Origin of the sequence: Neisseria sicca, assembly GCF_014054945.1 — a bacterium.
Taxonomy (GTDB): domain Bacteria; phylum Pseudomonadota; class Gammaproteobacteria; order Burkholderiales; family Neisseriaceae; genus Neisseria; species Neisseria sicca.
In genome coordinates this window covers 2,758,457-2,814,502 of sequence record NZ_CP059566.1, presented here as the reverse complement: position 1 = coordinate 2,814,502, position 56,046 = coordinate 2,758,457, and the positions used below count along the sequence as shown (strand labels likewise).

General features: G+C 52.0%; 58 protein-coding genes, 1 tRNA gene and 2 pseudogenes (2 of these 61 only partly in view). 31 read left to right on the top strand and 30 right to left on the bottom strand.

All coding sequences use genetic code 11. The features are described from left to right. Positions 1–334, bottom strand: the 5' portion of a protein-coding gene (locus H3L95_RS13380; protein ID WP_003757978.1) for a bifunctional 4-hydroxy-2-oxoglutarate aldolase/2-dehydro-3-deoxy-phosphogluconate aldolase. 305 nt of this gene lie to the left of the window's left edge; only the first 334 of its 639 coding nucleotides appear in the window; the start codon lies at positions 332–334; the stop codon falls past the left edge of the window. Between the two features lie 222 nt (positions 335–556). Further along, complete coding sequence (gene edd, locus H3L95_RS13375) at positions 557–2,392, bottom strand: phosphogluconate dehydratase (RefSeq protein WP_003757974.1); 1,836 nt, start codon at positions 2,390–2,392, stop codon at positions 557–559. A 463-nt stretch (positions 2,393–2,855) separates the two neighbouring features. Here edd and zwf point away from each other — a divergent pair, with 463 nt between their 5' ends. The 4 genes from zwf to hexR all read left to right on the top strand — a co-directional run bounded on the left by zwf (position 2,856) and on the right by hexR (position 7,092). Beyond that, on the top strand, positions 2,856–4,301 hold the full coding sequence (gene zwf / locus H3L95_RS13370; RefSeq protein WP_003757970.1) for a glucose-6-phosphate dehydrogenase: 1,446 nt from the start codon (positions 2,856–2,858) through the stop codon (positions 4,299–4,301). A gap of 215 nt (positions 4,302–4,516) precedes the next feature. Beyond that, the gene (gene pgl, locus H3L95_RS13365) at positions 4,517–5,212 is read left to right on the top strand and encodes a 6-phosphogluconolactonase (RefSeq protein WP_003757969.1); all 696 of its coding nucleotides are present in this window, start codon (positions 4,517–4,519) and stop codon (positions 5,210–5,212) included. Continuing rightward, positions 5,193–6,194, top strand: a complete 1,002-nt coding sequence (locus H3L95_RS13360) for a glucokinase (protein WP_003757967.1) — start codon at positions 5,193–5,195, stop codon at positions 6,192–6,194. The genes pgl and H3L95_RS13360 overlap by 20 nt, the downstream gene beginning before the upstream one ends. A gap of 49 nt (positions 6,195–6,243) precedes the next feature. Beyond that, entirely contained in the window at positions 6,244–7,092 is an 849-nt protein-coding gene (gene hexR, locus H3L95_RS13355; protein ID WP_003776986.1) for a DNA-binding transcriptional regulator HexR, read from the top strand. 24 nt (positions 7,093–7,116) lie between these two features. Here hexR and H3L95_RS14295 read toward each other — a convergent pair whose 3' ends face one another. After that, on the bottom strand, positions 7,117–7,320 hold the full coding sequence (locus tag H3L95_RS14295; protein WP_164907884.1) for a hypothetical protein: 204 nt from the start codon (positions 7,318–7,320) through the stop codon (positions 7,117–7,119). Positions 7,321–7,416: 96 nt separating this feature from the next. On the opposite strand from H3L95_RS14295, the gene pgi reads away from it, so the two are divergent. After that, positions 7,417–9,060, top strand: coding sequence for a glucose-6-phosphate isomerase (pgi, locus tag H3L95_RS13345; protein ID WP_040668438.1), 1,644 nt, complete (start codon positions 7,417–7,419; stop codon positions 9,058–9,060). A gap of 86 nt (positions 9,061–9,146) precedes the next feature. On the opposite strand, the gene H3L95_RS13340 is transcribed toward pgi, so the two are convergent. The 5 genes from H3L95_RS13340 to H3L95_RS13320 form a co-directional block, all read right to left on the bottom strand. After that, complete coding sequence (locus tag H3L95_RS13340) at positions 9,147–9,539, bottom strand: hypothetical protein (protein WP_003757953.1); 393 nt, start codon at positions 9,537–9,539, stop codon at positions 9,147–9,149. A 65-nt stretch (positions 9,540–9,604) separates the two neighbouring features. Then, positions 9,605–9,808: a DUF2788 domain-containing protein gene (locus H3L95_RS13335; RefSeq protein ID WP_003757951.1), complete on the bottom strand. Its 204-nt coding sequence runs from the start codon at positions 9,806–9,808 to the stop codon at positions 9,605–9,607. A 117-nt stretch (positions 9,809–9,925) separates the two neighbouring features. After that, the gene (gene metZ / locus H3L95_RS13330) at positions 9,926–11,095 is read right to left on the bottom strand and encodes an O-succinylhomoserine sulfhydrylase (protein ID WP_003757948.1); all 1,170 of its coding nucleotides are present in this window, start codon (positions 11,093–11,095) and stop codon (positions 9,926–9,928) included. Positions 11,096–11,335: 240 nt separating this feature from the next. Then, positions 11,336–11,926: a DUF3465 domain-containing protein gene (locus H3L95_RS13325; protein WP_003757947.1), complete on the bottom strand. Its 591-nt coding sequence runs from the start codon at positions 11,924–11,926 to the stop codon at positions 11,336–11,338. 105 nt (positions 11,927–12,031) lie between these two features. Next, positions 12,032–12,844, bottom strand: a complete 813-nt coding sequence (locus H3L95_RS13320) for a hypothetical protein (protein ID WP_003757944.1) — start codon at positions 12,842–12,844, stop codon at positions 12,032–12,034. A 102-nt stretch (positions 12,845–12,946) separates the two neighbouring features. On the opposite strand from H3L95_RS13320, the gene H3L95_RS13315 reads away from it, so the two are divergent. The 3 genes from H3L95_RS13315 (at position 12,947) to H3L95_RS13305 (ending at position 15,536) form a co-directional block, all read left to right on the top strand. Next, positions 12,947–13,198, top strand: coding sequence for an NGO1151 family protein (locus H3L95_RS13315; protein ID WP_003768589.1), 252 nt, complete (start codon positions 12,947–12,949; stop codon positions 13,196–13,198). Positions 13,199–13,271: 73 nt separating this feature from the next. Further along, entirely contained in the window at positions 13,272–14,114 is an 843-nt protein-coding gene (locus tag H3L95_RS13310; RefSeq protein WP_003757939.1) for a basic amino acid ABC transporter substrate-binding protein, read from the top strand. Positions 14,115–14,303: 189 nt separating this feature from the next. Continuing rightward, positions 14,304–15,536: a multidrug effflux MFS transporter gene (locus H3L95_RS13305; protein WP_003757937.1), complete on the top strand. Its 1,233-nt coding sequence runs from the start codon at positions 14,304–14,306 to the stop codon at positions 15,534–15,536. Between the two features lie 73 nt (positions 15,537–15,609). On the opposite strand, the gene H3L95_RS13300 is transcribed toward H3L95_RS13305, so the two are convergent. Then, positions 15,610–17,442, bottom strand: a complete 1,833-nt coding sequence (locus H3L95_RS13300; protein WP_003757935.1) for a PglL family O-oligosaccharyltransferase — start codon at positions 17,440–17,442, stop codon at positions 15,610–15,612. Beyond that, positions 17,442–17,804 (bottom strand): DUF2069 domain-containing protein, encoded by a 363-nt coding sequence (locus H3L95_RS13295; protein WP_003768527.1) that lies wholly within the window; start codon positions 17,802–17,804, stop codon positions 17,442–17,444. The genes H3L95_RS13300 and H3L95_RS13295 overlap by 1 nt, the downstream gene beginning before the upstream one ends. A gap of 249 nt (positions 17,805–18,053) precedes the next feature. On the opposite strand from H3L95_RS13295, the gene H3L95_RS13290 reads away from it, so the two are divergent. From H3L95_RS13290 to H3L95_RS13265, 6 genes and pseudogenes are all read left to right on the top strand, one after another. Next, positions 18,054–18,752 (top strand): murein hydrolase activator EnvC family protein, encoded by a 699-nt coding sequence (locus tag H3L95_RS13290; protein ID WP_003757929.1) that lies wholly within the window; start codon positions 18,054–18,056, stop codon positions 18,750–18,752. Between the two features lie 215 nt (positions 18,753–18,967). Then, positions 18,968–19,081: pseudogene (locus H3L95_RS13285) on the top strand (IS5/IS1182 family transposase); the annotation flags it as partial. A gap of 236 nt (positions 19,082–19,317) precedes the next feature. Then, positions 19,318–20,562 carry a type VI immunity family protein gene (locus H3L95_RS13280; protein WP_241429720.1) on the top strand — a complete coding sequence of 415 codons (1,245 nt, stop codon included), beginning with the start codon at positions 19,318–19,320 and terminating at the stop codon, positions 20,560–20,562. Between the two features lie 85 nt (positions 20,563–20,647). Continuing rightward, positions 20,648–21,052: a hypothetical protein gene (locus H3L95_RS13275; protein ID WP_003757921.1), complete on the top strand. Its 405-nt coding sequence runs from the start codon at positions 20,648–20,650 to the stop codon at positions 21,050–21,052. A gap of 72 nt (positions 21,053–21,124) precedes the next feature. Further along, entirely contained in the window at positions 21,125–22,048 is a 924-nt protein-coding gene (locus H3L95_RS13270) for an Imm52 family immunity protein (protein WP_003757918.1), read from the top strand. Positions 22,049–22,496: 448 nt separating this feature from the next. Further along, the gene (locus tag H3L95_RS13265) at positions 22,497–22,904 is read left to right on the top strand and encodes a hypothetical protein (protein WP_003757916.1); all 408 of its coding nucleotides are present in this window, start codon (positions 22,497–22,499) and stop codon (positions 22,902–22,904) included. Positions 22,905–23,114: 210 nt separating this feature from the next. Here H3L95_RS13265 and H3L95_RS13260 read toward each other — a convergent pair. Further along, positions 23,115–23,190 (bottom strand) — tRNA-Glu (locus tag H3L95_RS13260). A 155-nt stretch (positions 23,191–23,345) separates the two neighbouring features. Between H3L95_RS13260 and H3L95_RS13255 the strand changes: the two genes are divergently transcribed. The 6 genes from H3L95_RS13255 (at position 23,346) to H3L95_RS13230 (ending at position 28,154) form a co-directional block, all read left to right on the top strand. Beyond that, a complete protein-coding gene (locus H3L95_RS13255; protein WP_003757913.1) occupies positions 23,346–24,245 on the top strand; it encodes a recombination-associated protein RdgC in 900 nt (299 codons plus the stop codon). A 63-nt stretch (positions 24,246–24,308) separates the two neighbouring features. Next, positions 24,309–24,725 (top strand): MORN repeat-containing protein, encoded by a 417-nt coding sequence (locus H3L95_RS13250; protein WP_003757911.1) that lies wholly within the window; start codon positions 24,309–24,311, stop codon positions 24,723–24,725. A gap of 71 nt (positions 24,726–24,796) precedes the next feature. Further along, positions 24,797–25,363: a dCTP deaminase gene (gene dcd / locus H3L95_RS13245; protein WP_003741335.1), complete on the top strand. Its 567-nt coding sequence runs from the start codon at positions 24,797–24,799 to the stop codon at positions 25,361–25,363. 238 nt (positions 25,364–25,601) lie between these two features. Continuing rightward, positions 25,602–26,897, top strand: a complete 1,296-nt coding sequence (gene serS / locus H3L95_RS13240) for a serine--tRNA ligase (protein WP_003757908.1) — start codon at positions 25,602–25,604, stop codon at positions 26,895–26,897. Positions 26,898–27,003: 106 nt separating this feature from the next. Then, positions 27,004–27,354, top strand: coding sequence for a helix-turn-helix domain-containing protein (locus H3L95_RS13235; RefSeq protein ID WP_003756443.1), 351 nt, complete (start codon positions 27,004–27,006; stop codon positions 27,352–27,354). Then, positions 27,258–28,154, top strand: coding sequence for an IS3 family transposase (locus tag H3L95_RS13230; protein ID WP_182096176.1), 897 nt, complete (start codon positions 27,258–27,260; stop codon positions 28,152–28,154). The genes H3L95_RS13235 and H3L95_RS13230 overlap by 97 nt, the downstream gene beginning before the upstream one ends. Positions 28,155–28,295: 141 nt before the next feature. On the opposite strand, the gene H3L95_RS13225 is transcribed toward H3L95_RS13230, so the two are convergent. From H3L95_RS13225 to H3L95_RS13210, 4 genes are all read right to left on the bottom strand, one after another. Beyond that, positions 28,296–28,535: a putative hemolysin gene (locus H3L95_RS13225; protein ID WP_003760825.1), complete on the bottom strand. Its 240-nt coding sequence runs from the start codon at positions 28,533–28,535 to the stop codon at positions 28,296–28,298. 230 nt (positions 28,536–28,765) lie between these two features. Then, on the bottom strand, positions 28,766–29,905 hold the full coding sequence (locus tag H3L95_RS13220) for a THUMP domain-containing class I SAM-dependent RNA methyltransferase (RefSeq protein ID WP_040668958.1): 1,140 nt from the start codon (positions 29,903–29,905) through the stop codon (positions 28,766–28,768). Between the two features lie 253 nt (positions 29,906–30,158). Beyond that, positions 30,159–31,154 (bottom strand): ornithine carbamoyltransferase, encoded by a 996-nt coding sequence (locus tag H3L95_RS13215; RefSeq protein ID WP_040668956.1) that lies wholly within the window; start codon positions 31,152–31,154, stop codon positions 30,159–30,161. A gap of 221 nt (positions 31,155–31,375) precedes the next feature. After that, positions 31,376–32,185 carry a methylated-DNA--[protein]-cysteine S-methyltransferase gene (locus tag H3L95_RS13210; protein ID WP_003760812.1) on the bottom strand — a complete coding sequence of 270 codons (810 nt, stop codon included), beginning with the start codon at positions 32,183–32,185 and terminating at the stop codon, positions 31,376–31,378. Between the two features lie 254 nt (positions 32,186–32,439). Here H3L95_RS13210 and H3L95_RS13205 point away from each other — a divergent pair, with 254 nt between their 5' ends. Beyond that, positions 32,440–32,997 carry a YbhB/YbcL family Raf kinase inhibitor-like protein gene (locus H3L95_RS13205; RefSeq protein WP_009173847.1) on the top strand — a complete coding sequence of 186 codons (558 nt, stop codon included), beginning with the start codon at positions 32,440–32,442 and terminating at the stop codon, positions 32,995–32,997. Here the strand turns inward: H3L95_RS13205 and H3L95_RS13200 are convergent. The 6 genes from H3L95_RS13200 to H3L95_RS13175 all read right to left on the bottom strand — a co-directional run bounded on the left by H3L95_RS13200 (position 32,975) and on the right by H3L95_RS13175 (position 38,336). Next, positions 32,975–33,790, bottom strand: a complete 816-nt coding sequence (locus H3L95_RS13200; protein ID WP_003760810.1) for a helix-turn-helix transcriptional regulator — start codon at positions 33,788–33,790, stop codon at positions 32,975–32,977. The genes H3L95_RS13205 and H3L95_RS13200 overlap by 23 nt on opposite strands. Before the next feature lie 640 nt (positions 33,791–34,430). Further along, a complete protein-coding gene (gene dapE, locus H3L95_RS13195; RefSeq protein WP_040668964.1) occupies positions 34,431–35,576 on the bottom strand; it encodes a succinyl-diaminopimelate desuccinylase in 1,146 nt (381 codons plus the stop codon). A gap of 112 nt (positions 35,577–35,688) precedes the next feature. After that, entirely contained in the window at positions 35,689–36,309 is a 621-nt protein-coding gene (locus H3L95_RS13190; RefSeq protein WP_003760804.1) for an HI_0552 family protein, read from the bottom strand. A gap of 119 nt (positions 36,310–36,428) precedes the next feature. Continuing rightward, complete coding sequence (locus tag H3L95_RS13185; RefSeq protein ID WP_003760803.1) at positions 36,429–36,938, bottom strand: hemerythrin domain-containing protein; 510 nt, start codon at positions 36,936–36,938, stop codon at positions 36,429–36,431. A 94-nt stretch (positions 36,939–37,032) separates the two neighbouring features. Then, a complete protein-coding gene (azu, locus tag H3L95_RS13180) occupies positions 37,033–37,620 on the bottom strand; it encodes an azurin (protein ID WP_003760801.1) in 588 nt (195 codons plus the stop codon). A 293-nt stretch (positions 37,621–37,913) separates the two neighbouring features. After that, positions 37,914–38,336 (bottom strand): DciA family protein, encoded by a 423-nt coding sequence (locus H3L95_RS13175; protein ID WP_003760796.1) that lies wholly within the window; start codon positions 38,334–38,336, stop codon positions 37,914–37,916. A 157-nt stretch (positions 38,337–38,493) separates the two neighbouring features. Here H3L95_RS13175 and secA point away from each other — a divergent pair, with 157 nt between their 5' ends. The 3 genes from secA to H3L95_RS13160 all read left to right on the top strand — a co-directional run bounded on the left by secA (position 38,494) and on the right by H3L95_RS13160 (position 42,998). Next, positions 38,494–41,247 carry a preprotein translocase subunit SecA gene (gene secA, locus H3L95_RS13170; protein WP_003760794.1) on the top strand — a complete coding sequence of 918 codons (2,754 nt, stop codon included), beginning with the start codon at positions 38,494–38,496 and terminating at the stop codon, positions 41,245–41,247. Between the two features lie 173 nt (positions 41,248–41,420). Next, positions 41,421–42,185: a CDP-diacylglycerol--serine O-phosphatidyltransferase gene (pssA, locus tag H3L95_RS13165; protein ID WP_003760793.1), complete on the top strand. Its 765-nt coding sequence runs from the start codon at positions 41,421–41,423 to the stop codon at positions 42,183–42,185. A gap of 3 nt (positions 42,186–42,188) precedes the next feature. After that, positions 42,189–42,998 carry a sulfite exporter TauE/SafE family protein gene (locus H3L95_RS13160; RefSeq protein ID WP_003760792.1) on the top strand — a complete coding sequence of 270 codons (810 nt, stop codon included), beginning with the start codon at positions 42,189–42,191 and terminating at the stop codon, positions 42,996–42,998. Between the two features lie 103 nt (positions 42,999–43,101). Here the strand turns inward: H3L95_RS13160 and H3L95_RS13155 are convergent. Then, positions 43,102–43,210, bottom strand: a pseudogene (locus tag H3L95_RS13155) (IS5/IS1182 family transposase); the annotation flags it as partial. A gap of 116 nt (positions 43,211–43,326) precedes the next feature. After that, positions 43,327–44,802, bottom strand: coding sequence for an aldehyde dehydrogenase family protein (locus H3L95_RS13150; RefSeq protein ID WP_009312407.1), 1,476 nt, complete (start codon positions 44,800–44,802; stop codon positions 43,327–43,329). A gap of 443 nt (positions 44,803–45,245) precedes the next feature. Between H3L95_RS13150 and adhP the strand changes: the two genes are divergently transcribed. Then, complete coding sequence (gene adhP / locus H3L95_RS13145; RefSeq protein ID WP_080980554.1) at positions 45,246–46,289, top strand: alcohol dehydrogenase AdhP; 1,044 nt, start codon at positions 45,246–45,248, stop codon at positions 46,287–46,289. A gap of 174 nt (positions 46,290–46,463) precedes the next feature. Here adhP and H3L95_RS13140 read toward each other — a convergent pair whose 3' ends face one another. Together H3L95_RS13140 and H3L95_RS13135 are read right to left on the bottom strand one after the other, a co-directional pair. Further along, positions 46,464–46,922, bottom strand: a complete 459-nt coding sequence (locus H3L95_RS13140; RefSeq protein WP_040668950.1) for a methyltransferase family protein — start codon at positions 46,920–46,922, stop codon at positions 46,464–46,466. 75 nt (positions 46,923–46,997) lie between these two features. Further along, on the bottom strand, positions 46,998–47,741 hold the full coding sequence (locus tag H3L95_RS13135; protein WP_003760782.1) for a pseudouridine synthase: 744 nt from the start codon (positions 47,739–47,741) through the stop codon (positions 46,998–47,000). A 191-nt stretch (positions 47,742–47,932) separates the two neighbouring features. On the opposite strand from H3L95_RS13135, the gene H3L95_RS13130 reads away from it, so the two are divergent. Then, positions 47,933–48,967: a T6SS immunity protein Tli4 family protein gene (locus tag H3L95_RS13130; RefSeq protein ID WP_040668948.1), complete on the top strand. Its 1,035-nt coding sequence runs from the start codon at positions 47,933–47,935 to the stop codon at positions 48,965–48,967. Between the two features lie 253 nt (positions 48,968–49,220). Here the strand turns inward: H3L95_RS13130 and H3L95_RS13125 are convergent, their stop codons facing one another. After that, on the bottom strand, positions 49,221–50,417 hold the full coding sequence (locus tag H3L95_RS13125; protein ID WP_040668946.1) for an acetate kinase: 1,197 nt from the start codon (positions 50,415–50,417) through the stop codon (positions 49,221–49,223). Between the two features lie 5 nt (positions 50,418–50,422). Here H3L95_RS13125 and H3L95_RS13120 point away from each other — a divergent pair, with 5 nt between their 5' ends. The 4 genes from H3L95_RS13120 (at position 50,423) to H3L95_RS13105 (ending at position 52,761) form a co-directional block, all read left to right on the top strand. Then, positions 50,423–50,578 carry a hypothetical protein gene (locus H3L95_RS13120; RefSeq protein WP_164907889.1) on the top strand — a complete coding sequence of 52 codons (156 nt, stop codon included), beginning with the start codon at positions 50,423–50,425 and terminating at the stop codon, positions 50,576–50,578. Between the two features lie 361 nt (positions 50,579–50,939). Continuing rightward, positions 50,940–51,245, top strand: coding sequence for an HLGFF motif protein (locus H3L95_RS13115; protein ID WP_040668943.1), 306 nt, complete (start codon positions 50,940–50,942; stop codon positions 51,243–51,245). Next, positions 51,245–51,442 carry a cbb3-type cytochrome oxidase assembly protein CcoS gene (ccoS, locus tag H3L95_RS13110; RefSeq protein ID WP_003744897.1) on the top strand — a complete coding sequence of 66 codons (198 nt, stop codon included), beginning with the start codon at positions 51,245–51,247 and terminating at the stop codon, positions 51,440–51,442. The genes H3L95_RS13115 and ccoS overlap by 1 nt, the downstream gene beginning before the upstream one ends. Next, a complete protein-coding gene (locus tag H3L95_RS13105) occupies positions 51,439–52,761 on the top strand; it encodes an MFS transporter (protein ID WP_003760767.1) in 1,323 nt (440 codons plus the stop codon). The genes ccoS and H3L95_RS13105 overlap by 4 nt, the downstream gene beginning before the upstream one ends. 85 nt (positions 52,762–52,846) lie before the next feature. Here H3L95_RS13105 and H3L95_RS13100 read toward each other — a convergent pair whose 3' ends face one another. Next, entirely contained in the window at positions 52,847–53,233 is a 387-nt protein-coding gene (locus H3L95_RS13100) for a helix-turn-helix domain-containing protein (RefSeq protein ID WP_003760765.1), read from the bottom strand. A 251-nt stretch (positions 53,234–53,484) separates the two neighbouring features. Between H3L95_RS13100 and H3L95_RS13095 the strand changes: the two genes are divergently transcribed. Next, on the top strand, positions 53,485–53,706 hold the full coding sequence (locus tag H3L95_RS13095) for a hypothetical protein (RefSeq protein ID WP_003760763.1): 222 nt from the start codon (positions 53,485–53,487) through the stop codon (positions 53,704–53,706). Between the two features lie 207 nt (positions 53,707–53,913). Here H3L95_RS13095 and H3L95_RS13090 read toward each other — a convergent pair whose 3' ends face one another. The 3 genes from H3L95_RS13090 to H3L95_RS13080 all read right to left on the bottom strand — a co-directional run. Continuing rightward, positions 53,914–54,360, bottom strand: a complete 447-nt coding sequence (locus H3L95_RS13090; protein WP_003760761.1) for a GatB/YqeY domain-containing protein — start codon at positions 54,358–54,360, stop codon at positions 53,914–53,916. Between the two features lie 168 nt (positions 54,361–54,528). Beyond that, positions 54,529–54,741: a 30S ribosomal protein S21 gene (rpsU, locus tag H3L95_RS13085; protein WP_002214819.1), complete on the bottom strand. Its 213-nt coding sequence runs from the start codon at positions 54,739–54,741 to the stop codon at positions 54,529–54,531. A gap of 387 nt (positions 54,742–55,128) precedes the next feature. Beyond that, a protein-coding gene (locus tag H3L95_RS13080) for a RelA/SpoT family protein (protein WP_003764533.1) crosses the window boundary here: on the bottom strand, positions 55,129–56,046 show its final stretch. The gene runs 1,239 nt beyond the window's last position; 918 of the gene's 2,157 nt are visible here — the last part of the coding sequence; its start codon lies beyond the right edge, outside the window; its stop codon occupies positions 55,129–55,131.

Sequence of the window (56,046 nt, the reverse complement as noted above, 5' to 3'; positions counted from 1 at the left end):
CCGGAATCAGGGGGATGCCGCTGTTGTGGCTGGCTTTGGCGAGGGATTCGTGCAAACCCGGGCTGATGGCGAAAACCGCGCCTGCGTCTTCGACGGCTTTGAGCTGTTCAGGGTTGGTAACCGTACCCGCGCCGACGATGGCGTTGGGCACTTCTTTGGCAATCAGGCGGATGGCGTCGAGGCCGACGGGAGTGCGCAGGGTAATTTCTAGGGTGGGGATGCCGCCTTCGACAAGGGCGTGGGACAAATCGACGGCGGTACTCAAGTCGTCAATCGCCATCACAGGCACAACTGCGCCGGCAGTCAGGATTTCGCGTGGGGTCAGTTTGGACATTTCGATTCTCCAGGTGGGATGGGGTTGTCGTTTTTGTTGAGGTCAAATGGGACGGGGTTTAAGTTTTCAGACGACCTTTGAGACTGTATTCGGATACCTGTATCCGACAAATGCCCCTGATAACGTCGGATTCGAGAATCCGACAGTTGCTACGTCTGTTTTAAACGGCTTCAATAATTTTTCAGACGACCTTCCGTTTGAAAAGGTCGTCTGAAACGTGCATCAGGCAAATTCGCCGCCGAAGCTCATGGCGCCGGTTTCTGCGCTGCTGGTCATGCTGCGGAAGTTGGCGAAGAGTTCGCGGCCGCAGCCTTGTTGGTTCGCGCTCAAATCAATGTGTTCGACTTCGCGGGCGTTCCATTCAGCCTCGTTAATCAGGACGTTGAGTTCGCCGGTAACGGAGTCGAAGCGGATTAGGTCGCCGGTACGGATTTTGGCGATGTTACCACCCATCAGGGCTTCGGGCGTCATGTGGATGGACGCGGGTACTTTGCCGGACGCGCCGGACATACGGCCGTCGGTCAGCAGCGCCACTTTGAAGCCTCGGTCTTGCAGAATGCCCAAAGGCGGAGTCAGTTTGTGCAACTCGGGCATACCGTTGGCGCGCGGGCCTTGGTAGCGGACGACGCACACAAAATCGCGTTCCAACTCACCGCGTTCAAATGCCGCCAACACTTCGCGTTGGTCGTTGAACACGATGGCGGGCGCTTCGATGATGCGGCAGCCTTCGCGCACGGCGGACACTTTAATCACGCCGCGTCCGATATTGCCTTTCATCAGGCGCAGGCCGCCGTCCGGGGAGAACGGGTTGTCGGCTTTGCGCAGGATGTCGTCGTTGCCGCTGGTTTCGGGGGCTTCGCGCCATTCGAGTTTGCCGTCGATGAGAAAAGGCTCTTTGGTGTAGTGGCGCATACCGTGTCCGACGACGGTATCGACATCGTCGTGCAACAAACCTGCGTCCAGTAATTCGCGGATGACGAAAGGCAGGCCGCCTGCTGCGGTGAAGTGGTTCACGTCGGCTTTACCGTTGGGGTACACGCGGATAAGCAGCGGGATGATGGAGGAAATTTCATCAAAGTCGTCCCAGTTCAAAATCACACCTGCGGCGCGCGCCATGGCGACGAGGTGCATGGTGTGGTTGGTCGAGCCACCGGTCGCCATCAGACCAATCAGGGCATTGATGAAGGATTTTTCGGTCAACATTTCGCCCAAGGGTTTGATGGTGCCGTTTTTGATGCCGCGCGCGAGGTGTCCGGCAGCGTAGCGGGTCAAGGCTTCGCGCAGGTCGGTATAAGGATGGACGAAGGCGGCGGCGGGCAGGTGTACGCCCATCATTTCCATCATCATTTGGTTGGAGTTTGCCGTGCCGTAGAAAGTGCAGGTGCCGGGGCTGTGGTAGGAACCCATTTCGCTTTCGAGCAATGCGTCGCGGCCGACTTTGCCTTCGGCGAAAAGCTGGCGGGTACGGGCTTTTTCTTTATTACCGATACCGCTGGACATCGGGCCTGCGGGGACGAAGATGCCGGGAATATGACCGAACGAAAGCGCGCCTATCATCAAACCCGGTACGATTTTATCGCACACACCCATAAACAGGCTGCCGTCGAACATTTGGTGCGACAGGCCGATGGCGGTACTCATGGCAATCACATCGCGGGAGAACAGCGACAATTCCATACCGGCGTAGCCTTGCGTGATGCCGTCGCACATGGCAGGCGTACCGCCGGCAACTTGGGCGGTCGCGCCGTTTTTCTGCGCTTCGTCTTTAATTTGATCCGGGAAGTCTTTAAACGGCTGGTGTGCGGAAACCATGTCGTTGTAGGCGGTGATGATGCCTAAGTTGGGAACGGTGTCCTGAAGCATTTCGATTTTGATGCTTTTGGGCATGGAGGCGTAGCCGTGCGCCAAGTTGCTGCAACCGAGCTGGTTGCGCTCCAGTCGTCCCATTTGTTTGGCGCTGCGGATTTTCGCCAGATATTTTTCGCGGGTCGGACGGCTGCGTTCGATGATGCGCTCGGTGATTTCGGCGAGCTTGGGGTGGATAGGAGTGGGATTCATGTTCGGTCTCCTGTCGGAAGGGGTGGTATGGGATTTTTGTTTGCGCGTTTCTGATTTTTTGTATTGGGTGTGGGGCGTTCAGCGTTTCAGACGACCTTTCAAACCATGCAAGGGGTCGTCTGAAAGCCTCACTCTATCTATGCAGGCTATTATAATACAAAACCTGTAATTTAGTTACAAAATAATCTGCTAAATGTAAGAAATTTGATTTAAATCGTGATATGCGTCATTTGTGAAAATCTACCAGGCCAAACTCATCAAACTTTTAAACTAAGTCAAATAATTTGTAAAAATGAGAATAGACAAAATGTGTAGCCATGTGTAGTATTACTACTCATTAGCCCGCCTGTTTTGAAATTTTGATGCAGGCGATTGGTTTCCATTGCTTTTCTGCCGAAACCGCCCGTCTTTCACGGCATCCGGCGGCACCGGCACAAGGCCTTCCTCAACGAGAGATAAAACGATGAGTACACAAACAAATTTTGATTTGGTGTTGTTCGGCGCGACCGGCGATTTGGCAATGCGTAAGCTGCTGCCTTGTCTGTATCAGGCGCACGTTGCAGGGTTGCTCAATCCTCAGGGTCGTATTTTAGGTGTCAGCCGCAGCGATTTGGATACGGCGGGCTTTTTGGCAAAAGTGGAAACCAACTCCAAAATCCATGTCAAACAAAACTTTTCAGACGACGCTTGGGCATCGTTCGTCAAACGCATCGAATATCTGAAAGTCGACGTTACCCAAGAAGCCGATTTTGCCGCTTTGGGCGAAAAAGTCAAAGCCCGCAAAGAGACCGACAACGTCATCATCTATCTTTCCACCGCGCCGAAATTCTTCGCGCAAGCCTGCGAAAACCTTGCCAAAGTCGGACTGAACGCCGACAACGCGCGCGTCGTTTTGGAAAAACCGCTGGGTACCGACCTCGCCTCTTCCCAACAAATCAATACCGATGTCGCCCGCTACTTCAAAGAAAGCCAAATCTACCGCATCGACCACTACTTAGGCAAAGAAAGCCTGCAAAACCTGCTGGCGCTGCGTTTTGCCAACGTGATGTTCGAGCCGTTGTGGAACAACAAATACATCGAAAGTGTACAACTGACCATCGCCGAGCAGCTCGGCGTGGAAGAGCGCGGCGAGTTCTACGACATTACCGGCGCGCTGCGCGACATGGTGCAAAACCACCTGATGCAAATGCTGTGCATGACCGCGATGGAAGCACCCGCCAGCTTGGATGCCGACGCGGTACGCGATGAAAAAGTCAAAGTCATCAAATCATTGAAACCTCTGACCATCGAATCCGTCAACGAAAACGTCGTGCGCGGACAATACACCGCCGCCAAAGGCATGAACGGCTATCTGCAAGAAATCAACGTTCCGCAAGACAGCTTCACCGAAACCTACGTCGCCATCAAAGCCGAAATCGAAAACGACCGTTGGAAAGGCGTTCCTTTCTACCTGCGTACTGGCAAACGCATGGCGGGCAAAGTGGCGGAAATCGTATTGAACTTCCGTCCGCTGCAAAACCATATTTTTGAAAACAGCCAAGCCGCGCCAAACCGTTTGGTTATCGAATTGCAGCCGACCGAATCCGTACGCCTCTATACGCAGATGAAAGCGCCGGGCGCAGGCAACAAAGTCGAAATCGTGCCGCTGGCAGCCGACTTGGAAAAAGTCCTCGAAGGCCGCCGCGCCGAAGCTTACGAACGCCTGCTGCTGGATGTCATTAACGGCAAGCTCGCCCTCTTCAACCGCCGCGACGAACTCGAAGCCGCTTGGGAATATGTGATGCCGATTCTGGAAAACTGGGCAAGCAACACCACCCCGCCGCACGGCTACGACGCGCATTCATGGGGCCCGGAAGCCGCCCGCGAACTGTTGGCGCGCGACGGACACAAGTGGCACGAAGACCAGTAAAGCCTTTTCAGACGACCTTTGCTTGAAGCGTTCACGGTTCAAAAAGGTCGTCTGAAAACCATAAGGCGGCAGATTAGGCGTTTCCGCCGACATTCGCGCTGCCATCGACAATACAGGCTCTCACTTACTTTCCCGCTCACAAACACTGCCTTTCAGACGACCTCCTGCCCCCTTCTTAACAAAAGGTCGTCTGAAAACAGAGAAAGGACACTTTTATGTTCGTTTGGCATGAATACGAAAACGCAGCAGCCGCTTCAGAGGCTTTAGCAGACGCAGTCGCCGCCGCGCTGCAAAACGCGCTGGATAACAAAGGCAGCGCAGTGTTGGCAGTTTCCGGCGGCCGCTCGCCGATTCCCTTCTTCCAAGCCCTGTCGCAAAAAGATTTGGACTGGCAAAAAGTCGGTATCACTTTGGTTGACGAGCGGATCGTGCCGACGACCCACGCCGACAGCAATACCGCCTTGGCGCACGAATACCTGCTGCAAAACAAAGCCGCCGCAGCGACCTGGATTCCCGTTGTCGAAGCGGGTAAAACTGAAACTGAATTACAACCCGACAGCGTCGTTGCCTACGCGCTGAAACATTACAAACAACCTGACGTACTGATTTTGGGCATGGGCGGCGACGGACATACCGCCTCCCTTTTTCCGCAAGCGCCGCAACTGAAGGCAGCCATCAACGAATCAGACGACCCGACCCTCATCCACACCACGCCCGTTACCGCGCCGCACGAGCGCGTCAGCATGACCTTGGGCGCCATCGCCAAAACGGAAAACGTCTTTTTGGCGATTCAGGGCGCGGAGAAAAAAGCCGTGTTCGACAAAGCCGCCGCGCGCGCCGATTTGGAATATCCGACCAGCCTGGTATTGAACCATCAAGGAGTGAACTGCCATGTCTTCTACTCAAACTGATATTCAACAACCCGTCGGCAAAAACTATCCGCGCCTGGTCGCCGACATCGGCGGCACCAACGCCCGCTTCGCGCTCGAAACCGCCCCGCAGCAGATTGAAAAAGCCCAAGTCTTGCCGTGCAAAGACTACGACACCATCGTCGATGCCACCAAAGCCTATTTGGAACAGGCAGACGGAGCCGAAGTCCGGCACGCCGCCTTCGCCATCGCCAACCCGATTTTGGGCGACTGGGTGCAAATGACCAACCACCATTGGGCGTTTTCCATCGAAACCACCCGTCAGGCATTGGAGCTGGACACCCTCATCCTCTTGAACGACTTTACTGCGCAGGCATTGGCGGTAACGCAGACTTCAAGCAAAGACCTGATGCAGGTAGGCGGGCATAAACCCATCGAATTCGCCCCCAAAGCCGTCATCGGGCCGGGAACCGGTTTGGGCGTGAGCGGACTGGTGCACAGCCCCGCAGGCTGGGTCGCGCTTGCCGGCGAAGGCGGCCATTCCAGTTTCCCGCCGTTTGACGACATGGAAGTTTTGATTTGGCAGTATGCGAAAAACAAATACGGTCATGTCTCCGCCGAACGCTTCCTCAGCGGCGCAGGTTTGAGCCTGATTTACGAAGCACTCGCCAAACGCGACAAACTGAAAAACTACCGCCTCAAACCGTCCGAAATCACCGAAAAAGCCTTAAGCGGCACATCCCCGCTCTGCCGTCAGACTTTGGACATCTTCTGCGCCATGCTCGGCACGGTCGCCTCCAACCTCGCCCTGACGCTGGGCGCGCGCGGCGGCGTGTATTTGTGCGGCGGCATCATCCCCCGCGTTTTGGAATATTTTAAAACCTCACCTTTCCGCAGCCGCTTTGAAAACAAAGGCCGTTTCGAAGCCTATCTCGCCGCGATTCCCGTCTATGTCGTCTTAAGCGAATTCCCGGGCATCACCGGCGCAGCGGCGGCACTCGACAACCACTTGAAAAACGTTTAATCACACAAGCCGCCCCGACAAGGGGCGGCACACACCGAAGGGCATATTTATGTTAAGCAAAATCAGCGAATCACTGTCAAACCTGTCGGGCGCGGAACGCAAAGTCGCCGAATGCGCCTTGGCGGAACCCAAATGGTTTGTCCATGCCGCCGTCGCCGAAATCGCCGAGCGCGCATCCGTCAGCCAGCCGACCGTCATCCGTTTTTGCCGCAGCCTGGGCTACAAAGGACTGCCCGAGTTCAAACTCGCCCTGTCCGCCAGCATAGGCCACGAAGGTATGCCCTACGTCCATGAAGAGCTCAACGCCGACGACGACATGAGCATCGTTGTCGAAAAAGTATTGGGCAACGCCGCCGCCTCCATTTTGGGCGAACGCCGCTTCCTGAAAGAGTCTGAACTGGAAAACGCCATTGCCACCCTGATGCACGCGCGCCGTGTCGAGTTCTACGGCGTCGGCAACTCCGGCATCGTCGCCCAAGACGCGCAACACAAATTCTTCCGCTTCGGCATTTCCACCGTCGCCTACGTCGATACCCACACCCAACTGATGGCAGCCTCCGTCCTGTCCGACCAAGACGTCGTCGTCGCCATTTCCAACACCGGCTCGTCCATCGAGCTTTTAGACGCCGTCAGCATCGCCAAAGAAAACGGCGCATCCGTCATCGCCCTGACCCGCAACGACTCCCCGCTGGCACAGCTTGCCGACTGCGTATTGAGCATCGCCACACAGGAAAACGCCGAACTCTACACCCCCATGGTGTCCCGCCTGCTGCAACTCGCCGTCATCGACATCCTCGCCATCGGACTCGCCCTGCGCCTGGGCGATGCCGCCAGCCTGCAACTGCAAAAAAGCAAAAAAAGCATACACAACAAACACATCGATTACGACAAAGACTAAACAATATAGTGGATTAAATTTAAATCAGGACAAGGCGACGAAGCCGCAGACAGTACAGATAGTACGACAAGGCGAGGCAACGCCGTACTGGTTTAAAGTTAAGCCACTATACATTTTCAGACGACCCGACATATCCCAAGGTCGTCTGAAAATACCGGCCAAAAAATCAGTGCCGCCGTTTTCCCTCAATGTTGACACCCAATCCAAATAACGGCAGACACCCCGCATTCACACCCAACCCTAAAAACGGAAACCCACCCGTTCCCGTTTCAGACGACCTCGCGGCCGTTTTCCCACAAAACCGTCCAACCTCAGGAGCATCCGATGAAACACCTTCACGACTTACCGGCTTGGTCAAAATTATGGATACATTTTGACGAAACCAAAGAACAACACATGCGCGAAATGTTCGATCAAGACCCGCAGCGTGCCGAACGCTACTGGCTGCAAGTCGGCGGACTGACGCTGGATTACTCCAAAAACCGCATCAACGACGAAACCATGGCACTGTTGTTCGAGCTTGCCCGTGAAGCCGGCGTACCCGAACGCATGCAGCAGATGTTCCGCGGCGAAAAAATCAACACCACCGAAAACCGCGCCGTCCTCCACGTCGCCCTGCGCAACCGCACCAACTCCCCCATCGTCGTTGACGGCGAAGACGTCATGCCCAAAGTCAACCACGTCCTCCAACGCATGGGCGAATTCGCACACGAAGTCCGCAGCGGCAGCTGGCTGGGCTATACCAACCAAGTCATCACCGACATCGTCAACATCGGCATCGGCGGCTCCGACCTCGGCCCGCTGATGATGTGTACCGCGCTCAAACCCTTCGGACACCCCCGCCTCAACATGCACTTCGTCTCCAACGTGGACGGCTCCCAACTGCGCGACGTATTGTCCAAAGTCCACCCCGAGACTACCCTCTTCATCATCGCCTCTAAAACCTTCACCACCCAAGAAACCCTCACCAACGCCCTGACCGCGCGCAAATGGTTCCTTGACCATGCAGGCGACGAAGCCGCCGTCGCCAAACACTTCGTCGCCGTCTCCACCAACCAAAAAGCCGTTGCCGAGTTCGGCATCGACACCGCCAACATGTTCGAATTTTGGGACTGGGTCGGCGGACGATACAGCCTATGGTCAGCCATCGGCCTGCCCATCATGCTCTATTTGGGCGAAGAAAACTTCATCGAAATGCTCAACGGCGCGCACCTGATGGACCAACACTTCATCAACACCCCGCTTGAGCGCAACATGCCCGTCATCCTCGCCCTCATCGGCATCTGGTACATCAACTACTACGGCGGTGGCAGCCACGTCATCGCCCCCTACGACCAACACCTCCACCGCCTGCCCAAATTCATCCAGCAGCTCGACATGGAGAGCAACGGCAAACAAGTTACCCTCGACGGCAAAGCAGTCGGCTACGAAACCTCCCCGATTATTTGGGGCGAAACCGGCATCAACGGTCAGCACGCCTTCTTCCAACTGCTGCACCAAGGCACCCACATCACCCCGATCGACCTCATCGCCTCGCTTGAGAAACGCAGCAACCTGCGCGGTCACCACGAAATCCTGCTCGCCAACGTCTTCGCCCAAGCCGAAGCCTTCATGCGCGGCAAAACCCCCGACGAAGTCCGCGCCGAACTCAAAGCCCAAGGCATGGAAGCAGAGCGCATTGAAGAGCTGGTTCCGCACAAAACCTTCTCAGGCAACCGCCCGACCAACCTCATCCTCATGGACAAAATCAACCCCCGCAACATGGGCAGCCTGATCGCCATGTACGAACACAAAACCTTCGTCCAAGGCATCATTTGGGGCATCAACAGCTTCGACCAATGGGGCGTCGAACTCGGCAAACAGCTCGCCAAAACCATCCTCGCCGAGCTGACCGGCGAAACCGGCGTACAAAAACACGACAGCTCCACTACCCGCCTGATCAATCTTTATTTGAACACCAACAAATAAAGACAGCCCCATCAAAACAAAAGGTCGTCTGAAAACCCAGATTTAAGGTTTTCAGACGACCTTTTTCACTCCCTGTATAGCGTTTATCAACCGTTAGACAGCGAAACAACAAACAAAATAACCTGCACCAAAGGCAGAGCGGCCGCAACCGTTTTGACAAACAAACGATCAGGCTTTTCCATCCTCGGAAGCTGATATTGTTTCAGCCACCACAACCCCACCAGATAAGTAGAAACTGGTACGGACGCATAACCCGTCAAAAGACTGATGCCAATGGTAGCCTCACTGTTCCCGAAAAAATGGCGGACAATCGGTTCGGCAATCAGAGCAACCGCCACACCCACGCACAATGCCCCGATCATTTGAACTGCAAACAGGCTCATACCGGCGATAATGCTTTGTTTTGTGTTTAATCCGAATCCTCGATTGACGGCAACGATATCAACTGCACACCATAACAGACCAAATAGCGAAAACATGCCTACCTCCGATCTTTAAATCCGTTTTCAGACGACCTTTCCCTTATTCTTCTTAGTTTGCCGCCTCAAGGCAGGGTGATGAATTTAATCAGCACTTCTTTGAAAATAAAGCCGAACACGCCCAAGCCCAATACCAGGAACAAAATCGCGATGCCGAATTTGCCCGCCTTGGATTCCTTGCCCAAGTTCCAGACGATAAAGCCCAAGAAAATAACCAGTCCGGTCAGGCAGATTTTCATCGCCCAATCGGAAAATTCTGCTTCACTCATAATTGATTTCCTTATTTGATGTTGTGTGTATTTTAATGTTTTCAGACGACCTTTGAAACGCCAAGAGGTCGTCTGAAATGTAATGGTTCAGCAAATGCCGTCCGTTAAGTGTTTGCCTTAACGCGCCAACGCCTGTTTCAAATCGTCAATCAAATCATCGACGTATTCCAAACCGACGGACAGGCGCACCAGTCCGGGGCGGATATTGGCGGCGAGTTTTTCTTCGGGCTGCATCCTGCCGTGCGTGGTTGTCCACGGGTGGGTAATGGTCGAGCGCACGTCGCCGAGGTTGGCGGTACGGGAGAAGAGTTCGACGCCGTCCACGATTTTCCACGCGGCGTCAGTGTCGGCGACTTCAAAGCCGATGACGATGCCGCCGCCGTTTTGCTGTTTGCGGATAAGCTCCGCCTGCGGATGGTCGGGCAATCCGGTGTAGTAAACGGCTTGAACCTGCGGCTGCGCTTGCAGCCATTGGGCGATTTTCAGGGCGTTGTCGAACTGTTTTTCCATACGCAGCGACAGGGTTTCCACGCCGCTCAACAACTGCCATGCGTTAAACGGCGACATTGCCAGCCCGCAAGAGTTGCAGTAAACGGCGACCTGCGTCATCAATTCTTCCGAACCCGCCAACACGCCGCCCATCACGCGCCCGTGTCCGTCGATGGCTTTGGTTGCGGAGGAAACGGAAATATCGGCGCCGTGTTTCAAAGGCTGCGAGCCGACGGGCGACAGCAGACTGTTGTCCACCACCAAAAGCGCGCCGATGCTGTGCGCCAATTCTGCCAAGGCTTCCAAGTCGGCCACTTCGCCCAAGGGGTTGGACGGGGTTTCCAAAAACAGCAGTTTGGTGTTGGCTTTGACGGCGGCTTTCCATTCGTCCACATCGGTCGGCGACACATGGCTCACTTCGATGCCGAATTTGGTGACGATGTTGTTGATAAAGCCGACAGTCGTGCCGAACAGGCTGCGGCTGGAAATCACATGATCGCCCGCCTGCAGGAAGGTGAAAAACGCCGCCTGAATCGCGGACATACCGGTCGAAGTGGCGACCGCGCGTTCTGCGCCTTCCAAAGCGGCGATGCGTTTTTCAAAAGCGGCGATGGTCGGGTTGGCAGTACGGGTATAAGTGAACCCTTTGATTTTTTTAGAAAACAAATCGGCGGCGTGTTGGGCGTTGTCCCACATGAAGCTGCTGGTGAGGAACAATGCCTGATTGTGTTCGCGGTATTCGGTTTGCTCTTTGCCGCCGCGTATGGCGAGCGTCTGCGGGTGGAGTTTTTTACTCATTTGTTTTCCAATCTTGTTCAGCAGGTTTGTTTGATGTCTTATAGTGGATTAACTTTAAACCAGTACGGCGTTACCTCGCCTTGTCCTGATTTAAAGTTAATCCACTATAAATAAGAGAAGCCATAGGTTAACTTGTTAACATTTTGCGCTTATTTGCGCCGTCTTTCAAGTTTGGCGGCGAATGGCAAAAGGTCGTCTGAAAACGTTTTTCAGACGACCTTTTGCAATCGTTCCAAGCTTTTATTGATAAACCCGCCCGTCGTGTTCCAGCCAGCCGTCGGCATGGCGGCCTGCGGGGTCGTGGTGCGTCCAATGGAGGACGCCGCCCTGTTCCGACCATTCGTATTCGCCGTAGAAGCCGACTTTATCGCCTTTTTTCAAGCCTTTGATTTTGTCGGCGAGGTCGATGTTGTGCGCCACTAAAAGCGTTTGCCCGCTCGACAGCTTCAAGATAAAACGCTGATGGCGTGTGCCTTGGTTGTCGTCGGGCAGCGTTTTGAGAACGGCACCTTCGCCTTTCACTTGAATATCACTTTGTTGGTTTTCAAAGGCTTGCTGTAATATTTGTTCCGCGCTGCCCTGCCCTGCTTGGTGTTCGGACTTCGGCTGCTTGGGTTGCGACTTTTTGGATTCAGACTGCTCGGATTGGCGTTTTCCCGCTTGGATTTGGGGCTGCGTTTGGGTTGGTACGGCATCCGCTGCCCGACCTTGCCGCCCCTGCTGCATTTTTTGATAACCGACTACCACGGCGGCAACAATCAGTATCCAAATCCATTTGTTTTTGTTCATAAAATCCACGCCCAAAAAAATGCCCGACGGTTCATCGGGCATAAATTATTTGAAAGGAGTTAAATCACGATAACGTGAGCCGCCATTATATACAAAACCGGCGGAAAAATCAGCATTTTCAGTCCGATACCTGAAGCGGCGGCGTGATCACGCTTTTTTGTTTCCCTGACTGTATTTCATTTCGTATTTGATGTCGTTCAGGATTTTTTTCACGTTGTAATCCAAAAGCTGTTCCACCAAATCGGGCGCCTGTTCGCTGAGGGTTTGTTGGAGCTGGTAGGTAAACAACGCCATTTGTTTCTGCACGGCGGTGCGTATCATGCCGTTGACGGCATCGGCAACGTGCGGGCGCAGGCGTTTGATTAAACGCTCGCTCAGGTCTTGCTCGGAAATGCAGAACACTTCCCTGCGGTTGATGACCTGCGGGTTTAATACGTTGATATGGACGGTAATTGGCGGCGTTTCTTCTTTGGGGTCGTCTGAAACCTGCTCTTGCGCCTGCGGATTTTCGTTTTCAGACGACGTTGCCTCTGCTTTTGCCGGCGCGTCAAATTCGACTGTTTTACGTTTCGGGTTCAGCCAAACCGTGCGCGTGGACTCGATTTGCCTGTCGGACGCGCTCATTTGCAGCGAAGACTGCGCGTTCAGCCAGTTTTCCTGCAAAATCACCATCGCATCGGTCTCCGCCGTTTCAGCGGCTTCTTCCTCCAGCATGGCGTTGTGTTCCTCCTGCCATTTGCGCAGATATTCCGTCAACACGGCATCGCGGTTGGCATCGTCGAGCTTGACCGACTTGGCTTTGGGCTTCTGCTCGAAGGCAGGTTCTTGAGATTCGCGCACCAAAGGCGCGTGTGTGTAAGGTGCGTTCAATTGGCGGGTTTGCCGCAGCTTTTCCAAGCGGCTTTCCCAATCCAGGCTTTCATCCGTTTGTTGTGGCGTATCGGGACGATTCGTATCCATTTTTAGCTTTCGTTCTTCCGTTGTGTCATTTCATTTCACGCGCATAGCGAATGCCGTGATTTGCTATAATGCGGTATTTTAACAGATTCCCAGGAACACATCATGAGCAGCATCGAACAACGCCTCGAATATTTGGAAGAAGCCAACGACGTTTTGCGTATGCAGAACCACGTCCTCGCCACCGCCCTCAAAGGCCTGATCCGTTCGCTGCCGTCCGACATGGCAAACGAAGCCGTCGAGTCCATCCAGCTTGCCTTTGAAGACGCGCTCGCCGAATTGAACTACGAAGACAGCCCGCATACCGACCTCTTCCATGACGTAACCTACGCTTTTTTCCGCGAAAAAGACCACTGACGCGTAGCGACTTCCCCAAACCGTGTTAAACTATCCGTTTATTTATTAATATCCGTAAAGAAGGAACCTCCCCATGAACATGAAAAAATGGATTGCAGCCGCCCTCGCCTGCTCCGCGCTGGCACTCTCCGCCTGCGGCGGCCAAAGCAAAGACGCTTCCTCGTCAGCCCCTAAAGCCGACAAAGTGTACCGCGTCGCCGCCAACGCCGAATTCGCCCCTTTCGAATCATTGGATTCCGCCGGCAACGTTGAAGGTTTCGACGTCGATTTGATGAACGCGATGGCTAAAGCCGGCGGATTCAAAGTCGAATTCAAACACCAGCCTTGGGACAGCCTCTTCCCTGCGCTCAAAAACGGCGATACGGATATCGTCATCTCCGGCGTCACCATTACCGACGAGCGCAAACAATCCATGGATTTCACCGACCCTTATTTTGAAATCACCCAAGTCGTCCTCGTTCCCAAAGGTAAAAAAGTCGCCTCTTCAGACGACCTCAAAAACATGGCGAAAGTCGGCGTCGTTACCGGACAAACCGGCGACTTCTCCGTTTCCAAACTCTTGGGCAACGACAATCCTAAAATCGCCCGCTTCGAGAGCGTTCCTTTGGTCATCAAAGAGCTGGAAAACGGCGGCGTGGATGCCGTAGTCAGCGACAGCGCGGTCATCGCCAACTATGTGAAAAACAACCCGACCAAAAGCATGGACTTCATCACCCTGCCTGATTTCACGATTGAAAACTACGGCATCGCCGTACGCAAAGGCGACGAAGCGACCGTCAAAATGCTGAACGAAGCGCTGAAAAAAGTACGCGACAGCGGCGAATACGACAAAATCCACGCCAAATACTTCGCCAAAGAAGGCGATAAAGCGGCAGCCGCCAGCCAAGCAGCCAGCCAACCTGAAGCAGCCAAATAATCTGTTTCAACGTTCTTAAGCAATAAGAAAGGTCGTCTGAAAGCCTGTATCGCGGGTTTCAGACGACCTTTTATAGTAGATCCCGTTCCGAAGGCAGTATTGTGCGGCTTAACCCTACCCTTGTTATCCGATAGCCAAGTTTTTCCAAACCAAGCCGCCGCAGAAACTCAAACACACAGAAAGTCCCTTATGTCCCAATCCACACCCGCCCCGCTGGGCGAAAAGCAAATGGCGGTTTTGATGGCTATGTTGGTTGCCCTGATGCCGTTTTCGGTCGATGCCTACCTGCCCGCCATTCCGGAAATGGCGCAGTCGTTGAGCACGGATATCCACCGCATTGAGCAGAGTTTGGTTTTGTTTATGTTCGGCGTGGCGTTCGGGCAGATTGCCGGCGGCGCGGTTTCGGACATCAAGGGACGCAGACCGGTGGCTTTGGTCGGTTTGAGCATTTATTTTTCAGCCGTTGTCGCGCTGACGATGGTACAGTCGGTGGACGGGCTGTTGAACCTACGCGCCGTACAGGCGTTCGGGGCGGGGATGACGGTGGTCATCGTCGGGGCGATGGTGCGCGATTATTATTCGGGCAGACAGGCGGCGCAGATGTTTGCCTTAATCGGCATTATCCTGATGGTCGTGCCGCTGATTGCACCTATGTTCGGCTCTCTGTTGCAGGAATTGGGCGGCTGGCGTTTTATTTTCGGTTTTTTGGCGGCGTATTCGTTTGTTTTGTTCATCTTGGTGTTTGCTTTCCTGCCGCGTCCGAAGCAGACGGGCAAAATCAGGATGGACATTTTCGGACTGGTGGCGGGCAGGTTCGCCAGAGTGCTGAAGACGCGGGCGGCGATGGGCTATCTGTTTTTTCAGGCATTCAGCTTTGCGTCGATGTTTGCATTTTTGACGGAATCGTCTTTTGTTTACCAAAAGCTGTACCATGTGACGCCGCACCAATATTCTTGGACCTTTGCGCTGAACGTCCTTACGATGGCTTCGTTCAACCGCATCACGGCATGGCGGCTGAAAACGGGGGCGCACCCCCAAAGTATTTTGAAATGGGGCATTATCGTGCAGTTTGTGGCGAACCTGACGATGGTGCTGTTGGTCGTATCGATGGTGCTGCCGCCGATGTGGGCTTTGGTGCCATGCGTAATGTTTTCGGTAGGCACGCAAGGCTTGGTCGGCGCAAACACGCAGGCTTGCTTTATGGCTTATTTCAAGCAGGAAAGCGCCAGCGCAAATGGGGTATTGGGCGCGTTCCAATCCATCATCGGCGCAAGCGTAGGGCTGTTGGCAACGCGGCTGCACAATGGTTCTGTGTTGGTGATGGCGGGCATGATGCTGGCTTCGACGGTATGTGGGATTGTGTTGCTGTGGCTCTGCTCGCATCAGGCTTGGAAGGAAAACGATAAAAGCGAATATGTGTGAATCGTGAACGGCAAAAGGTCGTCTGAAACCTTGAAATCGGGTTTCAGACGACCTTTTTACATCAGCCTATTGCTTATTGCACGACATCGCAAGACTTCGCTTTTTCGTGCTTAGGCGCGTTGACGAAATCTTTGCAGTCCGCCAGCAGCTTGGGCAAAAGCGGTTGGAACACGGGATGGCTGCGCAGCTTGCCCGCGTAAAACGACATCATGTACGGATAATAATACTGCATCGCCTGCATCCATTTCGCACCCTCTTCCTTCTTGCCTTGCCGGTAGAGATACAGCGCCACCTGATAAGCGTTGGAATACGGGCGGTAAGACAAGGAATCGATCGCCGCCTTCTCCGCCCAAGGTTTGACCTGCATATCGGTCGGCTCGGCGCGGCGGGTCAGGCTGAGGTCGGCATAATAAGCCAGCATCGGGCTGGTTTCGGAAATATGGCGCAAACCGTTAATCTTCCGCCCCGCCATCTCCGTACTTTCATTTTTCGGAATCCGGCTGTAATCGACCAAATCGGTATACGTCCAGCCCATATGCAGCAGCCCGCCGATAATCAGCAGCGTAGCAAGCCCGCCCGCCCAATTGCGGCCGCGCATCCAAGCGAGGTCGTCTGAAACGTCTTCATAACGTGCCGGCGCGAGTGCGAACATCAACACAAACGGCGTCAGGAAATAGATATACCACAATGGGTACTCCAGCATACTGTGACACATACTGACGGCAACCATAGACAGCAGCAGCAGCGAAGCCGGATGGTAAGGACGCACCAGCATCCGCCACAGCCCCGCAAGCATCGTCAGGGCAACCAATACCGTACCGACCAGCCCGACTTCGGAGAGCAGTTGTAAAACAATATTGTGCGAATGGGTAAACAACACGCCTAAGATATTATTCGGGAAATACTGCTGCTCCGCATTAATCCAGAAAGTCTGTTGGGCAAAGCTGTTCCAGCCGTGTCCGAACCAAGGTGCGGACAAAAAGGCAGTCCAGGCTTTACGCCATTCAATCTGACGCATCGAGCCTTCAAAACCGCTGTTTCCGGCGCGTTCGACCGCCGTTTCATATTGACCGTTGCCCAGCAGCTCCAAAATCGAACCCATCGCAAATTGAAATACCGCCACCAACGCGACCGTCAGGAAAAATATCCGCACCAGCCTCGCAGAATCCCGTCCCGCACGCCAACGCCACAGCGGCAAAATCAACGCCACGCCGGCCACATAGCCCAGAATCGTGCGTGAGTTGACCAAGCCCAAGACAGCCGTCATCAGGAAGACCAACACAAATCCCAGCCAGCCCGGCATTTTGCGGGTTGACCACAAATAAGCCGCCGCCAAAACACCCCACATCAAATAATGCCCGAGGTGGTTGCGCTGCCCAAGCTGACCGCTGACCTCTTTTCCGCTATACACAATCATGCTGCGCAGGAAACCAAGATCGTACCAACCCTTAAACTGTATAAACGCAATCGCAGCCTGCAGCAACGTACCAAACAGCAGCGACCACGCGAACACCGTCACAATGCGTTCCTGCCCGTAAGCCGCCACCCAGCCGCGGCAAGCCCATACCGCCAAAGCCAGAATGATAAACGTCCACATCACCATATCGTTCATGCCGACGTAAATCAAATCCATCATCCGCGCCTGCAGCCACCAAAATGCCGCCAAAACCAGCAAACCGACGGCCGCCTTCGGCAGGCGCACGCTCAACAAACCCTTATACGCCGTCACCAACACCAGCATCAGCGCGCCCAGAAGCGAAGCCGCTTCCAAATAAAAACTCGACAACGGACCCACGCGGTAGAAGGACAAAAACGGCGCGGCGCATATCCACAAGAAACAGCACCACAACGGCAACAAACGTCTGTCCCATTCACTCTTAAGGTCGTCTGAAAAACGCATAAACATTATTTTCCCGCCTTTCTCTGCTGCTTCACAAAAGCCAGGCATGCAACAAAAAACACCAAACACGCCGTCAACGATAAAGCGGCACACACCACCTCGGCAGCACCCGCATTAAACAAACGCATCACCGCCTCGGCAAAATAAATCAAAATCAACATAGAACTATACTGGTAAGTATAAACTTTACCCTTCAAAATACCCGACAACGGCAGGCACAAAGGCAAAGCCTTCAGCGCCAGCCACGAACCGCCGCTGCGCAAAGGCGCAATCCACAGCTCCCAAGATAAAGAAAGGACAATCAAAAAAATCAAGCTGCCGCAAGCAGCCAGATAAGGCAAAGAAGATTTATGAGAAGAAGTATTCACGGATAAAGTTCAACAGGCATCGCGCCGAGTGTAAAATACAGGATTATACCGAAAACCGAAACAACCGTTGCAGCCCGACCGTTTCAGACGACCCCGGGCTACCGTCAGCATCCGTCGTATTGCTTTTCAAACTGTCCGACGAATCAAAAAGATATCCCGTCAGGCAGCCGAACATCCCGAAAAAATCCCCAAACAGGTTGAACCTTCACGCCTGCCCATAATCCTATTGATTTATTCTTTTGGTTCTCTATGAAAACAAACCGTACCCTATCTTTCAAAACCGCAATTCTCCGTTTGTCCGCATTAGGCTTGGCATTCACACTTGCCGCGTGTGCCGGCGGCCCATCCACCGGCCCCGTACCCGACGGCTACTACCGCGTCAAACCGGGCGACACCCTCAGCCAAATCGCCAAACGCTACGGACAAAACGTCAACACCTTGGCATCATGGAACAATCTGAACAACGCCTCACAAATCGAAGTCGGACAAGTCTTGCGCGTCCGTAAAAACGCCGCCAACCGCCCCCGTTCCGGCAGTACCGACATCAGCAGCGCCAGAACCGTCGCTCCCGTCAACCGCCTGACCCTGCAATGGCCGGTCGACAACGGCAAAAATTCCATCATCCGCGGCTACGACAATGCGACCAACAAAGGCATCGACATCGGCGGCACACTCGGACAAAGCGTCAAATCCGCAGCAGCCGGAACCGTCCTCTACGTCGGCGAAGAAGTGCGCGGCTACGGCAAACTGATTCTCATCAGCCACAGCGACTTCTCCATCACCGCCTACGCACACAACGACACCATTCTGGTTCAAAAAGACCAAAAAGTCGCAGCAGGCCAGCCGATTGCCACCATGGGCAATAGCGACACAGACGGCGTCAAACTGCATTTCGAAGTCCGCATGAACGGCAAAGCCGTCGACCCGATGCAGTACCTACCCGGCTGATCCACATCCTAATAGAACCCAAATCAAGCCGCTGCCCGATTCCGACAAACGGATTACAGGTCGTCTGAAATGCGAAAACGCTTCTGTTTTAAGAGACAGAAGCGTTTTTTACAAATTGGCATTCTCGAGGAGATGCTGATGTACCTAATGGCTACGCCTTGCCCAATCCCCCTTACTAACCTTTACAGGGAAGATATCCTCAAAACTCAAAACATAGATCAAATTATAGTGGATTAAATTTAAATCAGGACAAGGCGACGAAGCCGCAGACAGTACAGATAGTACGGCAAGGCGAGGTAACGCCGTACTGGTTTAAAGTTAATCCACTATAAAAAACAACATTATCAAAAGGGGTCGTCTGAAACCCTCTATTCAGACGACCCAATTCTATTTATCCCCACCACCCTCAAACAACCATCCATAACGCATTTCCACCATTCATCATCGTTCATTTGTCCTATCTGCCTTTTTGATTTATGTTCAACTGGAAAAGTACACGAATTCGATGCCCATTACGGTAATCTGCCTACCGAGTAAACAACAGCAACCATATAAAAGAGACAATATGACAACCAAGCTATACGAGTCCCTGCAACGGGAAGCCGATGAAATCCTGATGTATGACGAAGACTACAATATCAATGCCCGTTTGGGGCTGACCATATTGATCTACTACACGGGCGGCGGTTCGGTAGCGGGACAACGCAAGACGCTGGAAGCTGCCGAACGCTTTTACTCAAAGTACCATGGGTATTTGAAAATGCATTTTTGGACAGACATGCGCCGTTTTGCACGGCTCAATCCGACCGCATTTCAAAACAAAATAGACCGTACCATTAAAAATGCCGAATCAGGACGCAGATTTTCATGTGTACTGACTTCTGATACGGAATATGGCCAAAGAGCACCGGAATATCAGTTCAAAACCCTCTCCTCCCACCCAATAGATGAAAATGGATTGTCTTGCCTTCAAATTACCCTGCCTTTGTCCTTTTTATCGACTACTGCCCAACAGAAGGAATTCGAAGATTGGGTGGAATATGTTTGCAAACAGTTTGATATTTTCCACGGCTATGCCGGACTGACCATCGCCCTTCCCGACTCCTACTATAAATACCAATTTTATGAATACGCTGTGACCAAACGTTATTGGGGAGTAACACCTGATTCAGATTCACCCATAACCCTCCTTTGGTACGAAGGTATAAAATCTATCAGCTGGTACACACTTGTCGGTAAGGCGTTTCAGAATAAACTGAACAGCACGGAAATCCAAAACGTTTTGAACCATTATCGTGATATTACACTGAAGACTTATAACGGCACCATGGTATTCAAAGCAGGAAAATTCCCCGATTTGGGAGATAAAACCAAACCGTTGCCCGTTAATTACCTGATAGTGAACAACCTGATGCGGCCGATACTGACGCAAAAGCTGAACGACTCACTACATACTGCTTTCGGCAACGGTAAAAACCGCTACTCAGCTTCCCAGGGCTATTACTGGCTGCATCGCTGGGATAATGCCAATTTTGAAAACGGGATTTTTGATCCTAAAGGGACGAAGCAGGAACTGATGCCCGTTTACCGTGAGAGACCGTTGGAAGCACCTTATGCAGGGTTGTGGATACCCGACGATCTCGAGAATGCGATAGAACGACATTTTGAAGAAGGAGAAGTTTTTCCTGATAGAGGAGAGTATTACAAGTACCTCCAAAACGGCACAACGGAAATTGGGAAAGGCTATTGTATCTGGCGTTTGGTTAAACGGGACGATGGTGACAGTGTGCTGCAGGCTTCAGAGTTTTAATGTTCCGATATTGCTGCTCCGGCGTTTCAGACGACCCACGGACTCTGCCCAAACACAACAATTACTTTTAGAAAGGATACATACCATGTTTGATTTAACGTGCAGCTACTTAGACGATGACGATATAGATCACGAAGCCGAAAAGCAGTGGATTTTTAAAACTTTACACAGGTTTGAAAAAGAAGAGGAAATTAAATCTTTATTGAACGATTTTTCAAAATTTTCATCGTTGTATGACGAAGCCGTTGCAGCAGGATTGAAAAAAAGTGCAGTCAACGACTACATCATCATTTCCGCCTCAGCACCAGACGAGGTAACCGGCGCGCTTAAAGAATATCTGGGGAAAACCATTTATGACGCCTGGGGCAGAACCGTGTCAAAAAGCCAAATGCTGCGGGATTTTGTCAGTGAATATAAATGGGCGCATTTAGATATGGAAACCTTCGACGCCATGAATCGGGAGAATTTTTTTAATAATATTGAACTCTAGCAGTATCCGATAGGCGGACAAGAAATTGCAGCGAATCCCAGATGCGTCAAAAAAATGAATATAGGAAACTAAATGAAAAAAATCGATTTTACTATGCATTTTTCTGCTGTGCAGCAGTCCCTCGATCGAGTATTCAAGGATATGCTGACCTTTCAAACAGAATACCTCCAAGAGCTATTTGCACGCAACGATACGGTTACAGTAGACCTGCTGACAGAACGTAGAAATATCAAAAACGGCATGGTCAACTTTAAAGACAAAAGCTATCCGGTAATCAAGACCAGTAAAAACTACAATCACAACTATAAAGACAAATATGTCGAATTTCCTCTGCCTCTCGCTGATCTTGCGCTGATGAAGGATTTTGCACTGACTTCGGAAGAAGTACAGCATGAGCCCGAAATGTTCGACCTTAACTGGCTGAATGTGCCCTATAAGGAATGGTATAAATATCGCGAGGAACGTTATCCGATAGAAAAACAACACGGTTTGTTTAAACTAGGTTTAGCCCCAAGTGCCGATGGTTCTTCTTCTGTTGCGTTTGGTCATTATTTTTTGATGAATGAATCCGACATTGATAAAACCTTGATAAAAAAATGGATATTCTTTTATTTGGATAAATATCTGCCGCATTGCCGGTTTCAAGGAATAAACCGTTTTTACCCTTCGAGAGTCCGGCCATTTTCCCTTTACAAAAAACGTATGGCTTTAGAATGGTTTTCCTTTCTACCCGCCGAAATCCTGCCTGAGGAAGTACCCAGCGCAAACGAGGTTATCTATCTTCCGAATTGTGGCAGCATCATTATTAGCACCGAGCAGCCCTACGACTTTGAGAATCCTGAAATGCGTAAGGTGACTGCCGCTATCGAACAAGAGCTGCACCATGTAGGATTGCTGCCTCTTGTGGATCATTTTGGCATTCCTCAAATTAATGACTTACCTTTTGTTAGTCGTGAGCAACGCCTTAAAAACATGAGTCGGGGAAGCGGGGGGTAGGCAAAGAAAATGCGGAAACTTATTGCCCGCATTTTTGTTTTCAGGCTACTAACTACTAGATGCTGTATACATGGTTTAGCGCAGCATGGAATAGTAACCACACCGAATATGGAGAATATGGGACGCTACTCCTCTTTTCCTTGGATAAATACAGAGAAAGAAAGATTTTGAGATTTAAACCTGATATAGTGGATTAAATTTAAATCAGGACAAGGCGACGAAGCCGCAGACAGTACAGATAGTACAGAACCGATTCACTTGGTGCTTCAGCACCTTAGAGAATCGTTCTCTTTGAGCTAAGGCAAGGCAACGCCGTACTGGTTTAAAGTTAATCCACTATAATTTGCGAATACAGGGATGTCCGGATTTATGTTCATCTATCCAAAGAAGGTCGTCTGAAACCTGATTTTAAAGTGACACACAGCCACATCACGAAAACAACTGGATTATGCCATTAAAAATTAAGAATTTTTTATCTATTACCGATGCTGAGAGAATCGATTCAGCTTTAAATCAACTGCCTTGGACTGGATCGAGCATGGATTGGGATAAGATTAAAGGCGAGAAGCTGCGCATTTCCTTATTTGGAGAAATAACGACAGCATCAATTCATTATGATACTTTTAAAAGATTTAAAGCTTGCCAAGGGAAGAACGTGGTAATTTACTACTCTCCATCACATCAACCTTGGATACTGAATACGGATGATTTTATCTATAATTGGTTAAGTATCTTTGAAGAATTACTTGAATTTCCTAAATTTATAGTATTTTGTTATGAAAAAATTTGGCAGCCTGGATATTTAGAAAATTCAATAGAATGCGAACCTATGGGAGAGTTAATTGGTTTAATCTGAAAAAGAACCCTAACACGCATAATATCTGAATTTGCGCACAAGGTATGGATTTGGGCTTAAGATTTTTTATGCCATTCATTGCAATCAGTTTTTCAAAAAAGCCGAAATTCTTTAATGGCTGTATGAAAACAGCCAATATCCAATCCCATCCATTCCCAAAGACAAAAAAATAAACCCTTACCGTTCTCCAGTAAGGGTTTATTGAAAATCTGGCACGCCCACGGGGATTCGAACCCCGGTTGCCGCCGTGAAAGGGCAGTGTCCTAGGCCTCTAGACGATGGGCGCGTAACCGAGTTGCGAACTATACATAAGCGTTAAAACGCTGTCAACGGGTTTGGGGGTTTTTATGGTCAAATCGGTTTCAGACGACCCTTCTGCGCCTTATCTTTGTATCCGCTTTGCCTGTATAATGCCGCTTTTAATGAAAAGGAAAACAAACCATGTGGTTCAAGCAGATCAGTTTTTATCCGCTCAACAAAGAAAAGCTGCCCGAAGCGGACGTACTTGCCGACAAACTTGCAGAGGCTGAATTTACCCGCTGCCAAGGTTTGGACTGGTCCAGCGAAGGCTTTGCCGCACCGGTTTCGTTCTCTCCCGAACTCGTCTTCCCTGCCGACTTTACCTTGCGCGTCGCCCTGAAAAAAGAAGAAAAAGTCCTGCCGGCCGGCGTCATCCGCGATATTTTGGAAGAGAAGGTGGCGGAAATCCAAAACAATGAAGCCCGAAATGTCGGCCGCAAGGAAAAACAAGAGCTTAAAGAGCAAATTACAGACGACCTGCTGCCCCGCGCGTTTACCCGCAGCAGCCGTACTGAAGCGGTGTTCAACACCCGCCACGGCTATCTGATCGTCAATAACGCGGCTTCCGCCAAAGCGGAAAACATCCTGACCAAGCTGCGCGAAGCTTTGGGCGGTTTGGAAGCCTCGCTGCCGAATACCAAGCAATCGCCCTCTTCCCTGATGACCGAGTGGCTGTTGCAAGGGCATTGCGAAGGCGGTTTTGAATTGGACAGCGATTGCGAACTCAAAGGCGTGGGCGATGTTGTTCCCGTCGTCAAAGTGTCCAAACAAGATTTGACCGCCGATGAAGTGGTCCAACACGTCAAAAACGGCAAAACCGTGACCCAGCTCGGCTTGGTGTGGCGCGAACAAATCGCCTTCATCCTCACGCAAGACTTCACGCTCAAGCGCATTCAATACCTCGACGTATTGCAGGAAGAAGCCGAAAGCAACGGCGACGATGCCGCCAGCCTTGCCTTCGCCTCGCAAATCCTGATGGCGGAATCCGTCAGCACCATGTTGGAAGAGCTGGTTTCCTATTTGGGCGGCTGGCAAGACTAATTTTTCAGACGACCTTTACACGATAAAAGGTCGTCTGAAACCTACCTCCGATGGACAACCTTTATGTTTAAACACTTCGCATTCCTGCCGCTCGCCATTATGCTTGCCCTCCCCGCTTCGGCCGCCGTCCTGACTTCCTATCAGGAACCGGGCTGCACCTACGACGGCGATGTCGGCAAAGACGGCAAACCCGCCGGCAAAGGCACATGGCGCTGCCAAGACGGACGCAGCTACACCGGCGCGTTTAAAAACGGCAAATTCGACGGACAAGGCGTTTACACCGTCTCCGCCAACCGCGAAACCTTCATCGAACCGTTCAATTCCAACAGCACCAAGTTCCGCAACATGGTACTGTCGGGCACGTTCAAAAAAGGCCTGGCACACGGCAAATTCACCGCCTCGCAAAACGGCGAAACCGTCTTCATCATGAAATGCGAAAACGGCATGATTAAAGAAGTGAAACTGCCCAAAACCAAATAACCCCGCCCCGCATTTTCAGACGACCTCCCCGCAGACGCCGTCTGAAAACCGCAAGAAACAAGGAAAACATTATGAGCATCAAGTCCGACAAATGGATACGCCGCATGAGCGAAGAGTTCGGCATGATCGACCCCTTCGAGCCGAACCAAATCAAAGAAGCCAACGGACAACGCATCATCTCCTACGGCACGTCCAGCTACGGCTACGACATCCGCTGCGCCAACGAATTTAAAATTTTCACCAACATCAACAGCACCATCGTCGATCCCAAAAACTTCGACCCGAAAAACTTCGTCACCGTCGAAGACGACTGCTGCATCATCCCGCCAAACTCCTTCGCACTGGCGCGTACGGTCGAATACTTCCGCATCCCGCGCAACGTCCTGACTGTCTGCTTGGGCAAATCCACCTACGCCCGCTGCGGCATCATCGTCAACGTCACCCCGTTCGAACCGGAATGGGAAGGCTACGTGACCCTCGAGTTTTCCAACACTACCCCTCTGCCCGCCAAAATCTATGCCGGCGAAGGCGTGGCGCAAGTCCTCTTCTTCGAGAGCGACGAAATCTGCGAAACTTCCTACAAAGACCGCAACGGCAAATACATGGGACAAACCGGCGTCACTCTGCCGAAAACCTGATGATGGCAAGCCGCCGCCCGTGTTTTACAGACATTGAGGGGATTAGGAAAAACAAATCTGACGGCATCGGGTTTAGCGTATCCGAATCCGTCCGAGGTCGTCTGAAAACTTAAATCCGGCGTTTCAGACGACCCTTTTCATATCCGCTGCAAAGCCCGTCCCCAAACGCTTCCATTGTGAAAATATCCTTAATTTGGTTTACAATGATGCCATTTCCAAATCTTATCGAGAGAACAAAATGTTAGACATCCAACAGCTCCGCAGCCACACCGCAGCCGTCGCCGAACGTTTGGCGCAGCGCGGTTACGAGTTTGATACCGCACGTTTCAATGCCTTGGAAGAGCAGCGCAAAGCCGTCCAAGTGAAAACCGAAGAACTGCAAGCCTCGCGCAACAGTATTTCCAAACAAATCGGCGCATTGAAAGGACAGGGCAAACATGAAGAGGCGCAGGCAGCCATGGATCAAGTCGCCCAAATCAAAACCGATTTGGAGCAGGCGGCCGCCGATTTGGATGCCGTTCAGAAAGAATTGGACGCATGGTTGTTAAGCATTCCCAACCTGCCGCACGAAAGCGTGCCTGTCGGCAAAGACGAAACCGAAAACGTCGAAGTCCGCAAAGTCGGTACGCCGCGCGAATTTGACTTTGAAATCAAAGACCATGTCGATTTGGGCGAACCTTTGGGCTTGGATTTCGAAGGCGGCGCGAAACTGTCCGGCGCGCGCTTTACCGTCATGAAAGGTCAAATCGCCCGCCTGCACCGCGCGCTGGCGCAATTCATGCTCGATACGCACACGCTGAAACACGGCTACACCGAGCATTACACACCCTACATCGTGGACGACACCACCCTGCAAGGTACAGGCCAACTGCCTAAATTTGCAGAAGATTTGTTCCACGTTACCCGCGGCGGCGACGAGAGCAAAAAAACGCAATACCTGATTCCGACCGCCGAAGTGACGCTGACCAACACCGTTGCCGACAGCATTTTGGCGGAAGGCGATTTGCCGCTGAAACTGACCGCCCATTCCCCATGTTTCCGCTCCGAAGCAGGCGCATACGGCAAAGACGTGCGCGGCCTGATTCGCCAACACCAATTTGACAAAGTAGAAATGGTGCAAATCGTTCATCCCGAAAAATCATACGAAGCGCTGGAAGAAATGGTCGGCCATGCCGAAAACATCCTGAAGGCTTTGGAACTGCCCTACCGCGTGATTACCTTGTGTACCGGCGATATGGGCTTCGGTGCGACCAAAACATATGACTTGGAAGTCTGGGTTCCCGCGCAAAATACCTACCGCGAAATCTCAAGCTGCTCCAACTGCGAAGATTTCCAAGCCCGCCGCATGAAGGCTCGTTTCAAAGACGAAAACGGCAAAAACCGCTTGGTACATACTTTGAACGGCTCCGGCTTGGCAGTCGGCCGCACTTTGGTTGCGGTTTTGGAAAACCATCAAAACGCCGACGGCAGCATCAATATTCCTGCCGCTTTGCAGCCTTACATGGGCGGCGTGACCAAACTGGAAGCCCGATAAACCGTGTAGCCGCATTCCATTGCCAACATATCAAAAGGTCGTCTGAAAACTGAACTGCACCCCAAAAGTTGGACATCCCCTCCAACTCACAAGGTGCAGTTTTTTTATGAGCAAATATACATTACACTTCAAATACCAAGCCGTACTCCACTACCTGCATATACGCAGCCAACAGCGTACCGCAGACCACTACGGCATTTCCCGAACCCACCTGAGACGATGGATACGCGCCTATCAAGAAGGCGGTATCGGCGCACTCGAACATCCCCAATCCAAAACCATGCCCCAACACCGCAAAAACCCCTTCATCGCAGATAAACCCGACCAAGAAAAAACACAGGCAGAGCTTATCGAAGAGTTGTGCTATATGCGCGCAGAGGTCGCCTACCTAAAGGAGTTAAAAGCCCTCAGCCAAAAGCAGACCGAAAAGGACAAAGCCAAACCGTCCAAGCACTGAGGGCGCAACACCCGCTCAAATACCTGCTGCACATCGCAAACCTGCCCAAAAGCAGCTTTTACTACCACCATCAAAACCGGCCTGACCCCGACACAGCTGACAAAGCCCTCCTTGTCGAAACCTACCGGCGGCATAAAGGACGCTACGGACAAAGGCGCATTGCCGCAGCATTGGGTTGGAACCGCAAAAAAGCGGCGCGGTTGATGAAGCAGTTGGAACTGAAAGCCCTCATACGGGCGAAAAAAGCCTACCGCCATCCCGCCATGGGCGAAATATCGGAACACCTCCTCAAACGCCGGTTCAAAGCCCGAAAGCCCAACGAAAAATGGCTGACCGACGTTACCGAACTCAAAGGGAAGGACGGCAAACTGTACCTCTCGCCAATCTTGGACTTGTTCAACCGCGAGATCGTCGCCTACGCCATGAGCCGCAGAGCCGACAGCGAAATGGTGAAGGAAATGCTCGAAAAAGCCGCACCCCGTCTGACTGATAAAGGAACGATGCTTCATTCGGACCAAGGTGTGCTGTACCGTACGGCGGGGTATAGGGAATTGCTTGCGGAGCATTCCATGGTTCAAAGCATATCGCGAAAGGCGAACTGTTGGGACAATGCGCCGATGGAAAGCTTCTTTGCGGTGTTAAAGACGGAGTGTTTCTATAACGCAGGTGAATTGACGGTAGATGAATTGATGAAGCAGATAGATGACTATATGGATTACTACAACCGGGAGCGTTGCAGTTTGAAATTGAAAAAGCTGAGTCCTGTCGCATACAGAACCCAGCTTGCACAGAGCGCCTGAATAGGCTTTTATGAGTGTCCAAGATTTGGGGGCCAGTTCAACCCTTAAACAAGGTTTCAGACGACCTTTTCGTTATCGGCTGCCGCTGCCGAAATCAAAGCAACCATATCGAGCTCCGAAGCGCGACGGCTCAATGCGTTATTACTGATTGTGCTGGCGGAAATATGACCATTCTTCAACGACCGTACCGTCCGGCAGATGGCAAAGCGCATATTCGCCGCCGTCTTTGTCTTTTTTCATTTCCAATTTCCCGCCCTGCTTCACGCAAAACTCAGAAGCCGGATTTGCCATGCCGACTGTCGGCGCTTCTTGTTGGGCGGATGTATTGCAGGCCGCCAAAACCGTAGCAGCGGCAATGCTCAAAACAGCAGGTTTCATCATATTATTTTCTTTCGATATCGTGATTCAGACGACCTCAGCCCGAATTTCAGAGAACGATTCTCTAAGGTGCTGAAGCACCAAGTGAATCGGTTCCGTACTATCTGTACTGTCTGCGGCTTTGTCGCCTTGTCCTAATTTAAAGTTAATCCACTATATTTCTTCCAAACAAAAAGGTCGTCTGAAAACGGAAACAGCGTTGCCACCGCTTTTCAGACGACCTTCAACCGTATTTATCGGTTCGACCCTTTGACCATATCCATCAAAAACAGGCGGCAGTCTAAGTTGCCGTTGTAGAGCGGGATTTTGCGTTTGGGCGAAAGACGCATGAATTTCGGCATATCGCGGTCGCCGGTAAACATTCCCGCCAGCCAGCCCGCGTAATGCTGTTTCAACCACGCGCCCAACTGCGGATAAAGGGCTTGCAGGGCTTGGACTTCGGCAAGGCGGACGCCGTAAGGCGGATTGGAAATCAAAATGCCGCCTTCCCCGTTCGGACGGGTATCCTGCGCGTCTTTGACTTCAAAACGGACAAACGTGTCCACTTCGGCAGCTTGGGCGTTGGCAACGGCGGCGCGGATCATATGGCGGTCGTTGTCGCTGCCCGAAATCGGGGCAGGCGCGGGGCGGATTTGCGTTTCGGCTTCGTGTTGCAGCTTTTTCCAAAGGGCGGCATCGAAGTTTTTCAGCTTCTCAAACCCGAAACGGCGCATCAAACCGGGCGCGCGGCGGGTGGCAATCCACGCGGCTTCGATGACGATGGTGCCGCTGCCGCAAAACGGGTCTTGAAAAGGCTGCGTACCGTCATAGCCCGCCAGCAGCAGCAAGCCCGCCGCTAAGTTCTCGCGCATCGGCGCTTCGCCCGTATCTTGGCGGTAGCCGCGTTTGAACAAGGCTTCGCCGGATGTGTCGATGAAAATTTGAATGTCGCGCTCGTCGATAAAGGCATGGATGCGGATGTCGGGGCGGATTTTGCCGACGCTGGGGCGCGCGCCGCAAGCGTCGCGGAACACGTCGCATACGGCGTCTTTGATTTTCAGCCCGACGAAATCCAAACTTTTGACTTGGGCGCGTTTGCCTTCTACTTTGACTTTGAAGGTTTGTTCCAAGTCGAACCAATCCGTCCAGCGGATATTTTTCGCGGCTTTATAAATGTCTTGCTCGCTGCGGTAGCCGCTTTTGGTCAGGCGCAGCAACACGCGGCTGGCGGTGCGCGAATGCAGGTTGATGCGGTACACCTGCTCCATACCGCCTTTGCACGCGACGCCGCCGTCAACGGCGCGGATGTCTTGGCATTTGAATTGTTCGAGTTCTTGGGATAAAGGGGCTTCGAGACCGCGCGGGCAGGTAACGAAGAGGGAATAAGTGGTCATGCGAACCTTTCGGATGGGCGGCGTATTCGAATGGCGGATTAAGCTTCAATCTGGACAGGCGGAGTCATGCCAAACCCGTTTAAACTGAACCCGCCATGCCTCTGCCGAGTATTGTTCCGTCGCCGCTTGGAGGGGCGCGCGGATAAAAATGTGATGGACGTGATTATAAAGGATATAAAGGCAAAAGGTCGTCTGAAAACCCGTTATATTGATTTTCAGACGACCTTTTTAATGGATTCAAACAGAAACGCCGTCAATCCCCCAGCGCCGCCACCATCACCGCCTTAATCGTGTGCATCCGGTTTTCCGCTTGGTCGAACACGATGCTGGCGGGACTTTCGAATACTTCTTCCGTTACTTCCACGCCGTTTAAGCCGAAGGTTTCGTAAATCCATTCGCCGACTTTGGTTTCGCGGTTGTGGAAGGCGGGCAGGCAGTGCATGAATTTGACCTGCGGGTTGCCCGATGCCGCCATCAGCTCGGGGGTGACGCGGTAATCTTTCAATAAATCAATGCGTTCCTGCCACGCCTCTTTCGGCTCGCCCATGCTGACCCACACGTCGGTATGGATGAAATCGACGCTTTTGACGGCTTCTTCCGCGTTTTCGGTCAGCAAGATTTTTCCGCCGGTTTCTTCGGCGACGGCGCGTGCGCGGGCGACGATGTTTTCAGACGGCCACAAGGTTTTCGGTGCGCCGATACGCACGTCCATGCCGAGCTTCGCGCCCAACACCAGCAGCGAATTTGCCATGTTGTAACGCGCGTCGCCGACGTAGGCAAACGCGGTTTGGTTCAAAGGTTTGCCGCTATGTTCGCGCATGGTCAGCGCGTCGGCGAGCATTTGGGTGGGGTGGAACTCGTTGGTCAGACCGTTGAACACGGGCACGCCGGCGTATTTCGCCAATTCTTCAACCACGTCCTGCCCGAAGCCGCGATATTCGATGCCGTCGTACATCCTGCCCAACACGCGGGCGGTGTCTTTGATGCTTTCCTTATGCCCGATTTGGCTGGCGGACGGCTCCAGATAAGTCACCCCCGCCCCTTGGTCGCGCGCGGCGACTTCAAACGCGCAGCGGGTGCGGGTCGATGTTTTTTCAAAAATCAGGGCAATGTTCTTCCCTTTCATCCGCTGCACTTCGCGCCCTGCCTTTTTGGCGGCTTTCAACTCGGCGGCAAGGTCGAGGTAGGCGGTGATTTCTTCGGTCGTAAAGTCCAAAAGTTTCAGGAAATGGCGGTTTTTCAGGTTCATATTCGTATTTCTCCTTTCCGGCAGGTTGGGCATTGATGAGCAATCTGCCGCTGCTCTATTTTATAGTGGATTAACTTTAAACCAGTACGGCGTTGCCTCGCCTTGCCGTACTATCTGTACTGTCTGCGGCTTCGTCGCCTTGTCCTGATTTAAATTTAATCCACTATAGTCAGGTCGGATTTTCGAATCCGGTAATTTCAATCGGCGTTGTTACCTCAAAATCAAAACAAGGTCGTCTGAACTTCGCCGCGTTCCAAAGCAAGCAGCGACTGTTTGCGGTTCAAGCCGCCTGCGTAGCCGGTCAGCTTGCCGTCACTGCCGATGACGCGGTGGCAGGGAATCAGGATGGACACTTTGTTCTGCCCGTTGGCGGCGGCAACGGCACGGACTGCTTTGGGATTGCCCAAACGCTGCGCCTGCTCCTTGTAGCTGCGCGTTTCGCCGTAAGGAATCGCCAAGAGCGCGTCCCATGCCTGCTTTTGAAATTCAGTACCAATCTGCTCCAAAGGCGTGGCAAAGGTTTTCAGACGACCCTTGAAGTATAAGTCCAATTCCTGCCGCAGAAGTTGCGTTCGCTCATCTTCCCGAAACACAAACCGTCCGCGCAAGGCTTTTTGGACAGCGGTAATTTCCTGTTCCATATGTTTCTGCCCGACAAACTCCAGCAAACACAAGCCTTTACCGCCGAACACCGCCAGCATCTCGCCCAAAGGCGTGGCAATGGCGGCAGTAGTTAATTCGTTTGGACTGTCAAGATAACGTGCTTCCAGCAGGCGGATGGCGCGGCGGATACGGACATATTCTTCAGGCGCGCAGCCGATACGGTCGATAAAATCCTGCTCAAACTGCTTGGCTTCGTGTTCCGTCAGATTGGGATACGGCATGACTTCACACTCAAAAACTTGGGTTTCGAGCCAATGGCGGATTTCATCCCATTTTGACGGCAGATTGTTTAAGGAAGGCAGGGTAATCATTCGTTTGCTCCGTATCTCTATCATGGATTTGACGGCAAAATCCCCAATTTTCGTCATTCCCGCACGCCGATGCAGGAACAGGCTATGACGTAAATCTTGAGGGTTGGGTTGCGGCAATTCCTAAATATTCGATATTTCCAAAGCCTCAGGGAAAGGAATTAAAGATTTCAGACGACCTGCAAAGGGTCGTCTGAAACCACGGATTTTTACATTTGCGCATTTCGGCACATCATCCAACCGTTTCGGCACATTCCTGCCGCCATTGACAGCCTATAATGAATCCACTTATTCATCAAGCAAAGGAATCATCTATGCAAACCCGCATCCTCTCCGCCGTACTGCTGGCTTTTTCAACCGCTGCCTTTGCCGAGGGCGCATTCACGCTGCAATTCGACAACCCGTCCAAAGACGGCGGCTTCACGCAAAACCAGCTTTTGAGCGCGCCTTACGGCTTCGGCTGTTCGGGCGGCAATGCTTCGCCCGCGCTGTCGTGGAAAAATCCGCCCGCAGGGACAAAAAGTTTCGTCCTGACCGTTTACGATAAAGACGCGCCGACCGGTCTGGGGTGGATGCACTGGGTGGTCGCCGACATCCCAGCCGATGTCCGCCGCCTGCCCGCAGGCATTACCGCACAAGGCGGCAGGTTGCCCAAAGGCGCGCTGCAAACCCGCACAGACTTCGGCACTCCGGGCTACGGCGGCGCGTGTCCTCCCGAAGGCAGGAAACACCGCTACGAATTCACGCTCACCGCGCTGAAAGTCGCCAAGCTGCCGAACATCACCGCCGAATCCACACCCGCGCTGGTCGGTTTCTTTACTAAGGCAAACAGCTTGGGCGAAGCGAAATTCACGGTCGAACACCGACGCTGACCTGCCCCGTGCGCCGATATGCCGCCGGCTCCGCTTCCGAGCGGACCGCCGACGGCACGCAACCGAACCGCTCTTTGAAGCGCGCGCTGAAACGGGACGGACAGTCATAGCCGACCGCGCCGGCAATCTGCGCCACCGGCCATTGCGTAACCTGCAACAGCGTCAGCGCGCGCATCATGCGTACATCCGTCAGCAGCGTACGGAAATTCGTGTCCTGCCGCGCCAACCGCCGCCGCAATGCAGCCTCGCTGCAATTAAGCCGCTGCGCCAACATCGCCGACGACCAGTCCGCAGCCATATCGGCGGTAATCAGTTTGCGGATTTGCCGCATCAGGTTGACGCCTTCGTACACGGCAAAACCGATGCCGTCATGCTGCAACCACGCCAACACGCCGCAAAGCGCGGCCTCCGCCGCATTGTGCGGCACTTCTTCATCCGCCAGCACCGCAGCCGCATAATCAAACGCCGCGCTCATCCGCCCGGGGTGCGGCAGCTTCACCGCATCGCACACTGCCTGCGCCGTCCCGTATTGTGCGGCAAACCTTTCTATGGCTTCCTGTTCGAAAGCAATCCATTGCGCCTGATAGAGGTCGTCTGAATCGGGAATATTGATGACGTCAAACGTCTGCCCGCCTGCCAACGCGACCGCTTCACCCGCCGCAATCCTCAATTCGCTCCCCGCCCACCGCAGCTTCTTGCATCCGCGCCGCACGATAACCACGGTCGGTTCATGTACCGCCACGCTGCGGTACAAGGCGGTATGATGTTGCACGATGCCGCCTAAAGCACCCAATCGTTCACGCGTATGAAAGTAATTTGACGGCACGGTTATATTCCTCAATGTTTCAACACACAGGGCTGCACATAAGGCGCAGCCCTGTTTACCCTGATTTGGAAGGGGTTACTTCCCAAAAAATAAACCAAAATTCTACTGCCCTGAAGGGCCGGGTTTCAACCATATTCCGTCGGCGTGCCTGCAACTTGGCTCCCTCCCCTGCGGGGGAGGGTCGGGGAGAGGGTAAAACGGGGCAGATACAGACAATATTTCCGTTGCCGTCCTAATGCCTTCTCCCTAACCCTCTCCCACGGGAGAGGGAATGGATTGCCGTTCAAATAAATCGTTCTACATAAAAATCAATGCGTTATCTCGAACTCACGTTAGGCCTAATCAAATTGTCGGACATCCATATCCGACAAGCAATCTGCTTTTCAGACGGCCTTGCAAATTTAAGTTTGACATGCGTTCAAAATAAGGCAGTTGATGCGAAGCCAAATTCCGTCGGCGTACCTGCAACTTGGCTCCCTCCCCTGGGAGAGGGAATGGATTGCCGTTCAAATAAATCTCTCTACATAAAAATCAATGTGTTATCTCAAACTCACGTTAGGCCTAATCAAATTGTCGGACATCCATATCCGACAGCCCATCTTTCTTTTCAGACGGCCTTTTCAGCCAACAACCGCGCCAATATCCCCTCATACACCGCCGACAGCTTCGGAATATCGTCCAGCCGCACGTTTTCGTTGATTTGGTGGATGGTGGCATTGGACGGGCCTAATTCGATGAGTTCTTTCGCAATGGCTTTAATGAAGCGTCCGTCCGAAGTGCCGCCGGTGGTGGACAATTCGGTCTCTACGCCGCAGGTTTCGGAGATGGCGGCGCGTGCCACGTCGGTCAGTTTGCCCGCGTGGGTCAGGAAGGGCTGCCCCGAACACGACCACTGCAAATCGTATTGCACGCCGTGTTTGTCCAAAATGGCGTGAACGCGTTGTTTCAGCCCTGCTTCGGTGGACTCGGTGGAGAAGCGGAAATTGAATTTGACGTTCAGCTCGCCCGGTATGACATTGGTCGCGCCTGTGCCGCCGTTGATATTGGAAATTTGAAAGCTGGTCGGCGGGAAGTATTCGTTGCCTTCGTCCCAAACTTCCTGCGTCAGCTCTAACAATGCCGGGGCAAAAGTATGCACGGGATTGATTGCCAAATGCGGATAGGCAATATGTCCTTGCTTGCCTTTGACGGTCAGGTTGCCCGACAGCGAGCCGCGCCGGCCGTTTTTAATCATATCGCCCAATTTGTCCACGGCGGTCGGCTCGCCGACGATGCAGTAGTCGATAAGCTCGTCGCGCGCTTTCAACACATCGACGACTTTGGTCGTACCGTCCAGCGCGTCGCCCTCTTCGTCGGAAGTAATCAGGAGCGCAATGCTGCCTTGGTGGTCGGGATGCTCGGCAACAAAGCGTTCGCAGGCGGTAACGAAGCAGGCGATGCTGGTTTTCATGTCCGCCGCGCCGCGCCCGTATAATCTTCCGTCGCGCTCGGTTGGCTCGAACGGGGGCGAATCCCATTTTTCAACAGGACCTGTCGGCACGACGTCGGTATGTCCTGCAAAACAGACGACGGGAACCTGCGTACCGCGTCGCAACCAGATGTTTTTGGTGTCGCCGAAATGGAATTCTTCAGCCGCAAAACCGATTTTGTGCAGGCGTTCGGCAAGCAGTTTTTGGCAATCTCGATCGTCAGGGGTAACGGACGGGCGGGAAATCAACGCTTTGGCGAGTTCTAGGGATTGGGTTTCGGTCATTTTGTTCACTTTTGAAATCAGGTCGTCTGAAATGTTTTCAATTTGATTTTCAGACGACCTCCGGGTTGGGTTGGTGTATAAGGCGGGCATTCGTACCCGTCAGTTTTCTGAATCATTTGCCATGACAGGCTTCATAAAGCGGCAGCAAATCTTCCACTGTTTCGACTATCCATTTTGCTACATCCTGTTTGCCCAAATCGTCGCGTTCGATGTGTTTGCCGATGCAGAAAAAGTCTTCGTCGTTTTGCAACCTTCGGTCGGATTCGCTTTGTTGTGCGACGGTGCGGTAGTCGTCATATTCGCTTTCCGCGCCGTGCCACATATCGAATTCGGCGTATTTTTCGGTATCGAAATCATCCAGCCAGCGGTTGTATTCCGGCAGCGCAATCGGCGACACGTCGGCTTTGTAACAGTGCCAATCCAAGCTGACGCTCAGGCGGCGGCGGTTCAATAAAATCGATAAAATCGCGGCGGAATTTTTGTATTGGGCGTATTTGAAGTAGGCGAAGAAATGGGCGCGAACCTGCCAGCCGTTACACCAGCGTTCGATATGCGGCGGGGCGAAAGGTTCGCCCAAATCTGCGGCGACCTGCTGTATCAGCTGCTGCCATATCTGCCAGTTTTCCTTGTAGTCGGCTTTGATTTGCGGAATGCTCTCGGGCTGGTATTTTTTGAGCTGGGCAAACTGGAAAAACGGGATATTGAACAAATCGCAGCTTTTTGGCGTCAGCATGGTTTGCTTCCTTTTCAGACGACGTGGTTGTGTTACGGGGGATATTGAGGTCGTCTGAAACTCTGTTTTCAAGTTTTCAGACGACCTTTGTTTGAAGAAACGGTAATCTGTAAACGACCTTATTTGCGCCGGCGCGCTGCCATGATTTCGCCGATTTCGGTCAGTTTCTCTTTGGGGATAAACGTTTTGCCCATGTCGAACAAGGGTTCTTCAATCGCCAGATGCACATCGTAACCTGCCACAAAGCGTTTGAACGCTTCCGCATCGGGGATATAGGCGTTGTCTGCTTCGAGTTTGGCAAATTCGGCAGCCACGGCATCCCAGTTGCCATGCAGGCTCACATGTTGGCGCAAAAGCTCGTCCACGCTTTCTTGGGCTTGCGGCGCGTATTGCAGCAGGAGCGGGAAGAAGTTTTCTTCTTCGTCTTCATGGTGCAGCGGGGCGGCAACGTTGAAATACTGGGCGATTTGGCGGATGGTTTGCAAAACAATCTGATTGCAGCCGTTTTCGGCAATATAGTCCGACAACATGGCGACCTGGCCGCAGAAACGGCGCACTTTGCCGTGGCAGGCATACAGCATTTCTATCGGTTCGGCAAAGGTAACGCTTTTGGTTTCAAACGGATTCATGGTTGTGTTCTCAATGGTGTACTTTTCAGACGGCCATTTTATAACAAAACAGCCTGCATAAAGCAGGCTGTCTGTATTTTGAAGCTTGGACGGATTAGTCGACCAAAGTCACTTTGCCGTTCATCAAAGCACCGTGTCCCGGGAAGGTGCAGGCAAATTTGTATTCGCCGCCCGCCAGTTTGGCAGGATCCAGAGTCAGGGAAGCTTCTTCGCCGCCGCCGACCAGTTTGGTGTGGGCAACAACGCGTGCATCGTCAGCTTTCACATAGTCGGTTGCAGCAGCGCCGGCACCGTCTTTGAAAATACCGTCCATGTCTTCGGCTTTACCGATGACGATGTTGTGACCCATGCTTTCTTTAGGTTGGGTACCGGTGTGTTTCAGGGTAACGGTGAATTCTTTACAAGCTTTGCTGACTTGGATTTCTTTAGTGTTGAACTGCATAGCGTCGTTGGCTTCGACAGTAGTCGCGCAGTTGCCGGCGGCAGGTGCTGCGGCAGAGTTGGCGGAAGCCGCGCCGGAAGCAGGAGCATCGGCAGGAGGTGCGCTTTCTGCAGGTGCAGGTGCGGCTTCGGAAGCAGCAGATGCAGTCGGAGCAGGGGCTTCGGCAGGTTTTGAAGCTTCTTGTGAACAAGCGGACAAGCCGATAACGGCAGCGGAAATCAGAGCCAAATAAGCTTTCATGTGTATCTCCTAATGATAGGTGAGAATATGTTAAGTTCTACAAAATAAAACTTGCGAATATATATTAATGAACCTAATTTCAGATTTCATATCCGCAAGCGAAAGAAGGATGAAAATGAAGCTATATTCTGCTACAACAAATCGAACAAATCCAAAATTCAACGGCTATTTTACCTCAGTTTACACAAATGAGAATAGCTACTATTAATGTCGTATTTCTTTAGTATTAGATTTTATCGGTCAGACGAAATATTCTTTAACTTTAATTAACAAACAACACAACCATTTCAAACTCAACGGCTGTGTTTGCGCACCAGCTCCGCCAGCGCGGCAGCCAATTCAGGATGCTTGTCTTCCAATTTTGCCGCCGCCGCATCAAAACTCTCCAATGCCGCCCCGCTCAAATGCAGGCTGTTGACTTTGGGTTGCGCCGGCGGCTTCGGCACGACTTTGACCACCACATCCCGAATCCCCGCGTTCAACTCCTGAAGCTGCGGCACAAGCGCGGGCAATATCATTTTCAGGCGCGAAGCCGCCATACCGTTTGCCGCCAGCAACACCAGCCTGCCCTCTTCGATGCAGGCGGTTTGAAAGTGCGGGTGCAGGTTTGCCGGCAGGATGCGTTTGACTGCCGCATCCAGCCTGCGCCATTGTTGCGACTGCTGCAACAAACCGGCCAACCGCGCATCCCGCTTGCCCAATTGTTCCAAATTCATATGTTTCAGACGACCTTTTCAAAGTGTACGGTTGTATTATCAAGATTGAAATCCGGTAAAACTGCCTTTATTTCAAACGGCATGACTGCCTTGCCGCGAGGCTTGTGTTAAAATCCCCGTTTCGCCATTATTTTATATCAGGCGCAGGAACTATTTCATGCTGACAAACATTGCTAAGAAAATCTTCGGCAGCCGCAATGACCGGCTGCTCAAACAATACCGTAAATCCGTTGCCAAAATCAACGCACTCGAAGAACAAATGAAAGCCTTGAGCGATGCGGATTTACAGGCTAAAACAGCCGAATTCAAACAACGTCTTGCCAACGGTCAGACTTTGGACGACATCTTGGTCGAAGCCTTCGCCGTCTGCCGCGAAGCGTCCCGCCGCGTACTCGGTATGCGCCACTTCGACGTCCAGCTTATCGGCGGTATGGTGCTGCACGACGGCAAAATCGCCGAAATGCGTACCGGCGAAGGTAAAACCTTGGTCGCCACCCTTGCCGTCTATCTCAACGCCCTGTCCGGCAAAGGCGTGCACGTCGTTACCGTCAACGACTACCTCGCCGCCCGCGACGCAGGCATTATGGAACCGCTCTACAACTTCCTCGGCTTAACCGTCGGCGTCATCGTCGCCGATATGCAGCCGTTTGACCGTCAAAACGCCTACGGCTCCGACATTACCTACGGTACCAACAACGAATTCGGCTTCGACTACCTGCGCGACAACATGGTGACCGACCAATACGACAAAGTTCAGCGCGAATTGAATTTTGCCGTAGTGGACGAAGTGGACTCCATTCTGATCGACGAAGCGCGCACCCCGCTGATTATCTCCGGGCAGGCGGATGACAACATCCAGCTGTACCAAATCATGAACAGCCTTCCCGCGCACCTCATCCGCCAAGAAACCGAAGAAGGCGAAGGCGATTACTGGGTCGATGAAAAAGCACACCAAGTCATCTTGAGCGAAGCGGGTCACGAACACGCCGAGCAAATCCTGATTCAAATGGGTTTGCTGCAAGAAAACGACTCCCTCTACTCCGCCGCCAACATCGCCCTGATGCACCACCTCATGGCAGCATTGCGCGCGCATACGTTATTCCATAAAGACCAACACTACGTCATCCAAGACGGCGAAATCGTCATCGTGGACGAATTTACAGGCCGTCTGATGTCCGGCCGCCGCTGGTCCGAAGGTCTGCACCAAGCCGTCGAAGCCAAAGAAGGCGTGGAAATCAAACGCGAAAACCAAACCCTCGCCTCCATCACCTTCCAAAACTACTTCCGCCTGTACACCAAACTCTCCGGCATGACCGGTACCGCCGATACCGAGGCTTTCGAGTTCCAAAGCATCTACAACCTCGAAACCGTCATCATCCCGACCAACCGCCCCGTACAACGTAAAGACTTCAACGACCAGATTTTCCGTTCTGCCGAAGAAAAATTCGAAGCCGTCGTCAAAGACATCGAAGAATGCCACAAACGCGGGCAGCCCGTCCTCGTCGGTACCACCAGCATCGAAAACTCCGAGCTGGTTTCCCGTCTTCTGCAAAAAGCCGGACTGCCGCACAACGTCCTCAACGCCAAAGAACACGAACGCGAAGCCCTGATTGTCGCCCAAGCCGGTAAAGTCGGCGCCATTACCGTCGCCACCAACATGGCGGGCCGCGGTACCGACATCGTCCTCGGCGGCAACCTCAAGCACCAAATCGAAGCCATCCAGTCCAACGAAAACCTGAGCGACGAAGAAAAAGCTGCACAAATCGCCGCCCTTGAAAACGGCTGGCAGGCAGAACATGACCAAGTGGTCGCGGCAGGCGGCCTGCACATCATCGGTACCGAACGCCACGAAAGCCGCCGTATCGACAACCAATTGCGCGGACGCGCAGGCCGTCAGGGCGACCCCGGCTCCAGCCGCTTCTACCTCTCGTTTGAAGACCCGCTGCTGCGCCTCTTCGCGCTCGACCGTGCCGCTGCCATCCTCAACCGCCTCGCACCCGAACGCGGTATCGCCATCGAACACGGCATGTTGACCCGTCAAATCGAAGGCGCGCAACGCAAAGTCGAAGGCCGCAACTTCGACATGCGCAAACAAGTATTGGAATACGACGACGTTGCCAACGACCAACGTAAAGTCATCTACCACCAACGCAACGAAATCCTCAACAGCAAAGACGTCAGCGACCTGACTAAAGGTATCCGCGAAGAAGTCATCAGCGATTTGGTCGATTTGTACATACCGCCCGACAGCATGGAAGAGCAATGGGACATCCCTGGGCTCGAAAGCCAGCTTGCCGCCGAGTTCCGCCTGCACGAAGACATCCAAGCATGGCTCAAGGCAGACACCACCTTGGACAACCAAGACATCAAAGAGCGCCTGATTAAACGCGTGGAAGAAGAATACGCGGCAAAAGTCGAGCTGGTCGGTAAAAAACCAATGGCGGATTTCGAACGCAACGTCATGCTTCAAGTCATCGACCTGCAATGGCGCGAACACCTTGCCGCCATGGACTACCTGCGCCAAGGCATCCACCTGCGCAGCTATGCCCAGAAAAATCCGAAACAGGAATACAAACGCGAAGCCTTCGCCATGTTTGAAAACCTGTGGCGCGGTATCAAGCATCAAACCGCTTCCCTCTTAGCCTCCGTCCAAATCGAGCGCAACACCGATGTAGAAGAAATTGCCGAACCTACTCCCGTCGGCATCCAAACCATCCACTCCGAAGCGCCCGATATGGAAGAACTGCTCGGACAATCCCAAACCGATTTGGTTACCGAAGCGTTCGACCCCGACGGAACGGACTTCAGCCCCGAAGCGCTTACCGCACAAGGCCGTATCGTTCACCGCAACGACCCCTGCCCTTGCGGCAGCGGTCTGAAATACAAACAATGCCACGGCAAACTAAGCTGATGACAGCTTAAACAAAAGGTCGTCTGAAACCCCAAAGCTTTCAGACGACCTTTTTCATCACACAAGTTACAGAACCGGACTGACATAAAAAAATACCATCGTGATTAAATTGTCAGGCGGTCACGATACGGTATAATCCCTAAATCTGCTTCGTACAGCATCATCAAACGCTTATGGACAATACGCAAATTCCTCAAAATCCGCAACGCAATTCGTTGCGCCGCAACAGCATCTACCTACTACCCAACTCCTTCACCATCGCCGCCCTGTTTTGTGCTTTCTTCGCCATTACCCAATCCATGCACAAGCATTTTGAAATAGCGGCGATTGCGGTATTTCTCTCCATGTTGCTCGACGGCATGGATGGGCGCGTAGCAAGGCTGACCAACAGCCAAAGCGCATTCGGCGAACAACTCGACAGCCTTGCCGATATGGTCAGTTTCGGCGTTGCGCCTGCACTGATTATTTACAATTGGCAACTTTCGCAGTTCGGCAAAATCGGTTATTCCGTTGCCTTCATCTACTGCGCCTGCGCCGCACTGCGCCTCGCCCTATTCAACACCCTCATCGGCAAAGTCGATAAACGCTGGTTCATCGGCGTTCCCAGTCCGACTGCCGCCGCGTTGATTGTCGGCTTAATTTGGGTCAACCACAGCGTCGAACGTTTCCCCGGCGTGCAGTGGTGGGCATTGGGCATCACGCTTTTCGCCGGCATTTCCATGATTGTCCAAATCCCGTTTTGGAGCTTTAAAGAAATCAACATCCGCCGCCAAGTTCCCTTTATGGGCATGGTACTTGCCGTGCTGATCCTTCTCTTAGTCACATGGAAGCCCGCTCTCGTCTTATTCCTCTTCTTCTTGGGATACAGTCTCTCAGGCTACATCATGGCAGCGCGGCGTTGGCTGAAAAAACGCCGCAGAATCAAAAAGGTCGTCTGAAAAATGTGGACTTGGGATATTATCCTTTCCCTGCTCGCCGTCGGAAGCGCGGCGGGCTTTATTGCAGGATTGTTCGGCGTAGGCGGCGGCACATTGATTGTCCCCGTCGTCTTGTGGACGCTGCAACTGCAAGGCATCAGCAGTCATCCCTACGCCCAACATCTCGCCATCGGCACATCCTTCGCCGTGATGGTGTTCACCACATTCTCCAGCATGTACGCCCAGCATAAAAAAAGCGCCATCGACTGGCAGACCGTCCGCCGCATGACCCCCTCCATGATATTTGGCGTACTGATCGGCGCGGTTACCGCCAAATACATACCTACCCGCGCCCTGCAAATCTTCTTTATCGTATTCCTGACCCTTATCGCCCTCAAAACCCTGACCGACTCCAAACCCAAAGCTTCGCGCCACCTACCTGCCCTACCCGGTCTGAGTGCGGTAGGCACATTGTTCGGCGCAGCTTCGAGCTGGGTCGGCATCGGCGGCGGTTCACTGTCCGTCCCCTTCCTGATGTATTGCAACTTCCCCGCCCACCGCGCCATCGGTACATCCTCCGGTCTCGCCTGGCCGATTGCGCTTGCAGGCACAATCGGTTATCTCATTACCGGCTGGAACATCCCCAACCTCCCCCATGGCTCCGGCGGCTTCCTCTATCTGCCCGCAGTCGCCATCCTAAGTATCGCGACCATGATTTTTGCCCCGCTCGGCGTCAAAACCGCGCACAAACTCCCCGCCCGCCAACTCAAAATCTCTTTCGGTATCATGTTGCTGCTGATTACCTTCAAAATGGCTTGGAACCTTATCCGCTGATCATGACGGCGAAACACCGTATAGAGAAATCCTCCCTACCCTTTGACTGCATGCCCTTCCTGAAAAACGTTTAATCTTTCCCCAAGGCAAACCTGACGGTTTATAGTGGATTAAATTTAAACCAGTACCGGCGTTGCCTCGCCTTGCCGTACTATTTGTACTGTCTTCGGCTTCGTCGCCTTGTCCTGATTTAAATTTAATTCACTATATTTGCCTGCAACGACAAGCATTCATAAGAACACCACTCAATATAAAAGGTCGTCTGAAACCCAAATCTGGGTTTCAGACGACCTTTTTTCTACATCAATAAACGATGTTCAACATTCAATCAATAGAAGCCTTCGCGCTCTTCGCGAGTGGAGATGTAGATGTTTTTTACCTGCGTGTAGGCGGCGAGCATCATTTTGTGGGTTTCGCGACCGATGCCTGAAGTTTTGTAGCCGCCGAACGGTGCGCCTGCGGGCAGGCGGTTGTAGCAGTTCACCCAAACGCGACCGGTTTCCAGCGCGTTGGAAACGCGCAGGCAGCGGTTGATATCGGTACTCCACACTGCGCCGCCCAGGCCGTATTCACTGTCGTTCGCCATTTTGATGACTTCTTCTTCGGTTTTGAATTTAATCACGGTAGCAACCGGGCCGAAGATTTCTTCTTGGGCGACGCGGGCGCTGTTGCTGCCGGCTTCGATCAAGGTCGGCTCGACAAATTCGCCTTTGCCCAACTCGCCTTCGATTTTCTTACCGCCGGTGATGATGCGGCAGCCTTCCTGCTCGCCGATTTTGACGTATTTCAAAATGGTTTCAAGCTGGCCGGCATTGACTTGCGAACCCATTTGGGTGTCGTCTTCCCAAGGCAGGCCGACTTTGATTTTTTTGAATTCTTCAGCCAAGGCGTTGACGAATTTGTCGTAAATGCCTTCCTGAACGAAGATGCGCGAGCCGGCACAGCACACTTGACCTTGGTTGAACAAAATGCCTTTTTGCGCGCCTTCGAGGGCTTTGTCAAACGGCATGTCGTCAAAGAAGATGTTGGCGGATTTGCCGCCCAGCTCCAAGGTGGAGGGAATGAGCATTTCGGCGGCAGCGATGCCGATGCGGCGGCCGATTTCGGTCGAGCCGGTGAAGGCGAGTTTGTTGAAGCCTTTGTGGTGCAGCATGTATTCGCCGGATTTAGAACCGCGTCCGGTGATGATGTTCAGCACGCCTTTAGGCAGCAGGTGGTTAATTTTTTGAGCGAGCGACAACAGGCTCAGCGAAGTGCTGGAAGACGGGTGGATAACGATGGTACAGCCTGCGGCAAGTGCGGGGGCGATTTTCCAAGCCGCCATCAGGAAAGGGAAGTTCCACGGGATAATTTGACCGACTACGCCGATAGGTTCGCGCAGGACGATAGACAGGTCTTCGGAGTCAAGCTGGGTGGCAGTGCCTTCTTCGCCGCGGATTACGCTGGCAAAGTAGCGGAAATGGTCGGAAGCCAAAGGTATATCGGCGGCGCGGGTTTCGCGGATGGGTTTGCCGTTGTCCAGCGTTTCCTGCAAGGCGAACAATTCCAAGTTTTCGTCAATCACATCGGCGATTTTGTTGAGGATGGCAGCGCGTTCGGTGGTGGTGGTTTTGCGCCATGTTTTGAACGCTTCTTGCGCGGCGGCAACCGCAGCATCGACATCGGCATCGGATGCGTCGGTAAATTTGGCTAACAATTCTCCGTTGGCAGGATTGTATGAATCCAAAAGCGCGCCGGGTTTGGTCCACACGCCGTTAATCAAGAGGCCGTACTCTTTATCAAACACATTTAAATCTTTTGCCATGATGCTGTCTCCTTGGTTGTCTTCTTGAGGTTTCGGACGTATCTCCAACGTCGTCTGAAAATAGAATAGTATTTTTTCTCTTTCAGTTCAAGCACTAAAAATGATATCGTTCTCAAAATTCCAAATATGTAATTTTCTAAAATAGGAAATCTAATCCGATAAGGCTTGACCCCGCATGGAAATGAAGCGGGTTTGTTAATGTATTTAAAGTTTTCAGACGACCTTTTTTACATGATATGTGTAAGAATTTTTCAGCGGCTTGGCAGATATATTTCTGCGCAAACAGATTGTTATGGTATAACATTTTATTTCTTATTTTTCAAAAAGATAGGGTGTTGACACAGCGAAATGAAGGGGAGTATTCTCATTCAGAGGAAGGGCGTTATTCCGATTCCGCCTGTCCCACCATTTACGGATTTCTTACGAATGCCAAGGAGAACACCATGAAGATGCAAGCAGTTGTTGTGAATCAAAATGTAGCAGGTGATGTAGAAGTTGTAGAACGCGAAGTACGCCCGTTGGAATACGGCGAGGCGTTGGTTGAAGTCGAATGTTGCGGCGTGTGCCATACCGACCTGCACGTTGCGGCAGGCGACTACGGCGAAAAACCGGGACGCGTGTTGGGACACGAAGGCATCGGTATCGTCAAAGAAGTTGCTCCGGGCGCGAATGCACTGAAAGTCGGCGACCGCGTCAGCATCGCATGGTTGTTCCAAAGCTGCGGTTCGTGCGAATACTGTAATACCGGCCGCGAAACCTTGTGTCGTTCCGTATTGAACGCAGGCTACACCGCCGACGGCGGCATGGCGACCCACTGTATCGTCGATGCAGACTACGCCGTCAAAGTACCCGACGGCCTCGACCCTGCGCAAGCTTCCAGCATTACCTGCGCCGGCGTAACCACTTACAAAGGCGTGAAAGTTTCCGGCGTGCGTCCGGGACAATGGATTGCCATTTACGGTGCGGGCGGTTTGGGTAACTTGGGTGTCCAATACGCGAAAAAAGTATTCGGCGCACACGTCGTCGCCATCGACATCAACGATGAAAAACTGGCATTCGCTAAAGAAAGCGGTGCAGATTTAGTCATCAACGCCGCCAAAGAAGACGCAGCCAAAGTGATTCAGGAAAAAACCGGCGGCGCACACGCAGCCGTTGTCACCGCCGTATCCGCCGCCGCGTTCAACTCCGCCGTAGACTGCGTCCGTGCAGGCGGCCGCGTCGTTGCCATTGGTCTACCGCCTGAATCTATGGACTTGTCCATCCCGCGTCTGGTCTTGGACGGCATCGAAGTGGTCGGCTCGCTGGTCGGTACGCGCAAAGACTTGGAAGAAGCCTTCCAATTCGGCGCAGAAGGCTTGGTGGTACCGAAAGTCCAACTGCGTGCTTTGGACGAAGCTCCGGCGATTTTCCAAGAAATGCGCGAAGGCAAAATCACCGGCCGCATGGTTATCGACATGAAAAAAGAATGCGGGTGCGGTCATCATTGATTTGATGCAGGCAGTTGAATAAGAAGGTCGTCTGAAACCTTGTTTTGGGGTTTCAGACGACCTTTTGTTTGATTTGAACCATCATGGATTCACGCTCTCAAAGGCAACCTGCGCAGCCGAATCATTTCATGCCGCAAAGGCGCAGGGGCGATATCTGATTTGACGTTGCCGCTTTTATAACCAACGGCGGACGCGTCGGCAGTACGCTTCATACTCGGCACCGAATTTCTGAGCCAAAACGCGTTCTTCAGGCATGATTTGGAAACGCGTCATATAGGCGGCAAATACCGCCAAAAACAGCCACGGCAGCGGATGCGCCAAGTGTCCCGCCCATGCCGCCAGCCAGAAACCCATGCCTGCATACATCGGGTTGCGGCTGAAACGGTACACGCCGTCTGAAACGAAATGTTCGGTTTCTTCGGGATTGAACGGGCTGACAGTCGTGCGCACACGGCGAAAAGCCCACACACCCAATACGCCCAACGCCGTCCCAAACACGATCAAAACAGCCGACAGCCATATAGGAAAGCGTGGCAGTATGCCTGCCAGCGCGGATACTTGCGCAGAGGCATACATCAGCAATGCGCAGATAAAACATACCGCCGGCGGCGGAATTTTGGTTTCTAAATTCATATTCTTGTCTTTATAAAACAGATACAGTGACGTTTTCAGACGACCTCTTGCCGTCATTCCCAAGTTCAAATTCAATCAAAACGATTCATCCGCCCGCAGGTAACGCCATTTGCCGGGCGGCAGTTTGCCCAGCTTGACTTTACCCATCCGAATCCGCTTCAACCCGACGACGCGCAAACCGACGAGTTCGCACATGCGGCGGATTTGCCGCTTTTTGCCTTGTTTCAACACGAAACGCAACTGGTCTTCGTTTTGCCATTCTACTTTGGCGGGGCGCAGTTTCTCGCCATCCAAACTTAGCCCGTGGTTAAGCAGGGCAAGTCCTTTTTCGTCCAATTTGCCGCGCACGCGTACCAAATATTCTTTTTCACTGCCGCTGTTTTCGCCGATAAGCTGCTTAGCGATGCGCCCGTCCTGCGTCAACACCAGCAATCCGACGGAATCGATGTCCAGCCTGCCGGCGGGCGCCAAGCCGAATTTGTGTTTTTCGTTGAACGGAATGCGGCTGTCGTCGCCTTCCCAACGGTTGTCCGCAGTAATCAGCTCGGCGGCGGATTTGTAGCCTTTTTCCGCCTGCGCGCTGACGTAGCCGACGGGCTTGTTGAGCAGGATGGTAACGCGCTCTGCCTGTTTTTCATGCGCTTGCCGGTTGAGGTCGATGCGGTCGCGTTCGGTTACTTTCTGACCGAGTACGGCGGTTTGCCCGTTGACCTTGACCCAGCCTTGCTCGATGTAGCTGTCCGCCTCGCGGCGCGAGCATAAGCCTAATTGCGCCATACGCTTGGAAAGTCGCATGGTTTCGTTTGAATCGTGTTCCATAATGGTCTGCCTGAAAAGAATGAATCAGATTATAAAGCCAAACAGCCGTTTCCCCTACCGACATTATGCTCATTCTGCTGTACGAAACGCCCGCCTATGTCGGATAAATACCGCCAAGCCCGTTTTATGACAAAGGTCGTCTGAATCAAACTATACTTTCAGACGACCTTTTTCAAACACGGAGCTTATCCATGTCCATCCGTCTGACTACATTATCCCTAATCCTTGCCGTCGCAGCCTGCACGCCCACCGTTTCCCCATCGGCAGAAACTTCACCGACCGTCACCAAATCCGCTATCGATACTGCCTACTGGACCGAACAGCTCTATTGCAGCGGCCGCTATCAATTGCGCCTGCCGTCCAAACGCCGTCACGGCAGTACGCACCTTGATTACAATGGCTGGAGCGTGATGGTTATGTTTAATGACTGGAATAGAAATGTCAGGAATATTAATGAATTTAAAACTACTGGGGAATTTGGTACCGATATTGTCGTCGATACCCGTACTCTAATTCCGGGACAGGCAATGATGCAGGTAGTACGCAGCGATTTTGCCTGGGAACGCAGTATTACAATTAAAGAAAAAGGCATGCCCTACGAAGCCTATTTATATTTCAAACTGGATAATAATGACGCCTATATCGTACGCAGCTATTTCTATATCCCTGCTGAAAACGGTAAAGCACCTGCCAACTGGAAAGCCCAAGAAAAAGAAGCAATAAACAGCATTGAGAAAAAATTCCGTCAAGATTTCATCAGCGGTTTGAAGACAAGACAGGAGTTTGAAGTACCAAATAAACACGGCATCTGCCTGATAGGCGGTTTTATTGCCGATGACGGCAAAAAACCGTTTGAAGTCCATAGCACCGTCGAATTTGCCAAACAACACGATATGAGTCTGGAAATCATACACGGCGACGTTTTGGAGACAGGCGGACCAACGCTGATGGAACGTAAAGTAAATCTGGGGAAAGGCGCAATGGTTAAAGCCTTAACACGCACCATCCGCCAAGGCAAACGCACCATCAACGGCATGTCGGGCGAGGAAAAATTGGTGAAATGGGGCGGCAACAAATATATGTTCTTTTGGGAACGCGACGGCGGCGACCCGCGCATCATGATGCAGTTTGGCGCTGAGAAAAAAGACGGGACAAAGCGCAGCGAAGCCGAAGTCCTTGCCATTTGGGATACGGTTTTGCCGACTTTGAAGCCTGTGAAGCAATAGCGATGCAAAAGGTCGTCTGAAAATTTTCAGACGACCTTTTTGCTGAAAAGCAACTTATCGCGGTTCTTGCCGAGAGGGAGGAAATCGGGATGAATATAGTGGATACAAAACAGAAAAACCTACGCCCTCTCCTTTCGTTTGACGGCGGAGAGAAAATCCCGAAGCGGGTCATGCAGACAAATCATGCTTTTTGCCGTGCCAACAAAAAACCTGCCGTTTTCGGCAGGTTTTTTTTATCGGATGACTCGCTGTATTACAGGCCGCTCAGACGGGCGGTGTCGTGTGCAATCATCAATTCTTCGTTGGTCGGGATAACAACGGCGACGGCTGCGCTGTCGGCAGTCGTGATCACGCCTGCGGTACCGAAGCGGGCTTTCAGGTTGGCTTCGTGGTCGGCTTTCAGACCGAGGAAGCCCAAGTAGCCCAGTACGCGCTCGCGGATGATGTCGGAGTTTTCGCCGATACCGCCGGTGAAGACGAGTGCGTCAAGACCGCCGGCTGCGACAGCCATGCTGCCGATGTATTTGGCGAGGCGATAGATGAAGATTTCCAGAGCCAGTTTGGCACCTGCGTGGCCGTTGGCGGCTTCTTCTTCGATGGTACGGCAGTCATTGGACAAACCTGAAATACCGAGCAGACCTGATTTTTTGTTCAGCATGTCGGTGATTTGGGCAATGGTCATGTTGGCATTTTCAGCCAAGAAGCTGAAAACTGAAGGGTCGATATCGCCGCTGCGGGTACCCATGACCAAACCTTCCAGCGGGGTCAGACCCATGCTGGTATCGCGTGATTCGCCGTTGGCGACGGCGGTAATAGATGCGCCGTTACCCAAGTGGGCAATTACCATGCGCAGGTCTTTTTTGTCTTTGCCGAGGAAACGGGCGGTTTCATCAGAAACGTAGCGGTAGCTGGTACCGTGCGCGCCGTAACGACGCAAGCCGTATTTTTCATACAGTTCATGCGGAATAGCGTAGGTGTAGGCATGTTCCGGCATGGTTTGGTGGAAGGCGGTGTCGAAAACGACAACGTTGGGCAGGCCTTTGAAAATGCTTTGTGCGGCACGCAGACCCAAGAGGTGCGCAGGGTTGTGCAGCGGAGCGAGAGGGATACATTTTTCGATGCCGGCGATGACTTCGTCGTCAACAAGGATGGATTCGCTGTACAGTTCGCCGCCGCTGACGACGCGGTGCCCGATAGCACCGATGCGGCTGTCGAGGCCGTGGGCTTTGAGTTCTTCCATCAGCGCTTCAACTGCGCCGGTGTGGTCGGGCTTGGCAGACAGGTCGACTTTGTGTTTTTCGCCGTTTACTTTGAACGTGATGTAAGCGTCGGGCAGGTTGAGTTTTTCGGCAAGGCAGCTGAGCAGGACTTCGCCGCTTTCGTTATCCAGTACGGCACCTTTGAGGGATGAGCTGCCGCAGTTCAAAACTAAGATAAGTTTTTGGGTCATTTGTTGTGGCTCCTGAAGGTTTCAGACGACCTGTGTTGGCAGTATCGGCAATCTGTTCTTTGTCGTGGATATACCGCCAAACATCTCCCGCAGGCATAGTGGATGCGCTTGTGGTTCTAGCCGGGCATTTGCGCGGCAGGCCGTATCGGTTGGTGGCGTAAAATCTATGAAAGAAAAATGACCGCTACATTCGGAATGAGGCAACTTTATGAATGTTGCTTTCCGTGTGGTTTCTGCCGCCGCTGATTCGGCGGGGTCGTCTGAAATCGGTTGATGAATGTAAACCGCGCTATTCTAGCAAAAAACGGGTTCGGCTGCTTGGCTTAATGTTTGACTTGGAGCAGGCGGAAAGCGATAAAGGAAGATATTGATGTTTAAAGGGAAACGGTTTGTTTTCAGACGACCTGTCGAACGCGGGGGCGTAAAGCCCTTTGCAGGGGCGTGTCAAACTGTTACATTTAGAAAGTTTTTGTATTCACTATGTCGTCTGAAAACAGCGGCAGCCTTTTAAGATTCTTTGATATGCACTATTTCAGTATCCATACGCAACAAGGCGCCCATGTGGGCTTTTTCATCATGCTGCCGGATGATGAATCCGAAACGCAGCCGCAGAGCGGGCGTTTCGCCGTCAAGCTGCAAAGTGAAGAAGGCGCGGCGGCGGAGGTTTTGGCGCCTTTCGGGCAAACCGAGATTCCGCAATATTGGCGCGTCGTGAAAGACCGTATCGAGCTGTTTTTTGACGATACCCCCGTCGGCTCGCTGCGCAACGAATATCTGACCGTATCGGGACAGACTTTTGTCTTAACCGATTTGACCGGAGCGATGTGATGGAAAGTATGTTTATCTTAGTGCCCATCAGCATTATTTTGGCGTTTGCCATCGGCTATTTTTTCTGGTGGTCGGGCAAAAACGGGCAGTTTGACGATCTCGAAGGACCGGCACACCGCATTCTGATGGACGACGATTCCACCGACAAGCTGCTTGAAAACGAAATAGAAAAAGAAGAACAAGAATCCGAAAAATGAGCCTCAAAAAAGACAATCTGAATTTCCCGACCAGCCGCCGTTTTGCCCCACTATTCGGCACGCAATTTCTGGGCGCGTTCAACGACAATATGTTCAAAACCGCGCTGTTTGTGATGATCAGCTTCTACGGTTTGGGCAAAAACAACTTCCTGCCCGCCAGCCAAATGCTGAACTTGGGCGCGCTGCTGTTTATCCTGCCCTATTTCCTGTTTTCCGCGCTGTCGGGACAACTGAGCACCAAATTCGACAAAGCCGTCTTGGCACGATGGATCAAAGTATTGGAAATCATCATCATGGCGGTGGCGGCGTTCGGCTTCTATATCCAGTCCGCCCCGCTACTCTTGATCTGCCTGTTTTGCATGGGCGCGCAATCGACGTTGTTCGGCCCGCTGAAATACGCCATCCTGCCCGATTATCTCAACGACAAAGAGCTGATTATGGGCAACAGCCTGATCGAATCGGGAACATTCATTGCTATTTTGTTCGGTCAGATTTTAGGCACGTCCGTCGCAGGCTTGCCGCCCTCCGTCGTCGGCATCTTAGTATTGCTCGTCGCCATCGGCGGCACGTTGACCAGCTTCTTCATGCCTAACGTCCCCGCCAAAGCCCCCAACACCAAAATCGAATGGAACATCGTCAAAGGTACGCACGCGCTCCTGCGCGAAACCGCCCAATATGATTCCGTCTTCACATCCATCATCGGCATTTCATGGTTTTGGTTTATCGGCTCGGTTTACACCACCCAACTGCCGACTTTCACGCAAATCCATTTGGGCGGCAACGATAGCGTTTTCAACCTCATGCTCGCCCTATTCTCCATCGGCATCGCCGCCGGCTCGGTGTTGTGCGCAAAACTCAGCCACGAACGCCTGCTCTTGGGCTTGGTAACCGTCGGCACGACGGGTTTGACCGTATTCGGCTTGATTTTGGTATGGCTGACCCAAGGACAACGCTTTACCGAACTCAACGGCATCACCTGGTTCCTGTCGCAAGGCATGGCGTATCCCGTCATGCTCGTCATGACGCTGATCGGCTTCTTCGGCGGCTTCTTCTCCGTCCCACTCTACACTTGGCTGCAAACCGCCAGCAGCGAATCCTTCCGCGCCCACGCCGTCGCCGCCAACAACATTATCAATGGCGTGTTCATGGTATCGGCTGCCATTTTAAGCGCAGTACTCTTGATGCTGTTCGACAGCATTTCCCTGCTTTACCTGATCGTCGCCATCGGCAATATCCCCTTGATTGTTTACCTGATCCAGCGCGAACCCCGTTTCTTAAACGATATGGGCAAGATATTTCACAATATCGGCAAACGGTAAGCCTAAGCTTAAAAAAGGTCGTCTGAAAACGGGAATCCCATTTTCAGACGACCTCTTTCATGTCTTGAGTGAATTAGATAGAGTGTTAATTTTTTTTGAGTAGAGAAATGATTTCTTTTAAAGCTAAAATCTCATTTTCTTGTCGTTGAATAATTTCATTATTATGAGATATTGTCAGTTTCAGTTTTTCATTTTCAGCTATTAACGCTTCATTGTTGCCATAGTAATTTGATCCGTAATTATGGCTATTATCTCCGACCAAAAGAAATAATGGTTTTTCTTTTGTAATCAGTTCAACTACATCAATTTTAAAAATCTGTGCAATCTGATTCAATTTATCAAAAGTCAGTTTAGTTTGCCCACGTTCTATTTTTGCATACCCATTAGCAGACATTGCTAATTTCTCAGCCATTTCTTCTTGAGACCATTGGTTCATTTCTCTCATTACTCGAATTTTTTCATGAAGTTCCATATTTTCTCACTTTTTGAAGGGTTTTAGACATTAAAAGAGTGATTTTAAGATTCAAATGTTGTTTGAATAATTGATTATAATCATTGTAACATTGGACTGGAAAATTTCTACTTGCAAGGGGTATTTATGAATATATTTTCATAATTACTCTAATAATTGTGTATTTTTACAGCTATTAATTGTTTTATTTTTTGTTGTTATTTTGATTGTATTCTTTAATTATCTTATTTAGATAGAAAGGTTATCTTAAAATGAGTCGGGAAGACGATAAGTATCAGGTATTGCCTAATGGTAAGAAAGTTCTTAAAAATGCAACGCCAATAGATATCATCCTATCAGTTATTGTGCCAGTATTCGGATTAATTATTGGAATTTATGCTCTTATTAAAGGAGAAAAAAAGAGAGGCTTTACATTATTAGGAATTTTTTCGTTGTTGGTTATGATAAAGCTCATAATAATTTATAATAGTTGATTTAAATAAGAATAGGATACTAAATACAGTCATTAACGCACAGGCGGAAATCCATTACTGGGATTCAGTTTATTGAGTTTAATCAGAAAAACATGACTTTAAAAATGGATTCTTATCTGTGTGGAAACGACAGTAGTAATATTTTATTTTTATTCACCATATAACAAACAGGTCGTCTGAAAACTTAGATGACCTGTTTGTCTACTTTTAAGCAGTTAAAACGGCTTTCAGAACTTTGTTGACTTCACCCATATCGGCTTTGCCCGCCAACTGGGTTTTCAACACGCCCATGGCTTTGCCCATGTCAGCCATTCCGGAAGCTCCGGTCATGGCGATTACGGTTTCCACGGCAGTGCGGATTTCTTCGGCAGACATCATTTGCGGCAGGTAGCGGTGCAGGATTTCGATTTCGGCATTTTCTTTGTCTGCCAGGTCCTGACGGCCTGCTTCGGCGTAGATGTTGGCGCTGTCTTTGCGCTGTTTGACCATTTTGGTAATGATGGCAATCACTTTGCCGTCATCGGCTTCGGTGCGCTCGTCCACTTCAAATTGTTTGATGGCGGCATTGATGAGGCGGATGGTGCTCAAAGTAATTTGATCTTTGGCACGCATCGCGGTTTTCATGTCTTCGGTTAATTGTGCTTTCAGGCTCATGGGATGACTTTCGGGAAAAGATGGAAGATGGTATTGCACATACTGCCTTAGGGATTCTCTATTTTTCAGACAACCCCTTGCCTTGCAGGTCGTCTGAAAAACAAAACACACCGCAGGTCAAGCCTTGCGGTGTGTTTCGGCATCACAGGGCAGACCTGCAATTGATGTTTAGTACATTTTAGGAGGCAGTTGTTGGCTGCGCAGGCGTTTTTGCAGGCGTTTTACGGCTGCGGCTTTTTTGCGTTTGCGCTCGGTAGTCGGTTTTTCGTAAGCTTCACGGGCGCGCAGCTCAGTCAGCAGACCGGTTTTTTCTACGGCACGTTTGAAACGGCGCATGGCTACTTCGAAGGGTTCGTTCTCTTTAACGCGGATTGCAGGCATTTTATTTCCTTTAAATTGAATTCTGGTTTCAAACCGCCGAAAGGGAGAAAGGTAAAAAGGGGCGGTTTGTCAAAAAAGTGGTTGTTTGTATCTCGGGTATCTTGCGACCGGCGGGATACGCGCCGTGATGTAAACATCACCTCCTAACAAGTCGGCTTGGCGCCGGATATGCCGTCAATGCGGCTGCAAATGAATTGCGGGATTATCTTTGATTGCGTCGTTCCTGTCAAGTTTGAAGGTCGTCTGAAAACCTTGAATATCGGTTTTCAGACGACCTTTGTGGTATTTCGCGCGTCTTGTTGATTTTGCGAAAGTATCTTCCGGATTTTAAGAAAACTTAAACCCTATCAGGCGGCAAAACGACATCGGCTTTACCTCCCTTCTTCCCTAGCTTCGAACCACTTTGCGCACTTGGGGAATGGCGTGCAGGTTGTGAATAATTTGGTTGATTTGCGCCAAGTCCTTCACTTTGATGATGAACTTGAATTCGACAAAGCCTTCCGTACCTGCCAGCGCTTTGTTGGGGGTTTCGACGGACTCGATATCCGCGCCAGAGTTAGAGATGGCTTGCGCCATAAGGGCGAGCAGGCCGTGGGCGTCTTCGGATTGGATACTGAGTCCGGTGCGGTAGGTATGGCTGCCTATGCCTTCCCAGTTCGCGTCAAGCTGCTGTTCGGGGTCGGATTTGAGCAGGGTCGGACAGGTATCGCGGTGGATAATCATGCCTTTGTCTTTGACCAAAAGGGCGCGGACGGAATCGCCCGGGACGGGGTGGCAACATTCGGCAAAATGGATGCGGCCGGTTTCTTGGTCGTTGACTTTGATGGGGCTGAGTTTGACTTCGCTGCCGAAGTGCTGCCCTGCCAGTTCGGCGATGTGCATGGCGACGTACACGGGCAGGGTATGCCCCATACCGACGTTGTAGAGGACTTCTTCAAACGAGGTTTGTTTGTCGTTGAGGTCGGCGAGGTATTTTTCTTTGAGGTCGTCTGAAAGCAATACGTCTTTGGGCAACAGGCTGGACAGGGCTTTTTGCAGGAGGTTTTCGCCGAGGACGATGGCGTCGTGGCGGTTGAGGTTTTTGACGTATTGGCGGATGGCGCTGCGCGCGCGGCTGGAAACGGTGAAATTCAGCCATGCCGGATTGGGCTTGGCGTGTTCGGATGTGATGATTTCGACGGAATCGCCGGTTTTGAGTTTGGTGCGCAGGGGCATCATGGTGTTGTTGATGCGGGCGGCAACGGTTTTGTGGCCGATGTCGGTGTGGACGGCGTAGGCGAAGTCTATGGGCGTCGAGCCTTTAGG

Bases quoted from the DNA above. Each gene is read 5' to 3' on its own strand.
- H3L95_RS13280 (WP_241429720.1), top strand. From the start codon at position 19,318: ATGACAACCAAGCTATACGAGTCCCTGCAACGGGAAGCCGATGAAATC.
- H3L95_RS13205 (WP_009173847.1), top strand. From the start codon at position 32,440: ATGCAAACCCGCATCCTCTCCGCCGTACTGCTGGCTTTTTCAACCGCT.
- pgl (WP_003757969.1), top strand. From the start codon at position 4,517: ATGTTCGTTTGGCATGAATACGAAAACGCAGCAGCCGCTTCAGAGGCT.
- dcd (WP_003741335.1), top strand. From the start codon at position 24,797: ATGAGCATCAAGTCCGACAAATGGATACGCCGCATGAGCGAAGAGTTC.
- H3L95_RS13160 (WP_003760792.1), top strand. From the start codon at position 42,189: ATGTGGACTTGGGATATTATCCTTTCCCTGCTCGCCGTCGGAAGCGCG.
- H3L95_RS13190 (WP_003760804.1), bottom strand. From the start codon at position 36,309: ATGCTGACGCCAAAAAGCTGCGATTTGTTCAATATCCCGTTTTTCCAG.
- adhP (WP_080980554.1), top strand. From the start codon at position 45,246: ATGAAGATGCAAGCAGTTGTTGTGAATCAAAATGTAGCAGGTGATGTA.
- H3L95_RS13305 (WP_003757937.1), top strand. From the start codon at position 14,304: ATGTCCCAATCCACACCCGCCCCGCTGGGCGAAAAGCAAATGGCGGTT.
- H3L95_RS13175 (WP_003760796.1), bottom strand. From the start codon at position 38,336: ATGAATTTGGAACAATTGGGCAAGCGGGATGCGCGGTTGGCCGGTTTG.
- ccoS (WP_003744897.1), top strand. From the start codon at position 51,245: ATGGAAAGTATGTTTATCTTAGTGCCCATCAGCATTATTTTGGCGTTT.
- H3L95_RS13185 (WP_003760803.1), bottom strand. From the start codon at position 36,938: ATGAATCCGTTTGAAACCAAAAGCGTTACCTTTGCCGAACCGATAGAA.
- pssA (WP_003760793.1), top strand. From the start codon at position 41,421: ATGGACAATACGCAAATTCCTCAAAATCCGCAACGCAATTCGTTGCGC.
- H3L95_RS13225 (WP_003760825.1), bottom strand. From the start codon at position 28,535: ATGATGAAACCTGCTGTTTTGAGCATTGCCGCTGCTACGGTTTTGGCG.
- H3L95_RS13115 (WP_040668943.1), top strand. From the start codon at position 50,940: ATGCACTATTTCAGTATCCATACGCAACAAGGCGCCCATGTGGGCTTT.
- H3L95_RS13250 (WP_003757911.1), top strand. From the start codon at position 24,309: ATGTTTAAACACTTCGCATTCCTGCCGCTCGCCATTATGCTTGCCCTC.
- H3L95_RS13095 (WP_003760763.1), top strand. From the start codon at position 53,485: ATGAGTCGGGAAGACGATAAGTATCAGGTATTGCCTAATGGTAAGAAA.
- H3L95_RS13335 (WP_003757951.1), bottom strand. From the start codon at position 9,808: ATGAGTGAAGCAGAATTTTCCGATTGGGCGATGAAAATCTGCCTGACC.
- H3L95_RS13130 (WP_040668948.1), top strand. From the start codon at position 47,933: ATGTCCATCCGTCTGACTACATTATCCCTAATCCTTGCCGTCGCAGCC.
- H3L95_RS13270 (WP_003757918.1), top strand. From the start codon at position 21,125: ATGAAAAAAATCGATTTTACTATGCATTTTTCTGCTGTGCAGCAGTCC.
- hexR (WP_003776986.1), top strand. From the start codon at position 6,244: ATGTTAAGCAAAATCAGCGAATCACTGTCAAACCTGTCGGGCGCGGAA.
- H3L95_RS13325 (WP_003757947.1), bottom strand. From the start codon at position 11,926: ATGCCCGATGAACCGTCGGGCATTTTTTTGGGCGTGGATTTTATGAAC.
- H3L95_RS13300 (WP_003757935.1), bottom strand. From the start codon at position 17,442: ATGTTTATGCGTTTTTCAGACGACCTTAAGAGTGAATGGGACAGACGT.
- H3L95_RS13320 (WP_003757944.1), bottom strand. From the start codon at position 12,844: ATGGATACGAATCGTCCCGATACGCCACAACAAACGGATGAAAGCCTG.
- H3L95_RS13150 (WP_009312407.1), bottom strand. From the start codon at position 44,802: ATGGCAAAAGATTTAAATGTGTTTGATAAAGAGTACGGCCTCTTGATT.
- dapE (WP_040668964.1), bottom strand. From the start codon at position 35,576: ATGACCGAAACCCAATCCCTAGAACTCGCCAAAGCGTTGATTTCCCGC.
- serS (WP_003757908.1), top strand. From the start codon at position 25,602: ATGTTAGACATCCAACAGCTCCGCAGCCACACCGCAGCCGTCGCCGAA.
- H3L95_RS13210 (WP_003760812.1), bottom strand. From the start codon at position 32,185: ATGACGAAAATTGGGGATTTTGCCGTCAAATCCATGATAGAGATACGG.
- H3L95_RS13275 (WP_003757921.1), top strand. From the start codon at position 20,648: ATGTTTGATTTAACGTGCAGCTACTTAGACGATGACGATATAGATCAC.
- H3L95_RS13235 (WP_003756443.1), top strand. From the start codon at position 27,004: ATGAGCAAATATACATTACACTTCAAATACCAAGCCGTACTCCACTAC.
- H3L95_RS13215 (WP_040668956.1), bottom strand. From the start codon at position 31,154: ATGAACCTGAAAAACCGCCATTTCCTGAAACTTTTGGACTTTACGACC.
- H3L95_RS13135 (WP_003760782.1), bottom strand. From the start codon at position 47,741: ATGGAACACGATTCAAACGAAACCATGCGACTTTCCAAGCGTATGGCG.
- H3L95_RS13100 (WP_003760765.1), bottom strand. From the start codon at position 53,233: ATGGAACTTCATGAAAAAATTCGAGTAATGAGAGAAATGAACCAATGG.
- H3L95_RS14295 (WP_164907884.1), bottom strand. From the start codon at position 7,320: ATGCGGGGTGTCTGCCGTTATTTGGATTGGGTGTCAACATTGAGGGAA.
- metZ (WP_003757948.1), bottom strand. From the start codon at position 11,095: ATGAGTAAAAAACTCCACCCGCAGACGCTCGCCATACGCGGCGGCAAA.
- H3L95_RS13360 (WP_003757967.1), top strand. From the start codon at position 5,193: ATGTCTTCTACTCAAACTGATATTCAACAACCCGTCGGCAAAAACTAT.
- H3L95_RS13315 (WP_003768589.1), top strand. From the start codon at position 12,947: ATGAGCAGCATCGAACAACGCCTCGAATATTTGGAAGAAGCCAACGAC.
- pgi (WP_040668438.1), top strand. From the start codon at position 7,417: ATGAAACACCTTCACGACTTACCGGCTTGGTCAAAATTATGGATACAT.
- H3L95_RS13090 (WP_003760761.1), bottom strand. From the start codon at position 54,360: ATGAGCCTGAAAGCACAATTAACCGAAGACATGAAAACCGCGATGCGT.
- zwf (WP_003757970.1), top strand. From the start codon at position 2,856: ATGAGTACACAAACAAATTTTGATTTGGTGTTGTTCGGCGCGACCGGC.
- rpsU (WP_002214819.1), bottom strand. From the start codon at position 54,741: ATGCCTGCAATCCGCGTTAAAGAGAACGAACCCTTCGAAGTAGCCATG.
- H3L95_RS13290 (WP_003757929.1), top strand. From the start codon at position 18,054: ATGAAAACAAACCGTACCCTATCTTTCAAAACCGCAATTCTCCGTTTG.
- H3L95_RS13255 (WP_003757913.1), top strand. From the start codon at position 23,346: ATGTGGTTCAAGCAGATCAGTTTTTATCCGCTCAACAAAGAAAAGCTG.
- secA (WP_003760794.1), top strand. From the start codon at position 38,494: ATGCTGACAAACATTGCTAAGAAAATCTTCGGCAGCCGCAATGACCGG.
- H3L95_RS13310 (WP_003757939.1), top strand. From the start codon at position 13,272: ATGAACATGAAAAAATGGATTGCAGCCGCCCTCGCCTGCTCCGCGCTG.
- H3L95_RS13340 (WP_003757953.1), bottom strand. From the start codon at position 9,539: ATGTTTTCGCTATTTGGTCTGTTATGGTGTGCAGTTGATATCGTTGCC.
- H3L95_RS13140 (WP_040668950.1), bottom strand. From the start codon at position 46,922: ATGAATTTAGAAACCAAAATTCCGCCGCCGGCGGTATGTTTTATCTGC.
- azu (WP_003760801.1), bottom strand. From the start codon at position 37,620: ATGAAAGCTTATTTGGCTCTGATTTCCGCTGCCGTTATCGGCTTGTCC.
- H3L95_RS13220 (WP_040668958.1), bottom strand. From the start codon at position 29,905: ATGACCACTTATTCCCTCTTCGTTACCTGCCCGCGCGGTCTCGAAGCC.
- H3L95_RS13125 (WP_040668946.1), bottom strand. From the start codon at position 50,417: ATGACCCAAAAACTTATCTTAGTTTTGAACTGCGGCAGCTCATCCCTC.
- H3L95_RS13265 (WP_003757916.1), top strand. From the start codon at position 22,497: ATGCCATTAAAAATTAAGAATTTTTTATCTATTACCGATGCTGAGAGA.
- edd (WP_003757974.1), bottom strand. From the start codon at position 2,392: ATGAATCCCACTCCTATCCACCCCAAGCTCGCCGAAATCACCGAGCGC.
- H3L95_RS13105 (WP_003760767.1), top strand. From the start codon at position 51,439: ATGAGCCTCAAAAAAGACAATCTGAATTTCCCGACCAGCCGCCGTTTT.